Source organism: Paenibacillus sp. OK060 (assembly GCF_900101205.1).
Taxonomy (GTDB): Bacteria; Bacillota; Bacilli; order Paenibacillales; family Paenibacillaceae; genus Paenibacillus; species Paenibacillus marchantiae.
This window is the reverse complement of the sequence record NZ_FNFR01000007.1, coordinates 1-55,797: the sequence shown is the minus strand read 5'-3', so window position 1 is coordinate 55,797 and position 55,797 is coordinate 1. Positions and strand designations below refer to the sequence as shown.

At 42.9% G+C, this 55,797-nt stretch carries 74 protein-coding genes (1 of these 74 only partly in view); 12 read left to right on the top strand and 62 right to left on the bottom strand.

What is annotated here, in order from left to right:
* The 26 genes from BLS14_RS23805 to BLS14_RS23680 form a co-directional block, all read right to left on the bottom strand.
* Positions 1-883, bottom strand: partial view of a PhzF family phenazine biosynthesis protein gene (locus tag BLS14_RS23805; protein WP_090954309.1) — the 5' portion only. Its footprint begins 11 nt before the window's first position; 883 of the gene's 894 nt are visible here — the first part of the coding sequence; it begins with the start codon at positions 881-883; its stop codon lies beyond the left edge, outside the window.
* 18 nt (positions 884-901) lie between these two features.
* Positions 902-1,540 (bottom strand): Type 1 glutamine amidotransferase-like domain-containing protein, encoded by a 639-nt coding sequence (locus BLS14_RS23800; protein ID WP_090954307.1) that lies wholly within the window; start codon positions 1,538-1,540, stop codon positions 902-904.
* Positions 1,541-1,573: 33 nt separating this feature from the next.
* Positions 1,574-1,951, bottom strand: coding sequence for a MerR family transcriptional regulator (locus tag BLS14_RS23795; RefSeq protein WP_090808484.1), 378 nt, complete (start codon positions 1,949-1,951; stop codon positions 1,574-1,576).
* Positions 1,948-2,460, bottom strand: a complete 513-nt coding sequence (locus BLS14_RS23790; protein WP_079696447.1) for a nucleoside deaminase — start codon at positions 2,458-2,460, stop codon at positions 1,948-1,950. Before BLS14_RS23790 ends, BLS14_RS23795 begins: the two co-directional genes overlap by 4 nt.
* 103 nt (positions 2,461-2,563) lie before the next feature.
* Positions 2,564-3,130 (bottom strand): histidine phosphatase family protein, encoded by a 567-nt coding sequence (locus BLS14_RS23785; RefSeq protein ID WP_090954305.1) that lies wholly within the window; start codon positions 3,128-3,130, stop codon positions 2,564-2,566.
* A gap of 102 nt (positions 3,131-3,232) precedes the next feature.
* Entirely contained in the window at positions 3,233-4,081 is an 849-nt protein-coding gene (locus BLS14_RS23780) for an adenylyl-sulfate kinase (RefSeq protein WP_090954303.1), read from the bottom strand.
* A gap of 38 nt (positions 4,082-4,119) precedes the next feature.
* Positions 4,120-4,647 carry a hypothetical protein gene (locus tag BLS14_RS23775; RefSeq protein WP_072734136.1) on the bottom strand — a complete coding sequence of 176 codons (528 nt, stop codon included), beginning with the start codon at positions 4,645-4,647 and terminating at the stop codon, positions 4,120-4,122.
* Positions 4,644-5,321, bottom strand: a complete 678-nt coding sequence (locus BLS14_RS23770; RefSeq protein WP_076290034.1) for an HAD family hydrolase — start codon at positions 5,319-5,321, stop codon at positions 4,644-4,646. Before BLS14_RS23770 ends, BLS14_RS23775 begins: the two co-directional genes overlap by 4 nt.
* 52 nt (positions 5,322-5,373) lie before the next feature.
* Positions 5,374-5,550 (bottom strand): hypothetical protein, encoded by a 177-nt coding sequence (locus tag BLS14_RS32745; RefSeq protein ID WP_176854730.1) that lies wholly within the window; start codon positions 5,548-5,550, stop codon positions 5,374-5,376.
* 17 nt (positions 5,551-5,567) lie between these two features.
* A complete protein-coding gene (locus BLS14_RS23760; RefSeq protein ID WP_090808476.1) occupies positions 5,568-5,903 on the bottom strand; it encodes a hypothetical protein in 336 nt (111 codons plus the stop codon).
* Positions 5,893-6,303, bottom strand: a complete 411-nt coding sequence (locus BLS14_RS23755) for a hypothetical protein (protein WP_072734139.1) — start codon at positions 6,301-6,303, stop codon at positions 5,893-5,895. Before BLS14_RS23755 ends, BLS14_RS23760 begins: the two co-directional genes overlap by 11 nt.
* A gap of 47 nt (positions 6,304-6,350) precedes the next feature.
* Positions 6,351-6,707 (bottom strand): immunity protein Imm33 domain-containing protein, encoded by a 357-nt coding sequence (locus BLS14_RS23750; protein WP_256336651.1) that lies wholly within the window; start codon positions 6,705-6,707, stop codon positions 6,351-6,353.
* Between the two features lie 32 nt (positions 6,708-6,739).
* Positions 6,740-7,141: a hypothetical protein gene (locus tag BLS14_RS23745; RefSeq protein ID WP_090954299.1), complete on the bottom strand. Its 402-nt coding sequence runs from the start codon at positions 7,139-7,141 to the stop codon at positions 6,740-6,742.
* Between the two features lie 227 nt (positions 7,142-7,368).
* Positions 7,369-7,710 carry a hypothetical protein gene (locus BLS14_RS23740; RefSeq protein ID WP_090954297.1) on the bottom strand — a complete coding sequence of 114 codons (342 nt, stop codon included), beginning with the start codon at positions 7,708-7,710 and terminating at the stop codon, positions 7,369-7,371.
* A 32-nt stretch (positions 7,711-7,742) separates the two neighbouring features.
* Positions 7,743-8,255, bottom strand: coding sequence for a hypothetical protein (locus BLS14_RS23735; RefSeq protein ID WP_090954295.1), 513 nt, complete (start codon positions 8,253-8,255; stop codon positions 7,743-7,745).
* Positions 8,256-8,311: 56 nt separating this feature from the next.
* Complete coding sequence (locus BLS14_RS23730; RefSeq protein WP_090954293.1) at positions 8,312-8,815, bottom strand: DUF4188 domain-containing protein; 504 nt, start codon at positions 8,813-8,815, stop codon at positions 8,312-8,314.
* A gap of 40 nt (positions 8,816-8,855) precedes the next feature.
* Positions 8,856-9,338, bottom strand: a complete 483-nt coding sequence (locus BLS14_RS23725; RefSeq protein ID WP_090954291.1) for a GNAT family N-acetyltransferase — start codon at positions 9,336-9,338, stop codon at positions 8,856-8,858.
* Positions 9,339-10,001 (bottom strand): hypothetical protein, encoded by a 663-nt coding sequence (locus BLS14_RS23720; protein ID WP_143021581.1) that lies wholly within the window; start codon positions 9,999-10,001, stop codon positions 9,339-9,341.
* Positions 10,002-10,053: 52 nt separating this feature from the next.
* Positions 10,054-10,515, bottom strand: coding sequence for an NUDIX domain-containing protein (locus BLS14_RS23715; protein WP_090954287.1), 462 nt, complete (start codon positions 10,513-10,515; stop codon positions 10,054-10,056).
* Between the two features lie 78 nt (positions 10,516-10,593).
* Positions 10,594-10,920 (bottom strand): hypothetical protein, encoded by a 327-nt coding sequence (locus BLS14_RS23710; RefSeq protein WP_143021580.1) that lies wholly within the window; start codon positions 10,918-10,920, stop codon positions 10,594-10,596.
* 115 nt (positions 10,921-11,035) lie between these two features.
* Entirely contained in the window at positions 11,036-11,551 is a 516-nt protein-coding gene (locus BLS14_RS23705; RefSeq protein ID WP_090954283.1) for a GNAT family N-acetyltransferase, read from the bottom strand.
* A 205-nt stretch (positions 11,552-11,756) separates the two neighbouring features.
* A complete protein-coding gene (locus BLS14_RS23700) occupies positions 11,757-12,245 on the bottom strand; it encodes a cysteine hydrolase family protein (protein ID WP_090954281.1) in 489 nt (162 codons plus the stop codon).
* Entirely contained in the window at positions 12,242-12,664 is a 423-nt protein-coding gene (locus tag BLS14_RS23695; protein ID WP_083584723.1) for a DinB family protein, read from the bottom strand. The genes BLS14_RS23700 and BLS14_RS23695 overlap by 4 nt, the downstream gene beginning before the upstream one ends.
* 80 nt (positions 12,665-12,744) lie before the next feature.
* Positions 12,745-13,455 carry an AAA family ATPase gene (locus tag BLS14_RS23690; protein ID WP_090954279.1) on the bottom strand — a complete coding sequence of 237 codons (711 nt, stop codon included), beginning with the start codon at positions 13,453-13,455 and terminating at the stop codon, positions 12,745-12,747.
* 41 nt (positions 13,456-13,496) lie between these two features.
* Complete coding sequence (locus BLS14_RS23685; RefSeq protein WP_090954277.1) at positions 13,497-13,823, bottom strand: DUF962 domain-containing protein; 327 nt, start codon at positions 13,821-13,823, stop codon at positions 13,497-13,499.
* 20 nt (positions 13,824-13,843) lie between these two features.
* Positions 13,844-14,209: a VOC family protein gene (locus BLS14_RS23680; RefSeq protein WP_072734150.1), complete on the bottom strand. Its 366-nt coding sequence runs from the start codon at positions 14,207-14,209 to the stop codon at positions 13,844-13,846.
* Between the two features lie 234 nt (positions 14,210-14,443).
* Between BLS14_RS23680 and BLS14_RS23675 the strand changes: the two genes are divergently transcribed.
* Genes BLS14_RS23675 through BLS14_RS23665 form a run of 3 tightly spaced genes read left to right on the top strand, consistent with a single transcriptional unit; the run spans position 14,444 to position 17,319 of the window.
* Positions 14,444-15,328: a PRD domain-containing protein gene (locus BLS14_RS23675; RefSeq protein ID WP_256336650.1), complete on the top strand. Its 885-nt coding sequence runs from the start codon at positions 14,444-14,446 to the stop codon at positions 15,326-15,328.
* Positions 15,325-15,831 (top strand): PTS sugar transporter subunit IIA, encoded by a 507-nt coding sequence (locus tag BLS14_RS23670; protein WP_063564075.1) that lies wholly within the window; start codon positions 15,325-15,327, stop codon positions 15,829-15,831. Before BLS14_RS23675 ends, BLS14_RS23670 begins: the two co-directional genes overlap by 4 nt.
* 30 nt (positions 15,832-15,861) lie before the next feature.
* Positions 15,862-17,319 (top strand): PTS transporter subunit EIIC, encoded by a 1,458-nt coding sequence (locus BLS14_RS23665; RefSeq protein ID WP_090954275.1) that lies wholly within the window; start codon positions 15,862-15,864, stop codon positions 17,317-17,319.
* Positions 17,320-17,461: 142 nt separating this feature from the next.
* On the opposite strand, the gene BLS14_RS23660 is transcribed toward BLS14_RS23665, so the two are convergent.
* From BLS14_RS23660 to BLS14_RS23630, 7 genes are all read right to left on the bottom strand, one after another.
* Complete coding sequence (locus tag BLS14_RS23660) at positions 17,462-18,475, bottom strand: bifunctional glycosyltransferase family 2/GtrA family protein (protein WP_090954273.1); 1,014 nt, start codon at positions 18,473-18,475, stop codon at positions 17,462-17,464.
* Between the two features lie 2 nt (positions 18,476-18,477).
* Complete coding sequence (locus tag BLS14_RS23655; protein ID WP_090954271.1) at positions 18,478-19,464, bottom strand: phosphodiester glycosidase family protein; 987 nt, start codon at positions 19,462-19,464, stop codon at positions 18,478-18,480.
* Between the two features lie 203 nt (positions 19,465-19,667).
* Complete coding sequence (locus BLS14_RS23650; RefSeq protein ID WP_090954270.1) at positions 19,668-20,636, bottom strand: radical SAM protein; 969 nt, start codon at positions 20,634-20,636, stop codon at positions 19,668-19,670.
* A gap of 125 nt (positions 20,637-20,761) precedes the next feature.
* The gene (locus BLS14_RS23645; protein WP_090954268.1) at positions 20,762-21,181 is read right to left on the bottom strand and encodes a hypothetical protein; all 420 of its coding nucleotides are present in this window, start codon (positions 21,179-21,181) and stop codon (positions 20,762-20,764) included.
* A 239-nt stretch (positions 21,182-21,420) separates the two neighbouring features.
* Positions 21,421-21,990, bottom strand: a complete 570-nt coding sequence (locus BLS14_RS23640) for a GNAT family N-acetyltransferase (protein ID WP_090954266.1) — start codon at positions 21,988-21,990, stop codon at positions 21,421-21,423.
* Between the two features lie 68 nt (positions 21,991-22,058).
* Positions 22,059-22,367, bottom strand: a complete 309-nt coding sequence (locus BLS14_RS23635; RefSeq protein ID WP_063564069.1) for a hypothetical protein — start codon at positions 22,365-22,367, stop codon at positions 22,059-22,061.
* Positions 22,368-22,388: 21 nt separating this feature from the next.
* The gene (locus tag BLS14_RS23630; RefSeq protein ID WP_090954264.1) at positions 22,389-23,045 is read right to left on the bottom strand and encodes a pyridoxine/pyridoxamine 5'-phosphate oxidase; all 657 of its coding nucleotides are present in this window, start codon (positions 23,043-23,045) and stop codon (positions 22,389-22,391) included.
* Between the two features lie 279 nt (positions 23,046-23,324).
* On the opposite strand from BLS14_RS23630, the gene BLS14_RS23625 reads away from it, so the two are divergent.
* Positions 23,325-23,771, top strand: coding sequence for a GNAT family N-acetyltransferase (locus BLS14_RS23625; protein ID WP_090954262.1), 447 nt, complete (start codon positions 23,325-23,327; stop codon positions 23,769-23,771).
* A 100-nt stretch (positions 23,772-23,871) separates the two neighbouring features.
* Here BLS14_RS23625 and BLS14_RS23620 read toward each other — a convergent pair whose 3' ends face one another.
* The 13 genes from BLS14_RS23620 to BLS14_RS23555 all read right to left on the bottom strand — a co-directional run bounded on the left by BLS14_RS23620 (position 23,872) and on the right by BLS14_RS23555 (position 34,426).
* Positions 23,872-24,486: a histidine phosphatase family protein gene (locus tag BLS14_RS23620; protein WP_090954260.1), complete on the bottom strand. Its 615-nt coding sequence runs from the start codon at positions 24,484-24,486 to the stop codon at positions 23,872-23,874.
* A 79-nt stretch (positions 24,487-24,565) separates the two neighbouring features.
* Entirely contained in the window at positions 24,566-25,072 is a 507-nt protein-coding gene (locus BLS14_RS23615; RefSeq protein WP_176854728.1) for a DUF2569 domain-containing protein, read from the bottom strand.
* Between the two features lie 146 nt (positions 25,073-25,218).
* Entirely contained in the window at positions 25,219-25,512 is a 294-nt protein-coding gene (locus tag BLS14_RS23610; RefSeq protein ID WP_079696416.1) for an RNA polymerase alpha subunit C-terminal domain-containing protein, read from the bottom strand.
* Between the two features lie 42 nt (positions 25,513-25,554).
* A complete protein-coding gene (locus BLS14_RS23605; protein ID WP_090954258.1) occupies positions 25,555-26,454 on the bottom strand; it encodes an aminoglycoside phosphotransferase family protein in 900 nt (299 codons plus the stop codon).
* Positions 26,455-26,564: 110 nt separating this feature from the next.
* Complete coding sequence (locus tag BLS14_RS33280; RefSeq protein ID WP_256336649.1) at positions 26,565-27,542, bottom strand: GNAT family N-acetyltransferase; 978 nt, start codon at positions 27,540-27,542, stop codon at positions 26,565-26,567.
* 55 nt (positions 27,543-27,597) lie between these two features.
* Positions 27,598-28,101: a GNAT family N-acetyltransferase gene (locus BLS14_RS23590; RefSeq protein ID WP_090954546.1), complete on the bottom strand. Its 504-nt coding sequence runs from the start codon at positions 28,099-28,101 to the stop codon at positions 27,598-27,600.
* Positions 28,102-28,118: 17 nt separating this feature from the next.
* Positions 28,119-29,153 (bottom strand): alpha/beta fold hydrolase, encoded by a 1,035-nt coding sequence (locus BLS14_RS23585; RefSeq protein WP_090954256.1) that lies wholly within the window; start codon positions 29,151-29,153, stop codon positions 28,119-28,121.
* 81 nt (positions 29,154-29,234) lie between these two features.
* Positions 29,235-29,738, bottom strand: coding sequence for a DUF4275 family protein (locus BLS14_RS23580; protein ID WP_090954254.1), 504 nt, complete (start codon positions 29,736-29,738; stop codon positions 29,235-29,237).
* 61 nt (positions 29,739-29,799) lie between these two features.
* On the bottom strand, positions 29,800-30,342 hold the full coding sequence (locus tag BLS14_RS23575) for an NUDIX hydrolase (RefSeq protein WP_090954252.1): 543 nt from the start codon (positions 30,340-30,342) through the stop codon (positions 29,800-29,802).
* Between the two features lie 168 nt (positions 30,343-30,510).
* Positions 30,511-31,188 carry an ABC transporter ATP-binding protein gene (locus BLS14_RS23570; RefSeq protein ID WP_090954250.1) on the bottom strand — a complete coding sequence of 226 codons (678 nt, stop codon included), beginning with the start codon at positions 31,186-31,188 and terminating at the stop codon, positions 30,511-30,513.
* Positions 31,185-32,309, bottom strand: coding sequence for an ABC transporter permease (locus BLS14_RS23565; protein ID WP_090954249.1), 1,125 nt, complete (start codon positions 32,307-32,309; stop codon positions 31,185-31,187). The genes BLS14_RS23570 and BLS14_RS23565 overlap by 4 nt, the downstream gene beginning before the upstream one ends.
* Positions 32,310-32,375: 66 nt before the next feature.
* Positions 32,376-33,725, bottom strand: a complete 1,350-nt coding sequence (locus tag BLS14_RS23560; protein ID WP_256336648.1) for a sensor histidine kinase — start codon at positions 33,723-33,725, stop codon at positions 32,376-32,378.
* 23 nt (positions 33,726-33,748) lie between these two features.
* Positions 33,749-34,426 carry a response regulator transcription factor gene (locus BLS14_RS23555; RefSeq protein ID WP_063564057.1) on the bottom strand — a complete coding sequence of 226 codons (678 nt, stop codon included), beginning with the start codon at positions 34,424-34,426 and terminating at the stop codon, positions 33,749-33,751.
* A gap of 304 nt (positions 34,427-34,730) precedes the next feature.
* On the opposite strand from BLS14_RS23555, the gene BLS14_RS23550 reads away from it, so the two are divergent.
* Positions 34,731-35,699, top strand: coding sequence for a cation diffusion facilitator family transporter (locus tag BLS14_RS23550; RefSeq protein ID WP_090954247.1), 969 nt, complete (start codon positions 34,731-34,733; stop codon positions 35,697-35,699).
* Positions 35,700-36,002: 303 nt separating this feature from the next.
* On the opposite strand, the gene BLS14_RS23545 is transcribed toward BLS14_RS23550, so the two are convergent.
* Together BLS14_RS23545 and BLS14_RS23540 are read right to left on the bottom strand one after the other, a co-directional pair.
* Entirely contained in the window at positions 36,003-36,419 is a 417-nt protein-coding gene (locus tag BLS14_RS23545) for a hypothetical protein (RefSeq protein ID WP_256336647.1), read from the bottom strand.
* A gap of 66 nt (positions 36,420-36,485) precedes the next feature.
* A complete protein-coding gene (locus BLS14_RS23540) occupies positions 36,486-36,698 on the bottom strand; it encodes a hypothetical protein (protein WP_063564054.1) in 213 nt (70 codons plus the stop codon).
* A 143-nt stretch (positions 36,699-36,841) separates the two neighbouring features.
* Here BLS14_RS23540 and BLS14_RS23535 point away from each other — a divergent pair, with 143 nt between their 5' ends.
* Entirely contained in the window at positions 36,842-37,270 is a 429-nt protein-coding gene (locus BLS14_RS23535; RefSeq protein ID WP_090954245.1) for a hypothetical protein, read from the top strand.
* Positions 37,271-37,378: 108 nt separating this feature from the next.
* On the opposite strand, the gene BLS14_RS23530 is transcribed toward BLS14_RS23535, so the two are convergent.
* Genes BLS14_RS23530 through BLS14_RS23505 form a run of 6 tightly spaced genes read right to left on the bottom strand, consistent with a single transcriptional unit; the run spans position 37,379 to position 40,378 of the window.
* On the bottom strand, positions 37,379-37,666 hold the full coding sequence (locus BLS14_RS23530) for an SHOCT domain-containing protein (protein WP_090808409.1): 288 nt from the start codon (positions 37,664-37,666) through the stop codon (positions 37,379-37,381).
* Between the two features lie 12 nt (positions 37,667-37,678).
* Entirely contained in the window at positions 37,679-38,056 is a 378-nt protein-coding gene (locus tag BLS14_RS23525) for a hypothetical protein (RefSeq protein ID WP_090808407.1), read from the bottom strand.
* A gap of 41 nt (positions 38,057-38,097) precedes the next feature.
* Complete coding sequence (locus BLS14_RS23520; protein ID WP_090954243.1) at positions 38,098-38,961, bottom strand: imm11 family protein; 864 nt, start codon at positions 38,959-38,961, stop codon at positions 38,098-38,100.
* Positions 38,962-38,996: 35 nt separating this feature from the next.
* Positions 38,997-39,308 (bottom strand): hypothetical protein, encoded by a 312-nt coding sequence (locus BLS14_RS32740; RefSeq protein WP_090954241.1) that lies wholly within the window; start codon positions 39,306-39,308, stop codon positions 38,997-38,999.
* Positions 39,309-39,312: 4 nt separating this feature from the next.
* Positions 39,313-39,828: an NUDIX domain-containing protein gene (locus BLS14_RS23510; protein WP_371121662.1), complete on the bottom strand. Its 516-nt coding sequence runs from the start codon at positions 39,826-39,828 to the stop codon at positions 39,313-39,315.
* 10 nt (positions 39,829-39,838) lie between these two features.
* Positions 39,839-40,378: an HAD-IIIA family hydrolase gene (locus BLS14_RS23505; RefSeq protein WP_090954237.1), complete on the bottom strand. Its 540-nt coding sequence runs from the start codon at positions 40,376-40,378 to the stop codon at positions 39,839-39,841.
* Between the two features lie 182 nt (positions 40,379-40,560).
* Between BLS14_RS23505 and BLS14_RS23500 the strand changes: the two genes are divergently transcribed.
* On the top strand, positions 40,561-41,070 hold the full coding sequence (locus tag BLS14_RS23500; RefSeq protein WP_079696400.1) for an RNA polymerase sigma factor: 510 nt from the start codon (positions 40,561-40,563) through the stop codon (positions 41,068-41,070).
* Between the two features lie 2 nt (positions 41,071-41,072).
* The gene (locus tag BLS14_RS23495) at positions 41,073-42,125 is read left to right on the top strand and encodes an anti sigma factor C-terminal domain-containing protein (protein WP_090954236.1); all 1,053 of its coding nucleotides are present in this window, start codon (positions 41,073-41,075) and stop codon (positions 42,123-42,125) included.
* Positions 42,126-42,287: 162 nt separating this feature from the next.
* Here the strand turns inward: BLS14_RS23495 and BLS14_RS23490 are convergent, their stop codons facing one another.
* From BLS14_RS23490 to BLS14_RS23475, 3 genes are all read right to left on the bottom strand, one after another.
* A complete protein-coding gene (locus tag BLS14_RS23490) occupies positions 42,288-43,151 on the bottom strand; it encodes a DUF4085 family protein (RefSeq protein ID WP_090954234.1) in 864 nt (287 codons plus the stop codon).
* A gap of 523 nt (positions 43,152-43,674) precedes the next feature.
* Positions 43,675-44,796, bottom strand: coding sequence for a hypothetical protein (locus tag BLS14_RS23480; protein ID WP_090954231.1), 1,122 nt, complete (start codon positions 44,794-44,796; stop codon positions 43,675-43,677).
* Positions 44,797-44,964: 168 nt separating this feature from the next.
* Positions 44,965-45,282, bottom strand: a complete 318-nt coding sequence (locus tag BLS14_RS23475) for a winged helix-turn-helix transcriptional regulator (protein WP_176854745.1) — start codon at positions 45,280-45,282, stop codon at positions 44,965-44,967.
* A gap of 316 nt (positions 45,283-45,598) precedes the next feature.
* Here BLS14_RS23475 and BLS14_RS23470 point away from each other — a divergent pair, with 316 nt between their 5' ends.
* Positions 45,599-46,186, top strand: coding sequence for an NAD(P)H oxidoreductase (locus BLS14_RS23470; RefSeq protein WP_090954227.1), 588 nt, complete (start codon positions 45,599-45,601; stop codon positions 46,184-46,186).
* Between the two features lie 294 nt (positions 46,187-46,480).
* Here the strand turns inward: BLS14_RS23470 and BLS14_RS23465 are convergent, their stop codons facing one another.
* From BLS14_RS23465 to BLS14_RS23445, 5 genes are all read right to left on the bottom strand, one after another.
* Entirely contained in the window at positions 46,481-47,062 is a 582-nt protein-coding gene (locus BLS14_RS23465; protein ID WP_090954225.1) for a hypothetical protein, read from the bottom strand.
* Between the two features lie 71 nt (positions 47,063-47,133).
* On the bottom strand, positions 47,134-47,370 hold the full coding sequence (locus tag BLS14_RS23460; RefSeq protein WP_090954223.1) for a hypothetical protein: 237 nt from the start codon (positions 47,368-47,370) through the stop codon (positions 47,134-47,136).
* 46 nt (positions 47,371-47,416) lie between these two features.
* Positions 47,417-47,773 (bottom strand): hypothetical protein, encoded by a 357-nt coding sequence (locus tag BLS14_RS23455; protein WP_176854723.1) that lies wholly within the window; start codon positions 47,771-47,773, stop codon positions 47,417-47,419.
* A 202-nt stretch (positions 47,774-47,975) separates the two neighbouring features.
* On the bottom strand, positions 47,976-48,848 hold the full coding sequence (locus tag BLS14_RS23450; RefSeq protein ID WP_064639786.1) for a carbohydrate ABC transporter permease: 873 nt from the start codon (positions 48,846-48,848) through the stop codon (positions 47,976-47,978).
* Between the two features lie 16 nt (positions 48,849-48,864).
* On the bottom strand, positions 48,865-49,815 hold the full coding sequence (locus BLS14_RS23445) for an ABC transporter permease (protein WP_053780273.1): 951 nt from the start codon (positions 49,813-49,815) through the stop codon (positions 48,865-48,867).
* Positions 49,816-49,997: 182 nt separating this feature from the next.
* Between BLS14_RS23445 and BLS14_RS23440 the strand changes: the two genes are divergently transcribed.
* The 3 genes from BLS14_RS23440 to BLS14_RS23430 all read left to right on the top strand — a co-directional run bounded on the left by BLS14_RS23440 (position 49,998) and on the right by BLS14_RS23430 (position 55,630).
* A complete protein-coding gene (locus BLS14_RS23440) occupies positions 49,998-51,806 on the top strand; it encodes a sensor histidine kinase (RefSeq protein WP_090954219.1) in 1,809 nt (602 codons plus the stop codon).
* Positions 51,807-52,231: 425 nt separating this feature from the next.
* A complete protein-coding gene (locus BLS14_RS23435) occupies positions 52,232-53,839 on the top strand; it encodes a response regulator transcription factor (RefSeq protein WP_090954217.1) in 1,608 nt (535 codons plus the stop codon).
* A 108-nt stretch (positions 53,840-53,947) separates the two neighbouring features.
* Positions 53,948-55,630, top strand: coding sequence for a type 2 periplasmic-binding domain-containing protein (locus BLS14_RS23430; RefSeq protein WP_090954215.1), 1,683 nt, complete (start codon positions 53,948-53,950; stop codon positions 55,628-55,630).
* Positions 55,631-55,797: the final 167 nt, after the last annotated feature.

The following is a 55,797-nucleotide window of genomic DNA, read 5'->3' as shown; positions in this document are numbered from 1 at the left end:
ACTCCACTTTCATTTCTTCCACAAAAACAGCCGTGCCTCGTATTCTGACATCCATGTCCTGTCCATTTCTGACCACACTGACATGAACTTTCCCATCTCTGCCAATCTCATGCCCTTGCTCCACAACAAAATGAGTCTGATCCATTCCAGAATTCATATACTCCAAATAATAGGCACCCATCACACCGGATGCTGTTCCCGTAACCGGATCCTCCGTAGTTCCCGAAAAGGGCGAGGAAAAATGTCTGGCATGCATTAGCGCATCTGAATCGCGGGTTTCCTGAGTAAAGGGATGCAAAGAAGCTTTCGAATTTTCAACTAATATCTCAGGGAATAGAGAAGAATCCGGTTTCATTTGTTGGAAAGAAGTCAGTTTACGAATCGGTATCAACAAAGTCCAGGCGCCTGTACTTCCATAGACGATGGGTGTGGATAGATCAATATCATCCGTGGTTAGATTTATGGAATTTGCCAGCTTCTCTATGTCACCTTGGAATGGCATGAAACGGGGTTGATCCTGCTTCATCTCAATGTTGATCGTATCGCCATCCTGCTGGAACTGAATCGGCAATATGCCTACATTAGTCTCAATGGTGATCGACTGTTTATCCTCCAGTAGCCCTCTAGTCTTTAACCCATACATGGATGCCATTGTTGCATGGCCACACAGATTAATCTCATGACCCGGTGTGAAATACCGTAATCTAACGTCTGCAACTACTGAACTCATCACGAAGACCGTTTCATTAAAGCCGACTTTATGCGCAATCTGCTGCATCGCTTCTTCACTGAGCGAATCGGCATGAAAGACGACTCCAGCCGGATTTCCTTTACCAGGAACCGTCGAAAAAGCATCATAATGATATACAGTGATTTCACTCATTGTAGACCCACCTTATTTTCAGTTTATACGATATGCATCGCCATATGACTCTACCACTTCACCATTGATAATAATCCCGCTACCATCTTTGCAAGCATAGATTGTTGTAGAGTTGGCACGCGCGTAATCTCGTAATGATTCCAGAGCTTCTTCCGTTCCATCCCAATGTGGTGAAAATTCAAAATCAACGAGCGCCAGAGCCTGCTTGTCCATTAATCCAACATGGTTCTCGTCTGCATCTTTACCATATCCGGCCATTTCAATCGTTGGTGTAGTTAGAATACTGCCTGCGCTAACACCAATCAGAATGCCACCTTTAAGCACATAGGAACGCAACAATCCCATTGCATTTCTCTTCTGCAATAAACTTAGAAAATAAAATGTATTCCCTCCAGATAAATGAATCGCGTCGGTTTCAAAAATCGTATTGAATCTGTTTTCCTCATATTCTAGGTCTAGATCATAATAATCAATTGATTTGATTCCCAGTTGATTATAGTAACGTCTCGTATGCTCGAAATAGTTCCGTCCCGGGTCGGAACACGAAGGCACATAACCGATGGAAGGCTGGTCAGAGTTGAACAAACTCAATATCCTCTGATTTAGTTCGTGGTTAGATTCGAAATATAAGTCACTTAACAAAACCAGCTTGGTCATTTGAATTTCTCCCTTTCTTAATCTCCAGATTACTTAATACATCTGCCCATTAATATACCTTCTATGACTTGAAGATGCGTCCTGAGCCCACAATTCCAACTCGATTCTACTAACCAAAAATTGATCTTGAACCTTGATGAAAGGAAACATTTTCCCTTCAAAGAAACCCGATGCCGAGAAACTTCCTTGTTCAGCCTTAATAATGTCCATCACCTGTTCTTTAGTCATACTCAGATACTCCGCCGTTTCTTGGATCGTCATTAATGTTTTATTATTGTTCGGCACATCCTGTTCCACTACCTGAGCCGATTCACTAGCTCTCCACTGATTTGATAGCAACAGGCAGCCAACTATGAACGATATTCCCAGAATAACACTGGCTAGTAAAATAGAGTTCGGAATGGATTTCATTGTTTGGGAGTCTCCCACTCTGTATTAAGCAATCCTCTACCAATATTCCATTGGGCAAGCAATGCCCGCTGTCTATTTTCCAAATCAAGATATGGCGCTGCAACACAGGATAGTGTGTCGAACAGATGGATAAAATGAGGGCCCTCCTTAAAACGTCTAAGCCCGCCATACCCTTCATCATCCGCTGCCCATACAATCTTCTTAATTCCCGACATTAATATAGTGCCTGAACACATGGGACAAGGTTCACAGGTGGAGTAGAGGGTCAGGTCATTCTTCGTGTATCGCTTCTTACTTACATCCAGCAAATGTTGCCCTGCCTGACGGATAGCATCGACTTCAGCGTGTGCGGTGGGATCACATTCAGAGAAGACTCGGTTTCTTCCTTTACTCACTACATCCCCATCCATATCCACAATTATCGCTCCAATCGGATAGGTTCCTTCTATTAGCGCCTGATCTGCCTCTTCCAGAGCCAAAACTAAATATTCATAATCCGATAATCTCACGGAAAATCCCCCTTAGTGTAGTATTGACCGCTTACAAAATAAAGTCTTGGTTCTTCAAACTATTCCGAGAAAAGGGTTCATGTCCAATGTCCCCTCTTCTCTATTACAGATCTCTAATCGTGTAATGACCCGACTCACCGAGAAAATCACTTCGGGTTAACCCCTGCTCTCCAAGAAAAGCTCTATAATTTGTTATCGTACCATCATGTGAAATGATAAAAGTTCTTCCGCTCTGCTCTCTGCACCATTGAATTAGCTGTCCAGCATAAGCCTCAAATAGATGTTCTTCCGTTCGATTAATCCCATCCAACCAGCAATCAAGTTCAAAATCAAGAATTCGCAGCCCCGTATACTGAGCATTTAATTCGTCTTTCGAATAGATTTGATCACAGCGCAGAACGGGGAACTCCGGATTTTGAGGAAACATTCTAGGGCCAACGAGAGGACAGACTGTCAGTTTAGCTCTTGATGTTAAGAGGGATGCCGTTTCTATTGTTCGTTTCGTAGGACTCACCAACACTATGTCTTCTGGTAAGATTTTAATCTGATTTCGTAATTCAGTGGCCTGCCTCTTTCCTTGTTCAGTAAGTCCCGGATGCAACTGGTTTAGCTGATGAGGATAATGAAGCAAATGTTCAGCGTGACCATGACGAATAAATGTGAGATCCATAAGCTCCTCCTATTTCGTTGCCTCAAGAAATAACATAAAAATAAACCTCCGTTATGTATTGTATTGCCGTGCTAAGAAATCTTGTACTTGTACTTTAGTATCTCAAAGTGAAACTTTCAGGATCTTCTCCAGTTCCTCCTGACAAGCAGCGCGGTTATATTCCGAATTGTCCAGCCAGTGTTTGTCCATCTTCAGTAACTGATAAATCTCGGTCTCCAACTCTTTTCTTGCCTGAAGAACCTTCACCGTGCCCTCAACACCGTGATATCCTTTCGCGAGTCCCCATCCTTGATTTGTGTAGTATTGTATGAATCCATCTGACCATTCCTTGGGTCTTTCCTGGATTGCCTTGTCAAAGGTGTGCGCAAGATCCTGTTGATGTACATAAATTAATAGCGGATTTAATAGTTGAACGATGCGCTCCAATTCCAAAACATATTGCACGTTTTCTTCTCTGGATTGATTGTATTTCACCATACCTATGGTCAGTGGATTTTGAATGAAACAACATTCGAATATGGTGATGGAATCATCATCCGCACTTATCACGCTTTCGGTAAAACTCCGCCATTTTTCGGTGATCAGCTTCACATTTTGATCAAAAGGCAGTTCGTAAATATCTTTGCTAAATATCTCCTGCACCACATGATCGGGGAAATCCACTCCGAATTCCTCTTTCATTTTGCGATAAGGAATCAGAAAACCCCCTTGATAGGCTGTTGCTCTGCTCTCCAATATATGTTTACACGTCTCCTGAGCATCCACCAAAGATCTGAACTCTTCAACAGAATAAAAGGCCACACCATCATAATCAGCAGGGTGATCCAGATTCCCTTGCTGGATGAGTTGCACCTTTTTGCCTTGCTCAGTCAGAATCTCGGAAACCATCTTGGCAATCGTCGACTTTCCTGAACCCGGTAATCCCTCAATAAGTATCAATTGTTTTGTCATGATTTCATCACCCTTAACTTCTTTTCATTCAGTCGTTGTTAATCGATGTCTGCAAAGATCCACTTCGCAGCATCGCCATCCGCTTTCTTTTTCCTAAACACCATGCTAGAGCTGGCCTCCTCCTCGTTCTCTCTTAATTCAGTAACCATCACAAGTGCTTCATAAAGCTTCTTTTGCTCTCGAATGTTGATATCACTCATAGAGATGATCTTGCGAACTTTAAAACCTGAAAATCCTGAGACTGGCATGCCCGAGACTGGCGATTGTGGATCAAAAAGGCTCATATAGCCCTTCTCATCCTCTTCCCACATATAACGCATGCGATCGTTCATCAGTTTGACGATTTCCAGTTCATCACCTGTGTACTTCGTTTCATCAAGGTAAACAGGAGGGATGCCTTTGTCTTTTTTGGGTGCTTCTGCTTCATCGTCCTTCTGCTCGATTGCTTCATCAGTAACGCTTTCCGTCACAGGAATCGTTGGTTTCTGTACAGCTTCATGGGTTGTTTTATCCTGACAGGCGATTAAGAACAGAAATAATAACGACAACACGGTTAACTTTTTCATATCCAAGCCTCCAACATATGCACAACTTCGCCAAGATCTTTGCACTCATAATCCGGTGTAATCTGTTGCGGTTTGAGTTTTCCTTTTCGATTCAACCAGATAGCCTTAATTCCCGCATTTTGCGCTCCTTGTACATCACTTACCAGAGAATCGCCTATATGGATCACCTCATCTCGCTGCAAACCATACCTGTTGATCGCTTCATCAAACATCTCTGACCTTGGTTTATAAGAACGAACATCCTCACTGGTAATCACTCCGGCCACTTCAATGTTATGTGCCTTCATTGCAGCTTTCACGTCATCAGTATCGATATTGGACAGGATATATACTGGAATTTTAAGAGAATGAAGGAAGGGAATTGAATCAGCAAATATGCCAGGGTTACGCCAATGTGCCAACTGTTCCTGATTAAGCGACTCAGCTTGTAGCTCCGATTTGAAATGGAGAAGCGTTTCTGCCAGAGATTGCACATTCAGCATTCTTTGCGTGGTGAACTGGCTGCCATGGCTTGCATAAAACAACGTTGAAAAAGCCTTCCACCAGTAAGCACCGATCTCATCCGTTGTACATTCCACCTGCGCTGTCGCTTGAACTTGTTTATAAATCACAGGAAGAATGTCATCATCTTCATGAACAACTGTCCCATAGAAATCAAGGAAAATGGCTTTCATTCTATTCCTCCCACTGGAATAATCTCAATTCCCAAAAAACTTCCTATGTATGTTAAATTTTCTCTGTAGGTACATCATAACCCATAATGTGGAATTTGCGAATGAACCAAATAACGTAATCCTCCCCCTCCTTACGGATTTTGCTCAACACAAAAACCACGATGCTCTGCATGTTTTCATCATACAAAGAAGCGTGGTATATCGATAAAGCCTTTACAACTTCCAACATCATAGAACAGAAACCAACTATCTTTTAAAGAACATGTTCATTACACCAATGGCTTTAATGTTGATCTCATTACCCTCAGCATCCATAAAAGTCTCATTATACGTAGTAAAGATTCCCACATGCTGTATATGTCCGCTTCTGAAATTAAGACTTCTTTCCTGGCCGTTCGTGATCTGTGTATACGTCGTTTCATTGATGTCGTAGGAGACATGTATACCATACTCGCTTTCCAGCCATGTATAGAAATCTGTTCTGGATGGATTGGTAATAATCATAATGACAACTAAAATGACAAGACTCATAACTAGTATTTTACGGATCAAGTTCGGTTCATAACCAAATCTATTCTTCATCTTTTTCATTCCGTATCTTTGTTATCATTTCAAGCTTTTTAGCCAATACCCAGCCACTTAATCCATATGATGATGTAATGACAAAGTACAAATATTCCCCCTCGATCAACTTGGTTTCCAGTTCTTCATCAGTTTCATACATGATAGGCCAGCCCTGACCTTTCCCTTTCTCCAACAAATCGCGATTGTAACTAATAAAACAATCCAAACCAACGTCGTCAATATCGAAGATAATGCTGCCTTGCAACGGTGTATCAAACGAATGTGCCAATACATCCGAGAAAAGGATATCCGTATCATCATGCAATTCAGGATGATGCGAACGGGTACGCATCCTAATCTTCTCATTCTCCAAATCGACTTCGTAACTTAATATGATGTTATCATGCACACTTGGCATTTTATGACCCCTTTCAAAGTTCCATTTTAACTCATTGGTTGCTCTGCTTATAATCTGTTAAGCAACTGCCCATCAAACCATACATCCTCATAATCTTCTGCAATCACAAACCGCCATCCCGGCGCAAGTCCGAGGTACTTCTTAATTTTTGGGTCCCAGTCATCGATGTGTGTTACATGTAAAGGTACAAAAAAATCATCTGCATCCGAGTAATTTTCTGCCCAAATATACCATCCGGTTGTATCTCCATCGGGCTTAATACGCATTCCATGGATCGGTTCCAACTTCTCTTTGACGTTCCAGGCGATTCCGATCTTATGGTGCAGTTCACTGGGTACATAGTCTGCGCTATATTTCTGGCACATCTGAATCTGTTCCTGGATGGATGCAGCATTTGTCATCATTGATCATCTCATTTCTCACATGTTGGATATAGCTAAGGTATTTCATAATATTTTTTATAGGTAGAGACCCACTCCTCTTTGGAAAAATCAACAAAATCATATGGCTCACACTGTCTAAGATAATTCAACTGCTCTCCCGCTGAGTCCTCGAGATTCTGCTCCAGATAAGTCACTGTCTTCTCATAACCGGCACCACACAGAAGCTGCACATTAATATAACTGCCCGTATCCTGATTCTTGCGTTTTGCCTGCCAGATCAGCCCAGTGTCCTCTACATTTCCTATGCAGAATAACATAATACATAAGGTTTTGAGATACTCATGATCCACTGCTTCTTGATTCTCAATCTCTTGCTGCAACAACTCTCTGATTTGCTTCCTATGTCTGGTATCTGGATCTAAACCGTACAACTCCAAGATCTCTTCTTCGTTCATTTTAGTACCCCTTGCCTACTTCAGAATATTGTTTAATTCTTCCGCTTTTTTCCTGCTATCCATTCTAGCATAGAAATAGAATTGAATTGTGTGAAGTACTTGTTATGTTAGAAGAATTTCGAATTAACACAGACTAGTTTCGCCTTCAAAAAGTATGAAAAAAGAACTACTCCATGAAGAGTAGCTCTCCTATTGACCTTTACCCATACCTGCTGCTAAAGATCAAATCATCGATCCGTTATCAGCCATGTCTTTGCCTCTTCAGGATCAGCATAAAATGATACAGATTGGCCCATCCCTGATAGTCCTACAAATGAGAGCTTATCCACATGATCTTTGAGATTATTTATGTTGCAGATTAACTGATCCAAGACTTCTTTGGCAATCTTCGTCTCATACATATCCACCCAAACCTTGAGCTTTTTATTGATCCCTAAGATGAAAGCCTCTTCTTGTCTCATCACATCGAAAAGCTTATTTTGGTCCTTATGCTTGCTGCCATATTTCAGACAATGGATTTCTCCACCTTTATAATAATAAGGAAAAATAGATCCACCTGGAGATTTCATGAAATGATCACTCCTTATATTTTGAGATTACTTTAGGCGTTGATCTCCGTAATCTCCAGATACATCTCCTGATTCTGCCGAATTATTTCATTCATGTGTAAAATTGCTTCCTGAGCCGCGGCTCGATATTTAACGTATAGTTCTTCCGTTCTTTGCAGCAGGTTCGGGTCTTTCTCCAAATCCGTGGGCAGAACCTCACGCCACGTGTCTCCATCTTTATTTTTATCTGTAATCAAACGCTCAATGTCGTCCAACAGAGTTACCATTTCATTTTGATTAAAATAGCGCATCCCGTTTTTAATTCCATTCCAGCTCTTCATGTCGATAATGTTGTACGCCGAAAACCAATAAAACTCCGCCAAGCTCTTGGTATGGTTATGATAGGAATAGAACAAAAATATCGCTTGTTGTCCTTCATGTAATTGCCGATATACCTCTACCTTTGCTGCAACATCCTTACCACGAACGGAGATCAACATCGGTTGGACACATAGCCAGCTAAGCTGCTCAGAACCCAAATCTTCTGGTTTGACATTAACTTTCAATAACATGCTCCTCTCTACTTGCGATGATTGTACATTCGAACTACACTAGTCATTTGTTAAGGATTCTTTGGTGTTTCTACTGCGGGATCACTCTCTCCACCCATTCTACGTCTGGACGTTTCTTTCCTGCCTGTCGCTGGAACATGGTTAGACACTTTAGCCAATCCGAATTTGGGCATATTCGCATATATGGTCTCATATGAACCGGATTGAGCTTTGTACGTTTCATGATAAATCCCCACGCTTCCATCCGATCCAATGGATTGGTTAAATCGTTTCCAGGCCTCCAAGTGCAGGCCACCGCGTGCGTATTTCTCCAATTCATCATAAGATCTCCAATATTGCAGCAGAGTCACTCCACGCCAGCTCATAAAAAATTCCGTCCCCAGAAACCCGGTATCTGGGTTCATGTACAGTTCTTTAATCATCGGGCCCATGGATTTAAAAACAGGCAACCACTTATGTATGGCCCACAGGCGATTAACTCTCATTCCAATAATAAAAACAACAAACTCGCCTTCGATCTCAGCTGAATATCTTCCCTTGTGTATGTTTGCCACATTACTCCTCCTTTTCATCTTGTTTGCCGTACTTCATCCCCTACACCATTCTATATTGCAAAATTAGTTGAAGACCACTGATGCCCATTTTCCGCTCGCCCATATCCAGAAAACCTGCTTTTAGATACAGCTTTTGTGCTGCAATATTCCCCTCATTCACAGCTAAAATAATTTCATCGACCTTCGGATCAAGCTGCTTAACCAGTGTAGGCAGTTCCCTCATGGCAGTGAGTGCATACCCGTTCCCCTGATGTTCTAACGTAATGGATAACGCACGTACCAGTATCTTACGGGAAGCATCTCTTTCCTCTACGTATTCAGAATTTTTATGTAGTATGAAGAAACCAACTGGAGTCTCATCATTTAAAATCACTACCGGATATTTGTTCGGATTTTGGAATGCCTCCTCCATCACTTCCGCAGGCATAGCAGTAAATTGAACCTGTTCATCACTTAATGAAAAATTAGCCAAGTCTTGACTGTACTTTTCATTATATGGAGCGAGGCTAATCCGTTTTTTCATTTAGAATACCTCCCACTTTGCAAACAATTGTCTAAGTCTCTGGGCCGTTGTTTGTATAAACTCTTCTATAGCTTCCATAGATAAAATGTTCAAATCATCTAAGGGCTCATTTTCAAGGTTATTCAAAAAGTCTACTTTTTCTTTTCTATACTGGTACATTTCTTGCTCCAGCAATCCACCTAAATCAAAAGCTTTACCTGCTTGCAGCTTATTCAATAGATCATGGCCATCAGACCCTTTTCTCAAAATCATAAATTCCAGCTTCGTAACATCCTCCGTATAAATACTTCTTCCATCAGGGTGTTCTTCATATGCAGGATAAATCTCGAAAGTCCATACCCGATCCGTATATACATGAGCAATGTAGCCGCACAAATATTGCATAAACTTAGGATCACTATGCGAGCGTTCTTTGTTGGAATTAAAAAATGCCCCGAGCTCTTCGTCTGTTGCAAATCGTGCTGTCTCTGGCATGAGATGAGTTTTTGCCTTTTCGGCTCTTTCATTCGTTCTCACATGAATGGAGTCAGGAGCAAGACTGCCCACTATAAATTCAGGGGTTGGATCAAATAATAATTCAGATGCGATTGCAAAATGAACCATGGGCCAAGGCATAATAAATGCTCCTATCTCTATTAAAATCGGGGATTTTAGTTTACTCACAAACTATATTTTCCCTATTCCCTCTCAAAATCTTCTTTATATCCTCTAGGGCTTAACGCAGAATTGTGAGTTCCCCTTGTATCAAATCTACCAATACAGGCTTCTGTACCTTGTTGATTGTGGAAATATCAATTTCATCTAAACTTTTAAAAACAAGCTCTAACGATTCATTCTGTTCATCTTTAAATAAAAGGGTTGTTTGATCATCATCAAGTTTCTCACCCAACTCCGCGGTGACGTTGAACAGGAACATTACAAATACAACCTCGTTGCCATCCGGATATGTATATTTCATTTTCTCACCTGTGTAGATGGATGCCAGTTCATATGAACTTACGTCAAGCCCCGTTTCTTCTTTTACTTCTCTAATCATAGTTTCTTCAATACTCTCACCGGGCTCCATACCACCACCAGGTAATCCCCAACCGCCATAATCTGATCTTTTTTGCAGCAGTATTCTACCCATATGATCACGAATAATAGCTCCACCAGTAACGACAATTCGGCTTGTCATTAGTCATGCTCCTCTCTAATGGCTTACGCCCCGACTAGTAACCCTTTGGATTCATCATAACCCATGTATTGGTAAATGCTAAAAGATCTTTTTTTTGACCAGAATCTCAGTTCCTTCTTCTTTGTACTTCGCAATAAATTCATTGGTCACATGATCATGATGAAGTATGCCCATATAGTCTGTGCCCGGCTTCTTCGGTCTGTAATCGGAATCAACTGTATAGATATTGAAGTGCACCTCATCTTCGTCTTCTGACACGTCCGTATGATTGAAAAGTACAATCACTTCATCTTTATTTAGAAACTGAAAATCCCCTTGTCTCTCCATAATATAAAAAGGATATTTCATGTCCTCTGTCTGAATTAAATTTTGGTATTCTTTCAACTCTTCGGGGATTTGTTCCATGTAATGTATCGCTACCTCTTCTGCTTGAAATATTCCTGATATCCACTTGAACCTGCCTTTTGAAGCTACTATAACAAACAAATTAATCATCCTTCCTAGCTAAAATTACATAAATCTAGTTCGTTCTTGCACGTACAAAGGTTTGAGACAGAATCCGATGGCTGCCAGCGATGTTTTCAATTTCAATGCTATACTCAGACTCTACATATTCAATGTGATGTTGTTCATAGTATTTTTTCCAGAATGAAACAGCTGATCGGTTATTAGCCAATTGCTCCACTTTGAATCTGCCCTGAAATTGTGCAAACACCAAATCAACCGCTTGAGCCGCCAATCCTTGTCCACGATACTTTTTGACCAGAAACAGTTCTTGAACTGTAAAGTCGATATCCTCATCTACATAAGGAGGAGAGCAAACCAGCACAAATCCGATTACCTTTCCTTCATCTAGAATAAAAAACGGATGTAATTCCGCCCGTTCCAGATAGAGATAGGTATTCGTTGGATCGAATTTACCCTCTTTTAGCAAATCCTCACCCGAGAATTCAGAAAGATCATACAGATAAAGGTTGTACAAGTTTAAAAATAATTCTTTCTGACTTTTATCGATTCTGGTGATCTGTACATTCATGTCATTACACCTCACTTTATTAATAAACCACAATTCCCCATCTTTAGTTGCATATCACGCCCCTGCTTACCACTTAAACGTATCGCTTCAACTCCAGTAAATATAGGTAAAGTTTAATTTAAACGATGAAGAATCCTTTCCATCATAAAAGGTTATGTGTAACCAAAAACGGACACGACATCGTCGCGTCCATGAGTAATCTCACTTATTTGATTAGATAATTAACTACAGGATAAGAAATCACGTTCCGGTCTCTATAGGTTGAGATCACTGCTTCGGAATGCGTACTTAGAATCCCATTTTGCAACATGACAGGTCTAAATCCTCGCTCCATCGCGCCATTATAAGTAAACAGAACACATTCCTCGGCGGCAAATCCCGATATGATCAACAGCTCTACACCGTTACTCTTCAGAATCTGCTCCAAGTCTGTCTGCCAGAATGCATTGGAGCTCTCCTTCGTAACCTTAAGATCCTTCTCATTCACATCAACCTCAGAAATAATACGATACGCCTCAGAATTTGAATCCTCCATCCCTTCCACGTCTTGGACATGAACTACCACATGGTCGCTCGAACGAAGCACGTCTGCAACATGATTGATATATTCACAAGCGCGGTCTATTGCTTTTTGATCTAATTTATCCCGTACAATACTTTCTTGCATATCCACGATCAGAAAACCTATTTTCATATCATCTCTCCTCTTACTTTCTTTCTCAGCATCATGATCTGCCCAATATGATACGCATTATGAATACACAGATTGGATATGACATTCCACCATGGGGCATTGAAGTACGATGGAATGGTCATCCCTAATTTTGCATCATCAATTTCCTCTACAGCCTGTATCCAGCGACTAAATGTTGCACCAATCTGTGCAATGCTTTTCTGCCAATCTTTTTCACTTACATGTGATGGGTTAACAATGAATGTCTCATCATTATTTATGCTATTGTCCGAACCCACATCACCCTTGATAAACCGCTCCAACCAAGTTTCATTCCAGAAAGTCAGATGATTCACCAACCTCCAGATCGATTGTCCCTCATCATTCAGCCATAAGGCCTGCGCAGCGGTTAGATCATGTAACATCTCATCCAGCGGCATAATGACAGGCAGCGAGTTGGTCCAACAGCACCAATTTGATACTCATGTTCGGCTCCTGTCTCCTTTAAAAATAAAAACTATTAGTCCTTGAACAACTCATTCAGCATCCGGTCGCGATTTTCCAGGAAACTGCGGGTGATCTGATAATGTTCTGTATCCTCATATTCCACTTCCTGAATCCCATCGTCGAAGCTCAGAATGCATGCTCCCGGATATCCCAGTAGAATCGGCGAATGCGTCGCGATAATAAATTGGGAAGTGCCTGATAGATCATGCAGAATGCGCAACAAGGAGAGTTGACGGGCTGGCGATAAGGCGGCTTCGGGCTCATCGAGCAGATAAATGCCTTTGGAATTGAATCGGTTCACGAACAGATTGAGAAAAGACTCCCCGTGGGATTGTTCATGCAACGAACGCCCACCATAATACTTGAGCGACTCCGGCCCCAATTCATCTACATGCGATGCAAATTGATAAAAGGACTCCGAGCGCATGAAGAAACCATTCGTGATTTTGGGCAACCAGGATAGACGCAAATAGTCACCCAATGATGATTCAGCAGCATCAATCTCAAATGCATTATTTTTCCCGCCCCCTGCTGTGTTAAATCCACATTGATGAGCGATACCTTCGAGCAGTGTGGACTTGCCCGATCCATTTTCGCCAACAAAGAAAGTAATGTTATTTTTGAATTCCAAACGCTCCAATGACTGTATGGATGGTATATGAAACGGATATTGATCCGGATTTTCGACTTTAGCAGACAGTAACTCCACACTTCGAAGATACATAGACACACTCCTATTTTTATAACGTTGGACTCCTGTTGGTTTCAGTCCTGTTTATTGATCCACGGATGGATGATTTCTTTGCGGGTGATGATCTCAATGGTCCTGATAAAAAACCAGGTGAACCCGGCATAAAAACCGATATGCGGATATCGGAATGCCGCCGGTTTGTTGCCTTCGAAATAGAAGTGCCCAATCCAGGAAAGGGCGTAATGGATAAGTGCCAGAACCAGCATGACTTTAAAATTAATAAACAAGAAAATCCAAGCCACAAACGCCGATAAAAATGCGAAATAATGCAAGATGAGGTTGTTCCGATCCTGATGTTCCTGAAGATAATAACGCAAATCTTTGCGAACACGATTCAACATCCGGTCACACTCATTTCACCCTAAAATGTGATCATGGCTCCTTTTTCATCAAATACGGCAGTTGGATTCCAAGTGACTTCCCAGCAGTTATTCTCCGGGTCCAGAAAATAGGCGATTCTTCCGTCCCAGGCAGCGTCGTAGGGCTCTTTGATTACATTACCTCCGGCTGCGCGAATTTTAGCAATGGTATCATCAACATCTTCCGCTTTATCCACATTGATTGCCAGCGACGTTCCCTTCAACCCGTCAGATGCACTGAATGTCATACCTGTATCTTTCTCAAGCTCCTGAATGGGATATAACGATAACAATACACCAGTCGTTTCAAAGACACTGTACTGATCTGAACTGATTGCTGTCTCACTCCAGCCAAGCTTCTTACACATTCCCTATATTAAACGACGAACAGAAGGATGACAAAATTATGGTTGACGGCGGCAGATCAGCTTCTATATTATGTAGGAAGAACGTTCTGCATAAAAACATAAAATGAATTGGCGTGTTACCACCCCAGAGGGCATGAGCCAAGAAGCGAACATGAGACTATACTCGCTTCTTGGCTCTTTTTGCGTTCCGGAGACCTGGAAGCGTTAACTTTAGAAACGAGGAGGCGGTGAACCGTGAGTAAAGGAATGATGCTGCAGGTGGAGCGGGTCGTCGGCAGCAATATTGTTCTGGCCCGGTCGCACCAGAATACCAAGGAGTACGTACTGATCGGCAAAGGGTTGGGATTTGCGTTCAAGGTGGAAAGCACCATTCAGTCCGATGATCCGCGGATTGAGAAAAGGTTCCGGCTGGAGGACCGGGAGGAGTGGGGGCAGGCGCAGGAGTTGATGAAGGACTTGGACCCCAATGTCATCGACATCTCTGATCAGATTATCCGTCTCATCGCTGATCAGTTTCCTGGCAAGCTGAATGACAAGATCTACCTTGCTCTTCCAAGTCATATTCAGTTCACCTTATATCGTATCCGCAACGGGATGGAGATTCTGAATCCTTTCCTCACGGAGACAAAGCTCAGTTTTCCGAAAGAATTCGAAATCGCCTCGGAAGCGGCGGCCATGATCGGAGAGGCATTTGGCGTAGAGGTACCGGAGGATGAGGCCGGGTTCCTGACATACCATGTGTACTCCTCCGTGAATCACGTCCCTGTCGGACAGTTGGTTAAGGTATCCAATGTGATCAGCAAGCTTCAGTCCATTATTGAAGAGCAGGGTGGCGTTCGCTTTGAGCAGGGCAGCCTTAGCCAGGCAAGACTCCTGATACACCTGCGCTTCTCCATGGAACGCCTGTATCAGGAGCCGATGACGGCCCCCACCTTCGCACAATATGTGAAAAATGAATATCCGTCCGAATACCAGCTGGCCAGAAAGCTAAGTGCTGTAATGGCCGAGGATTTGGGTACAGAGGTACCCGAGGAAGAAACGGCTTTTCTCGCCATGCATTTATACCGGCTTTTTCAAACCCAAGCCAAAACCAACAACAGAGAGGATAACACACAATGATCTGGAAATGGAAAAACAATAAATCTGCCAAAACATCTGAGACAATATCCGTCGTCTCCCCACTCACCGGAACCTGCGTCAGTTTGGAAGAAGTGCCTGACGAAGCGTTCGCGCAAGGACTAATGGGTCCAGGAGTTGCAGTGATTCCCCAGGAGGGCAGGCTGGTCGCACCTATCGACGGCACTGTGGTGCACCTGATTAAATCGCATCATGCCGTAATGATTGAGCATGCTTCTGGGCTACAGCTGCTGCTGCATATCGGTATGAATACTGTCAGTCTGAAAGGACAGGGCTTCACACCCCAAGTGCAGACCGGGGATCAGGTCGCTGTCGGTCAGACCCTGATCGAATTTGACCTGAATGCTATCGTTTCGGCTGGTTATCCGGTCATCACCCCTGTCATCGTTGCGAATGCGGCAGAACAGCCGTGGGAGTCACACCCGACGTATGGCAACGTAGAAGCGGGCTTGGGAACTATCATGAAAGTCAGCTTGCCCAAATAACATGAATCTAAAAAAGAAAGGAAGAACAATATGCTGAAAGCATTGCAAAAGCTAGGGAAATCCCTGATGCTTCCTGTAGCAACCCTGCCTGCAGCAGGTATTCTTCAAGGCTTGGGTCTTCTTAATTATGAAAAGGACATTCCGCTTGGACCCGTGATAGGGGGATTTCTCAATCAGTATGTCGTTCCATTCATGAATGAGGGAGCGGGGGCGATCTTCGGCAACCTTGCGCTCATCTTCGCCATCGGGGTGGCAATCGGACTGGCGGGGGATGCGGTCGCCGCTCTTTCCGCCCTGATCGCTTATATGGTGCTGATACGGATTCTGGGAGCCGTTCCAGGTGTATTCGGTTATATTCCTGACGATGTCAAGCTGGATACGGGCGTTTTGGGCGGGATATTTGCCGGACTGCTTGCAGCCTATATGTATAATAAATACCACAATATCAAGCTTCCTGACTGGCTCGGCTTCTTCTCCGGCAAACGCTTTGTGCCGATGGTCACCGCCGGCTCCATGCTGGTGTTGGCCATCCTGATCGGCATGATCTGGAGCCCGATTCAGGATGCCATCGGCGCTTTCGGCGCCTGGATTGTAGGCTTTGGCGGCTTTGGCTCCATGGTGTTCATGATCGCCAACCGCCTGCTCATCCCGCTCGGTCTGCATCATGTTCTGAACTCCATCGCCTGGTTCCAGATCGGGGATTATACCAATGCAGCCGGGGAAGTCGTGCACGGGGACCTGACCCGCTTCTTCAACGGAGACCCTACGGCAGGCATGTTCATGTCTGGATTCTTCCCGATTATGATGTTCGCTCTTCCGGCGGCGGCGCTTGCCTTGATTCATACAGCCAGGCCTGAAAAGCGCAAAATGGTCGCTTCGATCTTTATCGGCGCAGCGGTGGCTTCGTTCTTAACGGGTATTACCGAACCGCTCGAGTTCTCCTTCATGTTCGCGGCGCCTCTGCTGTATGTGGTGCACGCTATTCTTACCGGTGTAGCGGCACTGATCATGTACCTGCTGGATGTTAAGCTGGGCTTCGCCTTCTCCGCAGGTCTGATTGATTACCTCGTGAACATGAAGCTATCGACCAATCCGCTGCTCATGATTCCAGTCGGACTCGCATTTGCGGTCGTCTATTATTTCCTGTTCCGGTTCATGATTCTCAAGTTCAACCTGAAAACGCCGGGACGCGAGGATGACGCTTATGATGCCGATGGCCCCACTCATGCTTCCGCCGTGGCAGCGGCGTCTGGCGACACCAAGGCTGGCAAAGTGCTCGCCGAGATCGGTGGAACAGATAATATCGAGAGCATCGATGCTTGCATCACTCGCCTCCGTCTTGTTGTTAAAGACGACAAAGCCATCAACGACCAGGCCCTCAAACAGCTTGGCGCTTCCGGCATCATGAGGCTTGGTGGCGGAGCTGTACAGGTCATCTTCGGCACCCAGTCCGAAATTCTGAAGGATGAGATTAAGAAACTGATGTAACGCTCGTCCTCCTTTGAGTTCAAAAGGTCGAGAACAGGGGTATGCTTTACCCTGTTCTCGACCTTTTTTATTACCAAGAAGCGCATGATATTCTTTTGAGTGGCCGTGTCTTCTTTTGGTCTATGAGTTTTAATATACAAAGTTAATATACAAATCTGCGCTGCGCCCAATAGCTGAACACAAAGATCGATACCTCTGTTAACAGCTTGGCTGCAATCAGCGGGATAATCAATTTTTCATTGTAGAAGTACAACAATCCGTAATTTAATAACAGCACCAGAATGACCAGTGAGAAGTACTTCGGTAAAGACTGACGGACTCTGGACGTTTTCCCAGCTGAAAATACATATTTCCGATTGATCGTATAGTTGAAGATGGAGCTGCACAGTCTCGCTGCAACGACCGATAGGAACAGATTATGCGTGAAATACTGGATCACGAACAGTAAGCCAAAATCGATCAAGGCCGATAACACCGAAGACGTACTGAATATCAGAATCGGCATATAAATGCGGAATGAATCTATCAATGGGCGAAAATGAGAAGATTTGTTATGATCCAGATAGACCGTATCAATAAACTCCTCTGTAATCTCATACCCTTCTTTATGTGCTGTTAGCAGCATGTTCATTTCATATTCAAATCTTTCCCCCGGTATCTGGCACAGCCAGTCCAGCATCGAGTACGGAAAACCTCGCAGGCCTGTCTGTGTATCGTATACTTTCGTACCTGTCGTGAGAGAAAAGACACCTCGTGTGACCGTGTTGCCAAAACGACTACGCACTGGAATGGTTCCACTGAACCGACGGCTACCCAGTACAATCCCCGGATTCGTTTGCTCCAATAGTACATCAAAGATGCGTTTGATATCATGCGGCAGATGTTGGCCGTCACTGTCTGCGCACACAATACCGCCCTGTGGGCCATGTTCCTTAATATATTGAAATCCTGTCTTGAGTGCACGTCCCTTGCCCAGATTAACTGTATGTGTCAGGACTGTACACCCATAGGCTTCTGCCGTCTCGAAAATCCCCCTGTAACCTGGTCCGCTACCATCATCTACAATGACAATGGGTCCTAACTGAAACGTCTGCAACTGCAACACGAGATTCAATAAACGAACATCCGGTTCGTATGATGGAATTAATATAGTCATGATCATTGTCCCTCTTTCAGATAAAGGATGTCACTTACGCCGCGTTCCTGGTTTCTCCCCAGCGGATTATTAACAACCCGACCCATGAAATACATTGTGGATGAACCGCCGCCGTCCAGATTGTAGGCTTCCGTTGCTCCAAGACCTTTCATGACATCGGCAAGCTCTGCCAACGTCATGCCACGGCTGTCATCCTGCCGGCCGTCAACTACAACAAATACATAATGATTCGGGGCGATCATGCCGATTGCAGTTCTCGGATTGGCATCCTGGATCGACCGGTTGCCAAAGTTGTTATCGATTTTCACACTGCTGAAGTCACTTACAATCTCACCGTCCTGAATCAGAATCGGTCCAAAAGATAGCGTATTGGTCGCACCTTCCGCCAGCAATTCCGATGAGGATTCTTCTGTCTCGTTATATGTCTTCATCGTGCCATCACTGAACAATGCCATCGCATCACGCACCGGATCATCCCGATATACCGTACCATTGCGGATAATTACGCCATCATCACGGAAGCCGTAATAGTCACCATTGATGGCAAAGATGGCATTGTTGGCCAATGCTATCTCTGAGGTGTTTTCGGTAATATTCGTGCCAAAGCTGTTATCTGCCAGAGCCGAGCGCAGGCTGCTCGCATCTGTCAGCTGTACATCTGCGACGTAATACGTGATCTGATCTGAGCCGGACCCCGTCTGCACCTTGTCGATTTTGACCTGCATATCATTGCTGGAATAGTTCCAGTCATCTGACGTTGCATTCACTTCAGTCGCCGGGGTTGAAGTATCGCTGGAGGTGCTGGTTGCTGATGTATTGTCATCCGCTACAACAACCTGTACATGCCGGATTAAGTAGCGATCTGCCAGGCTGTATATCACGGTACCAAGGCCTAGAACAATAACAAGGGTGATCATCAGCCATTTGCGCCTTGGTTTTGCATTTTTATATGGGTCGTTCTCGTTGGTTTTTGGATAGATCTTCATCATGTGAAGTTCACCTCTTCATCTAAGTTCTTAAGGCTCATCATAGGCGGGCTAGCTTAAATGAATCTGAAACAGGCTGAACGCAAAAAAAGAAGGTCATCCTTTCCCCCGAGAGGAAATCAGACAACCTTCCATATAAGTGATAATGATGGATCTCAATCTATATATGTACCCAAATAGGGACAAGTACGATGCTAAACAACTTTCTATAAACGTGACTGTTCACCAGCAAAAAGAGCATCGTATGCAGGGCAGGGCTGCTTTTCTAGATAATCCATTAACGCTTGTGGTTGCTTGGTATAAATATCCTTCAAAGACGTACCCTCGTAGATATTGCCGATCACGACTGGGTGGCATAACTCACAGATGAGAATATCCCCATTACCGTGTAAATGCAGCTGCTTCGTCCCATCCACACAATTGGAGAAATACACACCCGGTTGTTCTCGTAACCCCAATTGCTCCGCGAAACGATCCATACAGGTAAAATATAATGTCGTATCTTCTTTCTTGTGATTGATCAGATCATTTACGGACTGGATGAGGGACTCCTTGGAGGCAATCTTGCTCCATTTACTGTGTGGCATCACGATGCTGTTCTGAATCTCATGGATGCGCACACCCAGTTCATAGACTTTATCGCTAATAGCTTGCATGTTCGCTTGGGTTCCTTCGAATAACAGCGTTTCTAGCACGGTTTCCAGCCCCGCTTCAGCACAAAGACGGATGTTTTGCTCCAAGCGCTCATACATGCGGGGATGTACACGGTAATATGCTGCATAAGCTTCCCGGTCTGTATAGTTAAAAGATATATGAATATTGGACAAGCCTGCATCCCGCAAAGCATGAATTCGTTCTTCCGTTAGCAGGCTGGCATTGGTATTTAATTGCGTGTCGATGCCATGTTTCCCACAATAGGTCACAATCTCCAGGCAATCCTGATATTTCAGAGTCACCTCTCCCCCGGACAAACGCACCCGCTTGAGCCGCGGAAGCTCACGAATAATTCGAATCACTTCTTGACCGCTGATGCATTGCCCATCGTCCCGATTGTAGGCGCAGCAATAGTCGCATTTGTAATTGCAATTGGAGGTCACGCCGACCTCCAGTCCTTCCAGTTCATATACGCCGGGTGTTTCAAGTTCAAGTGATTTATATTTGTTTTTCGCTGTCAATTCGATGTACCTCCCAGTTCCTTATCCATGTTTTTTCAACTTGGAGATTATAGCGGATCTCGGTCGATGCCCGATATGACATTATGTACGTTGGGATGTAAAAAACCGAGTAAACCCCAGCCATTTTATTGAGTTTCAGTCCATCTATGCTCAGGATGATATGCAAATTCATAGTCTGCAATCATCAAGAATGACACACGACTTTGCTGATCGATCACCATGGATAAAATCATCAAATTTTCATAGCCACCTTCAAGTACGAATTTATCAAATGACGTTATTACACTGTAGTTTCCTTGTTTATCTCTCTCCATGAGATACGTAATTGAGCGTACTTTTCTTTGATTAGAATCAATAAAGGCTTTCTTTCCGTATTGCTGGATTACTTCTTGAATTGTACTTCCATAACCTATGCCACTTGGCGTTTTATATTTTTTTGATTTTGCTGCCGCATCATCGATCACGATTCCATCCACAATTCCTTCTTTGTAATGAATCCACATCCCTTTATACTGGTAAACATTCGTATGATAATAATAATCCACGTGTTTCCCCAACTGCTGCTCAACCTCTGCTCGAGTATCTCAGATTTTAACGGTGATATTCTTTGCTTTATTCTGAACTTTAAATTCTTCTTCTGTAAATATCGTAGGCGCATGAGACAGATTAGAGACTTCGAACAGACTATCGGATACTTCAGAGGTACTTAAAAGAGTCATAAAAAGGACAACAAATAGTATTCCTTTGGTCAACATTAACATTCCTCTCAAACATGTTCAGCAGGTTATAACGATTGAAAATCTTCTCTGGTCATCGCATACAAATTCAAATCCTGCATTTCGTTTTTAATTTTCATATAACTCCGTAAAAGCCCTTCGAATTTCATGCCTGTCTTTTCCATGACCTTTGCGGAACCGATGTTACCCACCAGACATTTAGCCTGAATTCGTTCCAACCCGATGTCTTCAAATCCAAATTGAATGATTCGGCTAACCGCTTCCGTCATAATTCCTCGATCCCAGTACTCATTGGATAACACATAACCTAATTCCACCCTCATACTGTTGCTGTCGCACCCCAGATAATTGCAGCTGCCAATCAACTTTTTCGTTTGTTTATACTCAATCCCCCATGGCCCCAGCTTATCCACCTCATATCGACTCATGACAAAATCAATAAAGGCTTTGGTATCCTCCTTGCTCTGATGTGCGTCCCAAGTTGTGTACTCCGATACAGCAGGAACCGCACAATAACGGTACATCTCATCCAGATCAGCATAGGTAATGGGCCTAAGGAGCAAGCGTTCAGTTTCCACTATCGGAAATGGGTCAAAATAACTTTCAATGGACTTCATATGTATGCCTCCCCGGCTTATACAAATTAATTTAGCAACTGTTGCTGATAAGGAATCACACTATCCAGTTAATCTGTTTTGTTCTGGCTTCCCGCTTCTTGATCTACAGATTCATAACTCACAAAACGCTTGAGACTTTCTTTGGTTTTGGAGCTGGTTGCTTCATATTCCGCCCATACTAAATAGAACAAACCCAGGATTAAAGCAGCTATACTCCAATTTCGCGGAGCTGTTCCAACATAATTCAGCATCTCCTGAAACAATTCCGAATTCCACGAAGCCACACCAGAACCAAAAATGGCAGCACTCAAATATCGAACACTGTACAGAAATGCCGCTATGACCAGCAGCAGTGTCCCTGTAGTTCTACGACTCACACAATTCCCCCCTTTATAAAATCACGGCCATAACTTCTGATGCTTCCATTGCCCTTGATGCAGAATATATTGAATTCGCACATGCTTTCGTTCCGAGTCTCCCTGCCAGAACTCAACTTCCTTTGCGTTTACGGCGTACAGTCTCCAATTCGGTGTACTGACATCAGAATCCCGGCTGATCCGCTCTTTCTGAGCGGCAATGGCGCGTTCCAATTCTTCCTCACTCTCCAGCTCCTGACTCTGTCGTCCTGTCATCGCAACTGCGCGCGCACCTGCCGATCTTTTCCGAAAATCCGCTGCACCTGCTTCCTCGCCCATATCCACGGCTTCTCCCCTTATGCGGATCTGTCTGCCCAATGCAGGCCAGTAAAAGGTCAGTGCCACATACGGATTGTTCTCCAGCTGCTGTCCTTTTCGACTCTCCGAGCCAGATGCAAAATAAAAAGCTTCGTCAACTACGTCTTTCATTATCAATACTCGTGCATCTGGAAAACCATTCGAATCCACTGTCGAAATCGTCATCGCATGAGGTTCTTTCACCCCGTAATCTATAGCCAGTCTCAGCCATTCCAGAAAAAGATCCCCTGGTCGATCCGGTAAAAGCTCGGTATTCCAAGCTGGAAAAGGTCCAGACAAGGACTTCAACCCACGCAACAAATCACTTGGTTTATCACTCATATCGGCAACCTCCTTAGACTTCCATTTCATTCCATTGTAGCGTAGTAGGCCATTTTCTCAACTATTTGTTTTGAAATGATTGATATGTTCAATCTATTTTCACTGATAAAAGAAGGATATATTAAACAAAATAGCAAATAACCTACATTAGAGTTTTTTCATTTCGAAAGGAGTGATGTGGTATGAAGAATAACCATGTTGCAATGATTTTTAGGAAGGATACGAAGTAAGTGCAGAGGATAAATTCCTCTGCAAAGTAAAATTTGGGAGGAACTCCGAATGGTAGTTGTATTAAAGCCAGTGTCTAATGAAAATTGGTATGAATGTACCCAGCTTAAAGTTAAGCCAGAACAGCTTAATATCTTTCCTGCACCTGTCGTTTATTGGATTGCTGAATCTAAATATGTTAATGATTTTGAATTACGTGCTATTTACTCGGAAGAGGTTTTAGTCGGTTTTCTCGTATTCTGTGCGAACCCAGACAAGGATGATAACTACTGGATTCCTGCCATAATGATTGACGAGAAGCATCAAGGAAAAGGTTATGGCAAGGCAGCAATGAAAACTTTGATTCAACTTATGCGTATTTCAAATTACACAAGAATCATGATTGGACACCGACCAGACAATCTAATTGCGGAAAAGTTGTATGAATCTTTAGGGTTTATAAAAACTAGTGAAGAAGTAATAGATGGTGAAATAGTACGTCTGCTTCAGATAAACTAAATAATATATATAAAGACTGACGGCACCTGTCGGCAGTCTTTATTATGACTGAAAAAGAATTAATTGTTGTGAAAATTGCTGCTTTTATATACTCCCTTTTCTAACCTAGATGACTCATCATATTCATGCTGCTAAACTCCCAACCATTTACTCCTTTTTCAACCGTATGAACACTGGTATTCCCTATAGAATGAAACTCCGATGTATTGGTCCAATTCTGGTCTCCTAAGAGATAATAAAGGATGTTGATTACTCCGCCGTGCGTGACCAGTAGAACATTCGATTTGATCTGTTGCTCCTCTATACTTCGGCATAAATCCCGAAAGGATGTACAGATTCTGTTATAAAAATTCCGAGGACTTTCTCCTCCTGGAAACGGGTTATCCATTCCAAGAGTGTTAAAATAAACTCCTGCATATTTCACTTCTGCTTCCTCATTTGGCATTCCAGCCAAATCTCCGTTGTTCATTTCTCTCCAGTCTTTCAGATAAAGCCCCTTTATGTTCAGTCTTTTTTCAAGCTCTTTGGCAGTCTGTACTGCACGCGGAAGATCACTGCTAATCACCGTGTTTATCTTATATTGCTCTGAATGATGGTACAGGTAATCTCCGAGCCTCGATGATTGAGTAACACCTTCTTCAATGAGCCCTCGCTGACTCCAACCACCTCTGTAACCCTCCTCATCCATGCCGTGCCTTACTAAGAAAATCTTCAAGATATCTCCTCCTCTATTTGAATCCTCTTATAATAAACCCCGGCCCTAGATCTTCCATCTTAGGTCGGGGCTTATGTTTTTATTTCACAAACGTATTGTGAACTCGAACTGATTTTATAAAATAAGGAATCCATACGGCACAGGTGAGTACCGTCCTACCTATCCCTTTTAACGAACTTCCATCCTCAAGTTCTACCGCCATAGGAATCTGAAGTAACAATAGATAATCAATGATGCCCACGGCTAGACTCACACTGTAAAACATAATCATAAGACGAGGGAATATCGATTTCTTTCTATAAAACGTAATCAGCGTATATACGCCAAATACTAAAAATAGCACATTATATACCGTTTCAAAAATGAGAACCGGGCCCCACCATGCGTGATAATAGTCAGATTGTTTGGAAGTTAAGAGCTCCCAAGTCTCTCTCGTCATTGAAGGTACAAGGTATTGAAATAATTGCACAACAAGCATAATGATGGTGAGATAAAGTCCAATATGGACAAGAATCAACCATCCCCCAAGTCCTGATATACCCAAAGGTCGATAATCAACCTTCTTTTCTTCAATTTGTGGTTCCACTAAATAACACCTCCTATTCTGTTTTGTTATTCTGAGATGACTCCTCTTTCTCGTGTAAACTTTTACACAACTGTATTATTATACAATGCGAGGAAGAGATACGATACCAATTTCTCCAATTAAAGCCATTGACCAAAAAAAGAGGGTTACTCTTTAAAAGATAATCCCTCTTCTTCAAGTGCTTGTCGAAGTTTTGGCATCGCAGAAGGCCCGATCCCGTGCAGCTTCAAAATCTCTTTTTCTGTGTATTGCGAGAGTAGCTGTAATGTCGTAATTCCCTGATTCTCCAGCGCACGTCTAGCGGGTGCAGACAGCAATGAAAGAAATCCTTCTTTCGGTTTCCGTTCCTTCTCACATACCGGACAGGTTGGACAATCGCTACTTTTGTAATAGGAATGCCCTTGTTCGCATGTTCTTAGTGTTCCTTTAGTGTTTGCCATGTTAGTCACCCCTTCCTGTATCGGATAACAATTATCTCGGATTTAGCTACTCAACCAGTTCTCAACATCTGAGATCATATCCTCATATTGTTTTAAAGCCTCTATAGTCCATGTAACTTGTGATGTTCCCATTTGTTGTTCTTCATCGTCTGTGCATTCAATCCACAAAGAGCGTTTTAGACTGTATTCGAGCCAATCCAATTTTCCGGAAAAACCATTATCGAGAACCCTTCTCCAATTGGCGTTTAAATTCCCCACTCGAGACCGATATCCATTTATAAAAGCCAAGAACCTTTCTTTGCCCACGTTTCCGGTCTGATCCACAGACCAATACATCGCTGTTTCCACCAGATCATGCATCGGATTGATATAACCCGCTGATTCCCAATCAATAATGATGGGGTTTTCCTGCTGCCACATCACGTTCTTAGGCTCAAGATCTCTATGGCTAATAACTGTATTTGAGGCCAGTATTACTGATGCTTTTTTTGCCTGAGCACTCCACTCATAGAGCTTTTGAATGTTATCAGCTAATAAGATCGTCCAATCCGAATTTTCTTTCTGCCCTTTGGTTAAATAATCATTCCAATCGATTTCTTTGGAATGATTTAACTGAAGGTCAGGAATATGAAGCTGTGAAAAATCAGTTTTATGAATATCCGCAAGAATCATGCCCATATGCTCACAATGGGTTTCGGTTACTTCATGAAGCTCCAGACTTTTACCATCGATCCAGTCAAATATAAGATAACATTGATGATCTAAGATCTGCATCGAAGAACTATTTATTACTTTGGCAGGTTGAGCATCGATAAAATTTGCTGCCACGTTTGCTATTTTTTCGGATTGAATATAATTTTGCATAGCTGTAGGTCTACTCATAATTTGAGGATTCAGTGCTTTCACAGCATATTTGGCATGTGTAGTTTCAATGGCATACATGCGATGTAAAAGCCCACCCGAGATTGCCTTGGGTGTACTGATCAACTCACCAAGTTCTAATTCAGCGACGAGTTTTTCGAATTTAGATTATATTGAATATTATTCATACGTTACAACACCTTTTGGAAACTACCAATATCCAATCTGCGATCAAATTTATATCCCACGCCTTTAAACATCGCACATTGCTCATACCCATGCTTTTCGAACAGGGACTTGCTGCGTGTGTTTTCCATGCATACCGTAGCAATCAAGGTGTAGAACCCTTGCTCGCGCGCAACATTCTCTATAAATCGCAGTGCCGTTCCACCAATACCCTTCCCTACGATATCCGGTTTCAAATAAATGGTTACTTCTCCCGAGAAGTCGTAGGCTTGTTTGCTCTTGTATTGAGTAATTAGCACATAACCTTGAATTTCGTTCTCTTCTTTAATGACAAATGATTTAAAGCGCGGATTTATGTTCATGACAGAAGCCTTGATTTCTTCCAGAGTCAATTCTTCAGTATGAAATGAGATAGTCGTGTTGGAGACATAGTAGTTATATATTTCTCTGACTTCAGTCAAATCCTGCTCCGTTATTTCTTCAAAAGAGTATATGGGCATTTCCATTTTCATACTGATAAATAACATGTCCTCGTCATGCACTTTGCTATAAAACTCCTTATCTCTTTTGAAGCCTGTCCGCTCATATACTTTAATTGCTCGTTCGTTGAATGTGGCAACAACCAGCCGAAACTGAGAACTTTTGAAATGGTTTTGCAAGAATACTAAACTTTGTTTAAGGAACACAGACCCTATCTTTTGTCCTGTTAGATCTGGATCTAATCCAAGACCTATATCCAGATATCCTTCTTCTTGATACAGTCCGATTGAGGTTCCTCCCGGTACACGTGCTGATTCCCCACAACAAATAAATCCTACTACCCTCTCCAGTTCATCCAGGACTGAAAAGTACTCCCCATTCATCAATTCTTGAATATCTTCATTGGATTCAGAGAAACTGTACATCGCGTATTCCTCTTCATATTTCCAGGTAACGATTTTTTCTGCATCAGCTATTTTCATTGGATGATAGGATAAAAGCATGAATAGTCCCCCTTTTTATACACTTACGAGCTTAATGAAGTCGATAGAGATACCATCATTGTTTTTCATACAGACTGGCACTCCAGTTCCCCTGTTTCATTCTGCGGATGTATTGGAATCCATAATCCTTATAGTATTGATTAAGTCTCAGGTTATCTGCCATGCAATCCAGCCGGATCAAGGTCTTACCTTTTTGCCTAATGTTCTCTTCAGCTGATTTTAGAAGGAGTAGGCCTATATTTTGCCCTTTAAAATCTCTATTCACTGCGAATCGGTGTATGTACCCGGAATTGGTGTTGTCGAGTTCTTCCCAGATCAGGGGGTCTGACCACGTTAAGGTATACGTCCCTACGATTTCGTGATTTATTTCAGCAAGATATACGTCAGATCCATCCGTCATGAATTCATTTACTTGTTCCAAATTGAAATACTCAGGACGCCATTGATATATCTCTTTGGAGTTCAGCCATCGGGCAGACTCCTGCCATAGGTTCAACACAATGGAAGCTTCCTCCGGTAATGCAAGTCTAGTTATGAGTTTAGTATTAATTTGCTCCATCAAGATCCCTCGCTTATTCAAAAGTTTAATACCCCCATTAACCACGCTGCAAATCGTTCTTTCTCCTCGAACTGTGGGTAATGAGCCGATTCTTCAAATACAACAAAATCTTTTTCGGGTGCTCCAAGCTCATCGAAATAATCCCTTGCCGCATCCACAGACGTCATATAATCATACTTTCCCATAACAAAAAAAGTCGGTATCTCCAGCTGATCTACAATGTCTGGCAAATGGTTGCTGGACCCCTCCTTCAGGAGGATTTCCTGTGTAGCCTGCACTCCCATGGAATACTGAATCACATCCAGTGCATTATATTCAGTTCCCAGAAGGAAGCCGAGCGTATAATCTCTGTTGTCATCAATAAGTCTGGCTGCACCGCCGTATTTGCGAACCAACTTTCTTGGTGTATACTGCTCGCCTCGCTCAATCGGACCACGAAGACGTTCCAGACTTTCCGCATCCGCTGTGTTGTCGGCTTGTTTCGCTTGTGCGATCGTATATTCCAAACTATCCAACTCGCTCCGCACAGTATCAGCCATTTGCCCAATACCTATATAAGCAATGAATTTTTCTGGTGCTTTGGCCGCCGCTTTTGTCCCTATGTATGTACCAAATGAATGACCGACCAGCGTAACCTTTCTTTGCCCCAGTTCGGCAGTAACGTAATCCGTTAAAGCTAGTAAATCATCTACAAGCACATCTGAAGTCACATCCGAATAATCCTCCAACAAATGATATGACTTTCCACTTCCACGTTGATCATAATGCACAATGGTAAAATGCTGTTCAAGCTCCTGCTGATACTTTCTTACATAAGGAATCTCGGAGCAACCAGGGCCACTGTGTACGAAAAGAAGGATAGGATTGTTCCGATTCGTCCCGCGAATCATAACCTCATGACCTGCACCATTGATCTCGACCTGTCCTAACGTGCTGATACTATTCTCTCCCTTGATCCCAGGGGTCCATGTGGGAAAGATCAGAGCGATTATTACGAGTAAAAGAATACTAAGGATGGCGCGTCTGAATATTTTAATCGACCTCTTACGCATCAGATGGCTCCTCCGGCAGATATTCGTGTGTTTAAAAAGCTGAACCAAAACTCCTCACTCGTGACTCCTTACTGCTCCTTGTTACTTCACTTTATAAAAATACGGTCCGCACCTGGATTCATGGGTATGTACATACGTCCACGTGAATTCTTGGTCAAAAATATAAATGTCCTGTTCCGAATCAAAATCTTCTGCGATGACCTTATTCGCATTCTGAAATACCTGTATGAATGGTGTATGTTGATACATGACATACAACTCGTTATTATTTTCGGCATTAAAAGCATCTCGTGCTGCATTGTCTGTTAGGCAATCCTGTTTCTCATAACTGAACATATGCCACTTGTACTGGCTATAATAGATGGCCTCTTTTACCTCTTCACTGATGTTCTTGGCAAATGTGTTATCCCATTTCTGTATAATTTCTTCGGATTCCTCGCACAATTCAGTCACAAGGACCCCCTTGTCCTCCAAATTTTTGTTATACATATATTTGCGGTGCACAAGCTCGATTCGCGAGTACACCAAATTCAGTTCATGGTCCGGTAGAGCATCCAGCAACTCATTAATTTCATCTCTAATCATCATAACCTCCGAAGTTTGTAGGATTTAAGATTTAAGATTTAAGAATAAACTAGCATTCCAGTTACTCACCGTTTGCTTCTTCTCGCAGCAAATAGGCCAATCGGTACATTTCCGCGATGTCATATCTATTCTGTTCTTCAAATCTCCTGATCGCTTCACCGATCTCCACAACCTCTACAGCAATTACCTGTTCCCCATCCACCGGATTCAGCGGTTGGCCCACGAGTTCAACCTCTCCGTAGCCAATAATTCTTACAAAATGAGGATGAGGAATATGCGGTCTATACGGCTCAGGTGCACTCGACATGCAATGAAATTGTCCAAACGCCCGATACGTGACCAACTTGGCTCCGAGCTCCTCCATCACTTCACGTTGCAGACCATCCATATACTTCTCTCCTACCTCCAACGTTCCTCCGGGCAGCTCCCATTTTCCGTTATCGATCTGAAAAACAACCACTCGTTCCCCCACAAACGGGATAATGCTCACATTGCTTACCAGCGTTTCATCCACGATGTCATTCAATCTAAACTCCGCTTTAACAATTCCCCAATGAATCGATGTGCTGAGCGCCGGGAACTGTTCCCGATCCAAAGTCTTCATTTTTCTATCCGATCCTCTCTATGTAAAATAAATCTTCCATTATAAGTTCTATCTCTCATTATAGATCAAAAAAGAAAAAAGAAGGCCACTTTTCCCATCGGGAATTCATGGACCTTCTAATGTTATTTCAGTTGAACTAAAGAAAGTTTACACTTTCCACTCTGACCACTAATGGTGTACCAGTTTCCCGTTTTCCAAAAAGAGAACCCGATCACATAGCGGCAAAATCCGCTCATCATGCGTAACCATGACTGCACTCTTGCCCTGCTCCTTCACGAGCCGTGCAATCATGCTCACAATATCCAGTCCACGTTCCGCATCCAGACTGGCTGTCGGTTCATCCGCCAGCAGGACGGCCGGATCATTCATCAAGGCTCTGGCAATGGCAACCCGCTGGCGTTCTCCGCCAGAAAGCTTCTCGGAATATGCCTTACGTCGATGCGATAAGCCTACCGTATCCAGCAACTCATCGACCCGCTTCTCTGCCTTGTTTTTGTCCGTTCCAGCGAGCTTGGCGACCACCATCAGTTGTTCTTCCACTTTCAGATACGGAATGAGGTTGGCACTTTGAAAAATAAACCCGAGCTGCTGGAGCCGTACATCGGATATGTCCTGTTTGTTTTTGCCCATAATCGATGCGCCATCCAGCATAACCTGTCCCTCCGTCGGTTCAAGTAGTGCACCTGCGATGGACAGAAATGTACTTTTGCCTGAGCCAGAAGGCCCCATGACCGCGACGAGCTCTCCTTCGGCCACCTTAAGATCCAACTTATCCAATATCGTCCGTTTGACTCCACCATCTTCAAAAGTCTGTGTAATTCCCTGCAATACCAGTCGGTTTCTCATGCTGCTGTCCTCCCAATCGCATCAAGCGCATCAATTTTGGTAACCTTCCACACCGAGAATAGCGAACCCGCCATAGACATCACCACGAATAACACACACGTTAGTGCCAGGGTGGACAAGCCTAATTGAAACGGCATCGAAGCTGGCAAGATCGATTCAAACAGCTGAACCAACAGCACACTGATCACCAGACTGCCGATGGACAGAAGCAATACTTGCAACGAAACACTGCCCGCCAGATATGAATTTCGCGTCCCAATGGCTTTCAAAATACCAAATTGACTCGTTTTCTGAATCGTGATGACGTAGAAGAATACCGCAAGCACAAACGCCGAGATGACAAATAAAAAGGCAATCATCATGAGCAGTGAGCCCTGCTCTTCCTTGTACCCAGGAATAGCGGATACCGCATCTGACTTCGTTATTACTTCTGTATTCGGCAAAGCAGTACTGAGGCTGTCTACCTTCTCACCTGCATCTTTAACGGCAATCGCATTGTATACCGGAGCATTAGAGTTTGCTGTTCCTTGCGAAGTACGAGAACCTTCTTGAATAGCGAGCCATTCCTGCTCGTTCAGAAACACAACCGGTGAGTGACTGAAGGACTCTTTTTCCACAAATCCACCCACGGTCCACTTCGTTCCCGAGGCTTGATCGACCAGTTCCGTTCCAATCCTCACGCCAGATTCAGACAGCTTTTGATCCACTACAACCTGCCCGTCTTTCAGATCCGTGATTGGAGAGCCTTCCGTTACGGTTGGAGCCAGCCAGCCTTCCGGGTTCACCATGAATAGCGTTACATCAATCTTCTTTGTGTCGCCAGCTGGACTGACTGTTGTCATTTTCACACCCAGCGGTTCAGCATTCTCTTGCCCCACAACGGAGCGTGTCTGCTCCAGCTGGTCCTGATTCACCTGGGAGCGGGTAAACCGATGATTCGAATCCTGTTCCAGAACAAAATGGGTTGCTGCCATATTTTTGATGGATGCCGCGTTATCATACGCAAGCCCCTGTGCCAGACCTGTGACAAACAAAACCAGAAATGATACAAGCACCATAATTGTAGCAATTAATGCATATCGCCCTTTGGCAAACCTCATCTCTCTAATAGCCAAGTACATATTCTCTGACCTCCTCTTGATAACCCAAGTATAGGAGGCGAAAATGAACGGCAAATGAATAACAGATTACATCTGCGGGAGCGTCACGGTAAAGACCGTTCCTTCTGACGAACTGGAGACCTCAATCGTGCCGTCATGGATGCGGATAATTTTCTGCACAATGGCAAGCCCAAGCCCGGTTCGGCCGGAAGAACGTTCTCTCGCACGGTCTACTCGGTAGAAACGATCAAACAGGAAAGGCAAATGCTCTGCCGCAATCCCATCTCCTGTATCCCGAATATAGATTACGCACTGGGCATTGGTCTCTTCTGCACGAATCTCGATGCTTCTCCCCTGTGGAAGATGATTCACGGCATTACCCAGCAGATTCATCCATACTTGCATGAGCAGCACTTCATTGCCATATAACTGGATGGATTCGGGTACCGAGATCCTTAGCAACAGTTCTTTTTCTTCCAACTGCCATTGCAGCACCTGAACCGATTGGCGGAATTGATCTCGTAGAGAAAATCTCACTTTGGTCAAATCCTCATGACCTTGTTCCAGAGAGGACAACAGCAGCAATTGTTTACTGAGCAATGAGAGATGGCGGCTCTCCTCTTCAATAATGGAAGCATAGTGCTCCCGTTCTTGTTCAGGCAGATCTCGATCCGCTACCAGTTGGGCAAAACCCTGAATCGAGGTCAGCGGTGATTGAATCTCATGAGATACGTTCGATACAAACTGCTGACGGGCCTGATCCACCCGCTCCAATTCACGACTCATGGTCATGAAATGCTGGGCCAGCTGTCCAATTTCATCACGCCTAGTCGTGGACAATTTCAGATTATAGTTTCCTTGGGCAATGCGCTTGGTCGCCTCGGACAGACGTTCAATCGGATTCACCAGATAGCGGGTACTGATTATAAAGAGCAGAATACTAATGCCCACCGTAAACGCTCCAATCAACGCAAAAAAGATACGCAGCTCACCGAACTGCAAAATAACATCAGGGCGCATAAACAACGCATAACTTGCATTGCCCATCTGTAGATGAACACCAACGGTATTGCTCAATTGATTATCGAAGAAACCCGTAATGAAAGGTTTGCTGGGAAACTCGGCAACGCCGTGGTATATCTCACCACCTAATACCCGATCTACAGCCTGCTTGTCCAGATCTTTCTGGCGGAATTCGCGGCCATAGAATTGGTCATTCCCTTTTCCATCCGTCACATAAATTTCGTAACCGAGCGCTGCGGCATTGTCCAGGTAATGCTCTACCGTAGCGGGTTCCTGCTCCACAAACTGCTTCATTTGCGTCGCGATGCCAACTAACTTCTCGTCATTGAAAGACTTCAGCTTCGCATGATAATAAATATTCGATAAAAGAAAACCCAGCATGGCACTCACCAGAATCACAGCGATTGTAATCATAAACACGCGAAAGTACAGTGATCTCAATGCGCTTTCACCTCAATCTTATAACCAATCCCCCGTACCGTCTGAATGACAAAATCATCCCCATAATCGGCAAAACGATCACGCAGCCGCTTGATATGTACATCCACGGTGCGGTCATCGCCTTCATAATCCGCTCCCCAGACCAACCGAATTAGTTCATCACGCGAGAATAATCGCCCCGGAAACTGAGCAAGTTGAGAGAGTAGCTCGAACTCCTTCATTGGCAAAAAGAGAATCGATTGCCCATCGGAGACCTCGACATTATTCCGGTCAATCACGATGCGATTCATACGAATGATATCACTGGACGTACGATGGTACCGACGAAATAATGCTTTAACCCGGTAGACCAGTTCCTCGGGTTCAAATGGCTTCGTCACATATTCATCTGTGCCTCTCAAGTACCCATCCCGCTTGTCGGATAGTTGATCCCGTGCTGTCAGCAGCATAATCGGAATGTCATAATGTTGCCGAATAAAATCACATAACTCCAGCCCGTCCATACCTGGCATCATCACATCCAAAATCGCCAGATCGATTGGCGTTGCTTGCATAACCTTAACCGCTTCCACTCCATCCTGTGCTTCATGTACCCGATACCCTTCCTTGGTCATGACATGCCGGAGGAGTGCTCTAATATTGGCGTCGTCGTCCGCCAGAAGCAGATTCTTCATATTGTTGTCCGCCCCTTTTCTGTAAGTTGAAATAATATAGGTTCCGCGACATTGATCCTGCACAGATGGTAGCACAAAAGCAACGTAAATCGCCAGCGAACAAGTAAGAGAGCCCTGCGGGCATGTTTATATTTTCTCAAATCTGGTTGACACTATTATTAGGCGCACCTATAATAAAACCATAACATATGAATGGTTGCTCATATATTTATTTATATGCACTTTATCATTTCCGAAGATCACTTGTAGTCACAAAAGAAATCAATTACATAACGGAGCACGGCTCCAAAGGAGAGGATCTCATATGTCCGGACATCATCACAACCACGACCATGGACAAAATCATGGTAGTACCAATAACAAGAAAGTACTGTTATTTTCCTTCATTATTATTACCGTTTATATGATTGTTGAAGCCGTTGGCGGATTCATCACCAACAGCTTGGCCCTCATCTCCGATGCAGGTCATATGTTGTCTGATTCCATAGCTTTGGGGATTGCCTTGCTGGCGTTCACCTTTGGCGAAAAAGCGGTGAATACAGGCAAAACGTACGGGTACAGACGCTTTGAGATTTTGGCAGCCACGTTAAATGGGGTCACCTTAATCGCCATCTCACTTTACATCTTTTACGAAGCAATTGGTCGCTTCATCAACCCACCAGAAGTCGCAACAGTCGGCATGCTGATCATCAGTATCATCGGCTTGCTCATTAATATCCTGGTGGCATGGATCATGATGCGCGGTAGCGATACGGAGAAAAACTTGAATATGCGCGGAGCATACCTGCATGTCATTAGTGATATGCTCGGATCGGTTGGCGCCATTGCTGCTGCTTTGCTTATGATGTTCTTCGGTTGGGGCTGGGCCGATCCACTCGCAAGTGTCATTGTAGCTGTACTGGTTCTACGCAGTGGATTCTTTGTCACCAAATCATCCTTGCATATCTTGATGGAGGGAACGCCAGCGAATGTGGATGTAAATGACCTTGTTCAGACCATCAAACAAGTCGATGGCGTCAAAGGCGTGCACGACGTGCATGTCTGGTCCATTACCAGCAACCTGAATGCACTGACCGCTCATATCGTGGTGGATGGAACGATGGATGTCTATGCATCCGAGATCCTGGTTCAGAAGATTGAACATATGCTGGAGCATAAAGAAATCAAGCATGTGACCTTGCAAGTCGAATCTGAAAAACATCTTCACGACACCTCGGTTTTATGCACTGTCAAAGGTGACGCACCGGATGCTCATGGGCATCATCATCATTGAGATTAATAGTTTTAAATAGAAACAGGACTTATTCCCGTTAGAGGAATAGTCCTGTTTTTCATTTTGCACGTAACTTTAATTCCATTCAGGCGTTCTGTAATACAAATGGCATTATCAAATTAATTTGTTGTACACCGTAATTTACTTAATATAATGAGGAGGTTATATCTACCATGGGGAAATTCCAAAAGTTCATGTCAGTGATTCTTGTACTGATAACGCTGCTCCTATTTCTTAACTACCTGGAGCTAAGAGAAAACAATAGACTACAAAACATCATCATAGATGGTATATATAATTAGCTTATCCATTTAAGTGGATAGCCTGGATATGTTCTCGATCAAAATCAATAATCATAATGTGACCTTGTAACACATTGTCTCCGCAGGCTATCGTTGCTCCGTAGTCCTCTTTACTATTAAATGTGATATCTACTTGATAAACTTCAATTTCATTAAACCAATCCTTATGTACTTGTTCACGAAGTTCATTCTCATAATAATTTCGAAATACGGCCTCACACTCCGTAAACCAATGCAGATATGACTCTACTACATCAGCAATTGCATCTAACTGAATAGTCGTCGATATATAGAGTCGGACATCATTTAAATCCTCATCCTTTATGGATTGCTTAAATATTTGGACTGTATTTTTCAAAACATAACATTTGTACCTCTCATCACTCTCTTCCACGAGCTCAATAAAATCACTTCGCACCTTAACCCTCCTTCCATAAAACGACCTGCATGATGCAAGGTATTGCTTCTTGAATAGGCACCTATACTATACTTTCTCGTCAATAATATATTTATTATCGCCTTGTTTATTGTTATTTTGTTTTTTAATTTCAGTTCTCAAATAGTGTACTTCTTTTATTAGATCCTCAAGTCTTTTCGATGTTTTTGAAGAATCTATCGCATAACGTATAACTGCAGCAACGATAAGAAACACAATAAAACATAGGATCAACGCTATAAAAGCTCCAAAGAGTTCCATCCTGATTCACAACTCCTTACTTATATTAAACTGTAATTGATTAACTGTTATGTTTACATGCATATAACGTATTGTCAAACCAAGTGCGAGGGAATTACTCTGGAGGATTTGTGAATACCACTATATAGAAAGAGGTAATCATCATGACAAATATAGCATTTTTCCCGATTCTTCTGCTCTTCCTTCTTCTCACAGCCTGCGCTTCAGAAGTTCCTACTGAAAATCATGACACTGAGGTTATCCCAAGAAATGAGGCTATGCCCATGATTGCAAATGTTGAGACTAACTTTCCCGAAAAAGAAGGTTGGATTATAATTCCTACAGATAGCACAGAGTTAAATGTCACAGTAGAGGCGACCAACGCGGAAACACTTCTTTTCTGGGCCGTTCCAACAGGAACTGAGACTTGGGGAGAACGAGAACTTATTGGGTATGATACTAACGAGGACGATGGGTGGAAGATAACGTGGGATATTGCGGGTAAGTCTGTGCATCACCACATGACTATTCAAGCATTGGGAAGTGATGGTAACACCATTACCGATGAAACGATAAAGATTACGAATGAGTAAGGTTGATTTAAATCCTTTAATTAAGGGAGATATTATTAATAATGGAGGCCTCCCCCGATAACTATTATCTTAGGTGGGCCTCCATTATGGTATGTAGTTGTCTCTGAACTACTTAATTTTAGAGAACAGCTTCTCTTTCTTTTGTTCAAACTCAAACTCAGTAATGATATTTTTTTCTCTCAACTCACCTAGCTGCAAAAGTTGTTCATGGACATTTACAGGTTGTTTTTTCCTCCGAGAAGATACAACCAAAGCAATAATTGAGAAGGGTATGGCGTACAGCATGCTTAAAAGTCCCAAGATTGCTGCGCTATCGGGATCTTCTGGCACTAGCCCGAATATCATTAAAAACGTTAATGTAAATAACACAATACCAATGATCGACAATGCTTTCAATTATAGTTCCTCCTAAACATCGACCTCGTCCCAATTCATAATGACATATGCAAGTTGAATTAAAAGCATAACCAGATAACTTATATTTACAACATAACAGAATTTAAGATTTTTGGCTTTATTCATGTACTCTTCTTTACTAATATTTCCAGTATCCAATCCGGATTTAAGTTTCTTATTCGATATCAATAATAAATACAACTCAATAAGCCCAAACAATCCCCATACTAAAGTGAAAAACAATGACACGGCATTGGCAACCGACAAAAGCATAAGGGAACCTTCATCCAATCCCCTTCCATAATGAAAAATAAGATTTATGGCCAAAGTCATAATAATTAATCCTAAACCAATGAAACTTAAATACGGTGTAAACCTGGAGCTTCTCACGCCCACTCCTCCTTCCAGGTAATTCTTAGCTGAATATTTTGTTATTTAAAGCCAACACTCTCTTTCAAACGGCTAAACATCGTTTTACTTCTTTCTGGAATTCCCCACTGAAGTTCCAACAAAATGGGAGGATAATAGATGGGATTGATCCATGAGTAGCTCCCATCCAATTGAAGGTTCCCTAACCAAATTTGCTTTTCCTTATCTGCCTTGATCGCCCACTCACCGGAGTACACCATATGGCCTTTATTTTTACGAGCGAACTTCTTGGCTTTATCAAAATCAAACACTTCTAGCAAGGAGCTATCAATTTCCTGACCCATCCGCTCATGCTTTTCTTCTTTGGCTTTCCAGGAAAACTCCGAATCCCAGATCTCCACCAATTGATAACCCACGATGGATTGACTTAATATTTCTTGCAAAAAATCTGAAACATATATGTAAGATAACTCTCTATCCTCGCTTGGTAGTTTAATTCTGAATATGTGTTGTCCTTGTAAAGCTTTTTGAACTAAAACAAGTGAATACTCATCAAACTGAGGAACGTCGTCATAATAAGTCCTTACTTTAGAGTTTTCCGGGTCTATACAATCGATAACACACAGCACGTGTAAAATATAGTATTCCTCTTCAGTGGCCGTTGAAAGTGGCAAGAACTCGATATGTTCAATGTGATTCTGTTCCAATAGTTCTTTCACTTTCCTACTAATGACAAGCGCCCCCGTGTATCTGTTTAAAATATCGGCTGGTTTGCCCACATCATTAAATTCTACGTTAGGTGCAGACCATTCCTGAATAATCGGCTTATCACTGCCTAAAGCCTCATAAACTTGATCTAATTCCTCCAAATCGCTAAATTCAATCGTATTATTCGGTGGATAGTAATCTAACAACCATGCTTTCATTCATTTCACTCCTGCTTATAAGATGCGTACTATTGCTAAACAAACCAAAAATGATAAAACTCTTCCGAAAACCAAAACCATATGATTCCTAATATCATCATGATGCAGCCTAATGCTTTTAATATCACTTCTATCAATTTTGGAATATCTCTGTTTGGAGGGTTGTCCTCAAATTCCCAATTTGGTTTGATTCCCCTATATCTCATCAGAACAAAGCATTTATATAAAATATTAGGAAAGAAATAAAATACAATCCCCAAGACAAACACCGGAATGGATAAATAACCAAATGTGCTGGTCGTCCACTCAATATCAATACCATTTGGTTTCTTCCCATATAGATTCATAGAATTATTTAAAATGCGCCCTTTCCTCTTGGTTAGAACTAAAAATATAATCTGGATACTTGTTTGCAATAGGTGGAAGCTCATTCTCGGGGAAAAATTGCAGATCCATTATCTCTTCATTATCGGATGCCAGTTGTCCAGACTTGATACTGCATTCAAATACGATCGTTAAATATTCAACTTGGTGACAATTACTGTATGTAAACCGCTGCTCTTCACCACCATAAATCCCTATCACTTTCTCCGGTTCTATGATAAGTCCTGTCTCTTCCCATGCTTCTCTTATCATCGCTTGAGCAGGTGTCTCACCGAGCTCGATTGCCCCAGCAATTAAGCCCCAGTTGGTTTCATTATGTTTACGACCGAACAAGATCTCTCCTTGTTCATTTCGGATAACCCCAGCCACACCTGGCATAAAAATCAACTCGTTTCCGATCTTTTCCCTAAGGTTTTTATAATAATCAGACATGCCCATAATTGAATACCTTCCTATCACCTTATTATTAAAGTTCGATGCCATTCGGCTTACCTCACTCCGGTCCTCTAATGATCCATTGCACTGCATCTAAAATCTGTTCTGCGACATAATCAGGTTCTGTCTCTGACCATCTGTCTCTAAATTTTGTTAATGAGGATTCTCCCCAACCTGTCTTCACCATGATCTTTGTCGCTCCTACTGCATGGGCAGCAAGCATGTCGGTATCCCCCACGTCACCAATAACTACGCATTTTGATAAATCCAGATCGTGTTGCTCTGAAGCATGTAACAACATAGCAGGTTTCGGCTTTCTGCAGTTGCATTCTTGTTCATGTGGACATATATAGGACTGATCAAATCCATATTCACGAAATTGTTCTTCAAAATCTTGAACAGTTACTTCTCCACGAGAAATTCTGTATTGATTTGTAAAAGCAAAGACCTTAATTCCGCTTGTTTTTAAAAGCATGATTGCTTCCTTCGCATTCGGATATAATTCAAAATCTCTAGGATGAATAAAGTGACCTGTCCCACCGATTGTTCCATCTCTATCCATAAAAACAGCTTGTACATCCAAATTTGATTTGGTCATGGTCTGTCCCTTTCCAAGAGAATTTTACATTGTTAAGCTACACTATGTTTTTTGTTCTCTTACTTATGGTTACTCCTTTTTCTTATTTTAGTTCCTAAAGAAACCTCCTAAATTTTTTCAATTTTACTGTAACATTATTTGACTTGACCCGTTGTCTAAAGAGAAGGAGGAGGAAACTTGAAATGAGGAGTGATTTATATGCCGAACTATTCAAGCAGTACCAATCCTCCCTGCATCTCTATCTATACCGTATGTGTGGATCTCAGGAGACAGCTGAGGAGTTAGTTCAAGAAACCTTTTACAGAGCCATGGTATCCATGAAAGCAGAGCATGCAAGTTACGCCAGAGCCTGGCTATACAAAGTAGCTCGGCATTTATTTATTGATTGGTATCGTAAATATCGTGGAGAAATTCAAATGAATCGAGAGATGGAGCAACAAGCGACAGAAAATACATATCGTTCCCCTGAGGAAGTGCTCACAGCTCGTGAACGTACCCTTCGTATTCAACAAGTGATGAAGAAACTTCCCGAACAGTATAGGACCATTTTGGTGCTACGAGAAATGAACGAGTTATCTTATAAAGAACTTTGCGAGATTCTGGATATGAACATGAACAAGGTTAAGGTCACTCTTTTTCGCGCCAGAGAACGATTCAAAGCAGAGATGCTTCAAATGAAAGGAGACGTTTGAGAATGTCTAAAACACCACATGATGAGGAACGTGTATTTCAGGAAGAGGATTTTGAGTATCAGCGTCCTGAATGGGGTCATAAGCAGTTTAAACGAATGGTTTGGAAAACGAGATGGAAGTTTTTCCTAAATGCAGGAGGAGCTCTTTTTCTAGTATTTATGGTATATCACATCTATGTATCGTCACTCCATATCTATTTTGATCAATCAGCGGTACGTAACAATTTCATGCGGTCCATTATATCTGTTGTTGAAATGCATGGTGACGGACTTCGTGTAGAAAAAAAAATAAATGTTCAACCTTTTGAAGTAACCCCGTTTTTAACTCAAAAAGCTAATTTGAAAATATATCGACACGTAGGTTCATGGGAGGTAATCACAGGTGAAATTCAAGCTGAACTCAGTATAACCGGTAAATTCACCTATACGATTACTAATACAGGAGCGTATATGAATGGCAATAACCCAGGCCCTTTCTATCTCCCTTATTCACTAGTGGGTGGTAAATCTGATCATAATGATTCTGAGGAAAGTAGTAGCCTTAAGCGGCTAGGTAAAATTGATGATGGACATGTCGCAGAGATGTCATTATCCTTGAAAAATCTAGCGTCTCCCGACCAACTGATGCAGCTTCTCTCAGATTACGATGTTGCAGTGACCGCCATGCCGATCTATTCAGGCGAATTCACCGAGCCTGGTGTTTCCTATTCACGCGCAGGAATGTTTGACTATAATATTCCTCATCTTAGCCTTAAGCCTCTTTATGAATTCAATGACAATGGTGCAAGATGGTTTAATTACTTTGTATCTGACGATGCAGGACAGATGAAAGAACAGGTTCAAGCCATGATGTCTGATCTAGAATGGATGTCAAACCATATTGAGTACAGTGGTGCTGAACTGGATAAACAACGTCTTGCCTATTTAAAAAAGAATGGCGTTCAAGTATATGGCGCGGTTGTTACTGGTCCCGTACGAGAGTTAGAGAAACTTACAAAGGTCCCGGAATTCCAACATTTCCATTTGAATCGAGTAGAGATATGGAATTGGGATTAAAATAACTTATCCAGTATCGACATTACGTTTCATATAAAAAAAGAGATGATACCTGTTTAATCAGTGGTATTATCTCTTTTTTCTGATTTCTTTTACCATAAAATCACCTTGTGTAACGTTATTGTTGCGAGAAGCTTTAGTTTCTCTACCGCCGCCTCTGTCTCACTCTTCCTCTACAATAATGTCAGCACAGCGAACAATCAGTTCAGGCATATTTTCTCCATAAAATAAAACATGAAGTTCATATCCGTTATCATTCCGGTACAATTCCTGATACAGCCAGTAACTGCCTACAATCTCTCCTTCTTGCTTGATAATTTCGGGTGCAATCAGCGTAAGTTTATTCATATTAGTGAAGCCTCCACTGGTATCAAAACGAATGACAACTTCCTCTCCCGTTAGCAGTTCCGTCACTGTACAATCATGAAATTGAACCCGGCTACGAAGTTCATCTGAAATATCCTGCGCTAAAATGGCCTCCCTGTATTCTTTCGATACGCGGTCCATCTCTCTCGTATTTTCCGCACTCTGTTTCTTTAACTGAAGCAATATTTCTCTTGTGCAATACCCAAGCGTAAACAAACGGATATCTGCAATTTGCTCAACGATGTTTTGGGGTAAACGCTCTTTCTGGCTTTGGACACTCCATTCCATCATTTCTTTATACTCTTCTTTGCATTTTTTCTCGTCAAAAGGTGGGCGGACATCATACTCCGCAATAAGCTTCTCAATATGCGCTCTTTGTTCTGGCGGCATATGATAAATCATCTTATCCTCTTCAGCTACCGCTTCCTCACTAAAAAACTGGTCAGCACGTACAAGAACCGTACCATCATGCTTCAGCATAGAACGAGGATCGATGTTATATATCTCACGTTCCACATTTACATGCGCTTTTTCTTTTCTTTTGTACAGCCTCAGAAAAAGAGCTTCGTCCAGTTCGTTAGCTCCCCTATGTATCCTCATCCCAAAATGAAGTCCAGTACGCTGACACGTCTCATACCATTCTTTTGTTCGGAATTTCATGAGTGTCTCCTATCTCGACGAATCCTTCTAGATGCTCTAACCAACGTAGAAGACTACATTAATGTTTGAAAGAACTTCTGTTTCACTTGTTTTTTATTATGTTCTGCCCATTCATTTAAGTGCTTTAAACCCTCTATCTCTTGGCTACTATCAAAGTAAAAACATAAATCCATAGGAACTAATCGCCGACCATGAAGTTTGAAACCAATCCGCTTGTAATTCATATAGATGCAGTCAATTTGAGATGCTTCATATTTCTGGTTTTTCGTAGATATCACATAATCGCTTCCCAGAGTAATGCTTGGTTTGGTGAAAAATAAACGTTTGATAAGGATGATGATATAGATGAAAGTATAGATCATCAAAAATATTATTATGAACCTGGAAATACCGCCTTGACTAACGGAATAATTCCTGAAAAAAAAACATTCAAGAATCAGCATAACGATTAAATTCCACTTGGCCCGTGGATATGTAGTCTTATATTTGATAAGCTATCCCTCCCAAATCACTTATTGATATCTTAAATTCGTGGCGCTATGCCTTCTGATTGTAAAACTTCTAACTTGGCTGAAGGGATGCTTTCTTGCAAATCTCCATTCATCACATCCATTGCCTCCCATTCGACGAACACAACAAAGTTTTCCGTAAGTCCTGAGTAAGCAGACCAATTCGTCGTTTCATTGAGGTCATACGCGACTTCCTTCCACAAGCTCATGCCTTCCTCCCACCAATCACCGATGCTACGCCAATACATAATAAGAGTTCTAAGCTTCTGAATTAAATCATGATCCATAAGTTCTTGTTGATCGTTCACAGGATGCTCACCTGAACTCCAGATCCTGTAATAATAATCTTCGTCCTCATCTTTTTCTTCTATTTGCTCTTCCCTTACCTCTTGCCAGCCTGGGTGAAAAATAGGTGAATAAACCGTATGAACTTCATCATGTAAGTAAATTGAGAGAAAACAATATGTTTTGTTAGATTGTTTCTTACAAAGATCACCAACAATTTCTTTCAAGGCCAGAATGAGTCCTTTTTTCACAGTTTCCCGGAGCACGAAGACTTCTTCGGATGACATCATCACGTAGATCACACCTTGGGTCCCATCTAACACGCGCAGGAGAGCACCTTGCTCATCATATTCGAAATACGTTCGAAGAAGGTGAACAAAATAATCATTATTTTCGTATTGAGGTTGGTATACTTCCACAAGTCTGTTGCCTTCATAGATATAGTCTTCATACTCTAATTTATTGAATCGAGTAAAATACTCCACTGACCGACAGACTAACCCGTCTTGTATCAGATATTCTTTGACTGAGTCTAATTCGCAATCGACATACGTTCTTGTCGTTATTACACCATCTGCATATGTAACGTAGGTGTAGCCATCAATTAAATCGTCGCAGGCCAAAATTCGTATTCTGCCTTCTTCATCAAACTCATAATATGTATCCGTCTCTTCATCTGAGATATCTCCAGGAATTTCACCTTGGCGCGCATACCAATACGGCGAAATGTCATAACGTTTACTGGTCGTATATTCTCTTCTATCTACCAGTGCTTCTGCTTGTTGTTTGTAGAACTGATAATGTTTTTGTGCATCTTGATTAAGCTTTACATAATATTCTTTGTTAATCATACTACTCACACCTCTCCATTAAAGAATCTACGAATTTCTAATTTTTTATATTACTTTTAATACATTCAACTTCTCACCCCCTTTTTTCTCCGGCTCATTTCAATCACAAATCACCAACATTTGCGATTACGCGATGATCCTTTACTTAACTGGACCAGGTTCGCCTCTTCAACACTCTGGAGAGTCAAACTCCTCCAACACCTTGAACTTATCCCCGTGAACCTTTTCAAGGTGCTCCTCTCCCCAATAGCACAAAAAGTCCAAAGCAGGTTTGAGTCCCCAACCGTAACTCGTTAACTCATATTCCACTTTGGGAGGTACCTCCGAATACACCTTTCGCTGCACGATCTCGTCCTTTTCCAAACCTCTGAGCTGCGTTGTCAGTACTTTCTGCGTGATGTCCGGTATCAACCGACGCAGCTCCGATGTACGTTTTCGCCCTGTCATCAAATGATAAATAATCAAAGGCTTCCACTTCCCGCCCATCACTTCCAAGGCCGCCTCCACGCCGACTTTATATTTCTTTGGAGTGTTCGTTTTTCCATGTTCCGTCAACTTTTATCCCTCCTTCATCAAGCTGTTGCCGAGGTAAAATCATAACCTTCTTATTTCTCTTCGTTTCGTTATTTGAACTCCATTTCGAGGTAGTGATTCAGGGTACTTTGATGTTCCTATGGCACTTCATTCTTCCTATAGAACATCAAAGTGCGTACTTCCAGATGTTTTCATACCTGTTTATAATAGCATCAGCCAGCGATTCATGGCTACAAGACAGCAATGCAGAAAGGTAGTGAAAGATAAGATGAATGTATTAGTCGTTGTGTCGCATTCGAGAAAAGATTCCCTGACCTTCCAGGTTACCGAGCATTTCGTGCAGGGCCTTGCCGAGGCTGGTCACGATTTTGAGATATTGGATTTGCATGGCATTGGCTTCAACCCTGTTCTCCAAGGCATAGATGAACCTGACTTTACCAAGGAACATCAGGTTTTCTCCCCTGAGATAGAAGCGGAGATAGAGCGATTGAAGAAGCACGACGCTGTCGCTTTTGTGTTTCCTCTCTGGTGGTGGCATCTGCCAGCCATGCTGAAAGGGTATGTGGATCGTGTCATGAACAACGGGTTTGCCTACGGCTCGAACAAGCTTCATCATCAGCAGATGTTATGGATTGCTCTTGCGGGCGTGACGGAAGAACAGATGCAGAAGCGAAACTATGATGAATCAATCACGAATCTGCTCAATGTGGGTATTGCCAATTACTGCGGCGTGCCCCAGTCGAGCGTTGAATTTTTATATGAAACGTTTGATGCGCAGCCTGAGCATTATGAGGCACTTCTGAAACAGGCGTATCAGTTGGGACTAAATTATGATAACGCGATCCCGACTCCATAACGGTATTACTCCCCTATATGAGGTCTGAAGTTTTGTTGTAAGTTCGGTGGCTTGAAGCCTTTTTTGTGAAAATAAATCACGTTAACCATCACGCTAATCTCTCGAGTTTAAGAACAACTACCCTTTAAAACACAAATGTAGGGTCGCTCCGAAGAGCGACCCTACATTTGTGTCAATCATTATTTTACTGTCGAAAGAAGAAACTTCACCAGCATGCTAAGATCGATGATGCCATGGTTACTCAGATAGGTTGTATGTGCGTAATCCATCAACTCCAGAGTTATGTTTACGTTCTTAATATCGTTCTTTAAATCTACTGATCCACCAATCCCTCTTCATTAAATATTCAATTTTGATTGGCATAATAATGTATTCTTCCGTTACTTCAATCGGCTCATTGGGACCGTTATAGATTAAATCCATATTCAAGTGAAACGGTTTAATTTTTCTACCTACTTCATCTTCAAATTCTTGAACATAACGTATAAGGTCAGGTATCCCTTCCCAGTAATTCATTGCAGCTTGCCCTCCCGCAGGCATGTACCACCACTGCCTAAAGGATGGCCATAAATGAACCAATACCTCCCTTAATTCATGTTTTTCAACTAACTCAAAGTCGGGCAGTCCTAGCACAAATGATACATGATTATTATTTTTATGTGCCTTTTGGTTAATGCTGCGATCCCAGAACCATTTCCATTGTATTTCAAGTTTTTGATGAAGTTCATCTGATTCTACCATTTGCCGGGATGGCCATAGAATATTCTCATTGATGTCCTCTTTAAGAAGGCCATACGTACTCGCTACATAGATCAAAAAGTTCAATTCAAAATCACTGGATATACAAACAGACCATGAGTTATGGTTTTGAATCATTGACATTTCTCCTTTCACCCAAAATGCATAAATTTAACGTTGATCAAGCGATTTGAGAGATATTCTTTTTCCTATTTTGTTGCACTAATATAGCTCAATTTAAAAATACGATCATACATATATGTGTAAGAATCGTAATACTCAAGCGCCTTTTTTCTCTCTTCGTGGAAAGACTTTAATCTTTCCTTGTCCCCGGTATGAACATAGGCTATTAGCTCAATACTTGCTTTTTTATATGCCTCCAAACTATAAAACGCATCAGATAAATCAGAGTCTTGTACTGGAGTAAATACCTCTGGACGGATCACGACATTAGATTCGGCTTCCTTTATTAACTGTTGTAATCTGGAGATGTCAACTTGCTCTTTCTAATATCACTTTACTAAGAACATCAATTACTTCTTGCTCGATCTTGTTGAATTGGCTTGTAAATTCATGATTGGAAAGGTGCATTTCTATTAAATTTTTGTTGTAAGGAGAATAGTTATTCACTAAATTAAGCTTGGAGTTTTTATACTCTACCGCAAATCTTGCATCACGAAGAACACTGGCCGGGATATAAGCATGATTGTCAATTATTTTGACTTCTGTCCCTGTTCTGGTCTTTAGTTCTTTTCCATTCAAAACTATACTTATCTTCTGTGGTGCACTTGTAGCTGCAAAAGCAAGAGAAGCGCTTATTAACGACAAAACCAAGGTAACGATTATCATCTTCTTCTTCACTTCGTACACACCCTTCGATATGAATAATAAGGATAACTTTTGATCAGCCCCATCGTACCATTTTATTCAAATAAAGGTAATACACTACATACGTGCAATGTCTTTCTCCACGCAAAAAAGAAGCCACCTCCCTGGCCTTCCCCAGTTCAGTGACTCCATTTTACAACCCTATCCTAACCCCTACATTTAACTACTCCTTCACAGCCCCAACTACAATCCCGGTTACAAAGTACCGTTGCAAGAACGGATACACGAGCAGGATTGGCAGCGCGCTGATAAAGATCTGCGAAGCCCGAATCGTCCGTTGGGACAGGTTCTTCACCGCTTCCGGATCAAGCTTCGACATGTCGGCCTGCACGATGATCGTCTGCATGAATGTCGCGAGTGGCAGCTTTTCTGCATCACGGATGTAGATGATCCCGTCAAAGTACGAGTTCCAATGTCCGACCATCATGAAGAGAGAAACGGTTGCAATGACAGGTACGGAGACGGGCAGATAGATTTTGATAAACGTCTGCAAATGCCCTGCCCCATCAATAAATGCAGCTTCCTCCAGATCCTTGGGAACGGTACGGAAGAAATTCAGCAGCAGAATAATGTTGAACACCGCAACCAATCCCGGCAGGATCAAGGCCAGCAATGTATTCATCAGTCCCAGCTTCAGAATCAGGATATACCCCGGAATGAGGCCACCGCTGAACAGCATCGTGATGACAAAATACCACAGATAGATGTTACGTGCACGGAACACCCGCGTCTCCTTGGAGAGCGCGTAGGCTGCAATCGTATTGACGATTAACGCGAGCCCTGTTCCCAGTACCGTCCGCTCCACAGACACCCACAGGGAGGAGAGGAAATTGCTATTGGCGAACGTCTTAGCATACGCCTCCAGTGTAAAACCAATCGGCCAGAACGTCACCAGTCCAGCATTGGCAGGAGCAGATGCGCTCAGTGATACCATGAGTAAGTGATACAAAGGCAGCAAGCAGAGCAGCGAAAGGATGGTCAGTAACACATTGTTGATTATGCTGAATATGCGGTAAGGCATCGTTTTATGATACATGAGTTCGTCATCCTTTCTAGAAAATTCGGTATCCGGCGAATCGGTAAGCCAGTCGGTAGGAGATCACAATCAGGATCAAACTAATGACCGATTTGAATAGATTCACGGCGGTAGCGAAACTGAACTGCCCACTGAGCAGACCTTCTCTATACACAAACGTATCGATAATATCCCCTTGCTGATAAATCAATGGACTATATAAGTTAAAGATCTGGTCAAAGTTGGCGTTGAGTACATTACCCAGTGCCAGGGTGGCGATTACGATCCCAATTGGAATAAGTGCAGGGATAGTAATATACATCGTTTGCTTCCAGCGTCCTGCCCCATCCACTTCAGCCGCTTCATAGAGTGCAGGGTTAATGCCAGACAGTGCCGCAAGGAAGATGATCGTGTTGAATCCAAACTCTTTCCAGACATCACTCGCAATAATCGTGAATCGGAACCAGCTGCCATCCCCCAGGAAGAATATTGGCTTAATGCCGAATACGGAGACAAGGAACTGATTGACAATACCCGTCTGCGCCAGAATATCGATCAGAATGCCTGACAATGTAACCCAAGACAAAAAGTGCGGCAAATATACGAGTGTTTGAATCGTTCTTTTCAGCGCCATCTTCCGTACCTCATTGAGCAATAAGGCGAAGACAAACGGAATAATTAAGTTCATAATGATCTTGGAACAGGCAAAAAACAGCGTATTCCACGTGATTTGCAGGAAATAATCATTTTCCCACATGTATCTGAAATGCTTCAGTCCGACCCATTCCGAATCGAAAAAACCCAGTGCAGGTTTATAGTCTTGAAATGCCATCAAAATCCCGGACATCGGAATGTATGAAAAAATAAAGACCATAATGGCCGCCGGCAACACCATCAAGTGCAGAATCCATGGTTGTTTGTAGCGTTTTTTTGTTTTTCTGTTCGGCTTGCTCCCAATGTCCGCCTGAGGTACCCGGTTAGCTTCCATATTAGCCTCCATAGCGCGCTCCTGTTCCCAAAAAAAGTTTTTGTGTGTAATGGGGATCTCTGCTATAAATAGTATCAGGCATTTCTCAGGTCTGACTATATAACATTGTTAGGCTTGATAGTGTTTTGTTAGGAACATCATCTGAAGAGGTTGTTTACACACGAATTTGAAGGAGACTTTTTATGAATACATGGAAGCGCTTTATATCATTTGGAAGAATGTCCAGATCCCGGTTTAGTCTGTTTGCCAAAATAAACTGTTTAATTGTGGTCCTCTTCATCCCCATTATTATCATGTATACCTACTCGAACAACGTCACTTATGATGTTGTAAGCAAAGAGCTACAGGTCTCCAATACGAAGCAGCTCACGTTTTTATCCAGTCAGATCGATTCACGAATCAATCAGATGATGGATTTCAGTCTTATTCTCTCCAGAGATCCCAATGTCAGAGCATTTAATGGCTTGAACATATGGAATGATCGATATGACAAGATGCAAACCCGATATGTTATTCAGGAAAAACTGATGCTTCAATCGGGTGTTACCGATATATGGCCTACCCGATACGCTGTGCATTCACAGCAGAATCAAGATGTCATTGCCAACTATAATAGAACAACCGGTTATGATGAGGATTATTTGAAAAGAAATATGAGCGGACAATGGACATACGGTGATGGTGCTGAGAACCAAGAGGATATGAAATCCTTCTACTGGTTCTTTACAGATTCCTTGGCCCAGCCGGGCATGTTGACGGGAAGCAATCTGGTGATTGAAGCCAGCTTCAGTTATGAGAACATTCAGAACATGCTGGATACGTATAAGGCAGGTGGGCAAGGTGATCCCTTCTTTTATCACAAAGGAAATTCGCCCATTCTGAACCGCAGTGCCGACAAGCAGCTATCCGAGGAACTCATTCGTTATCTGGATGAACACTCGCCAGAGGATACCACACAGGATGTCGTCAAGCTGAACGGGAAAAAGTATCTGGTTAGCTCGGTGAAATCCTCCTATCTGGATTGGCATTTGGTCGACGTCGTACCACTTTATCAGATTCTACAGCCGATCTCGCTCAGTCGGAACTTGTTCTATCTGTTTATGATTCTGCTGTTTGTGGTGGGCATTTCCGCTTCGATCCTGTTATATCGAAACATTCAATATCCGATCAAAAAGCTGATCCAGGGCTTACGTCGCGTGCAGCGCGGAGATTATTCCGTACGCCTGCATAGCAAGGATCAGAATGAATTCTCGTTTTTGTTCCATCGATTCAATGATATGTCCCATCAGATTCAAGACCTGATCGAGAACGTGTTCCAGGAAAAGATCAGAGCCAAGGAAGCTACGCTGAAACAGCTACAGGCGCAGATCAATCCGCATTTTCTATATAATTGTCTTGGCTATATCATCAACATGGCCCAGATGAAGGACGAGCAAGCCGTCGTCTCCATGGCGCATAACCTCAGTGCCTACTATCGCTATACGACACGAGTGGAGCGGGAGACATCTTCTCTAAAAGAAGAAATCAATCTGCTCGTCAACTATTTGGATATCCAGAAGCTGCGTAATGGACGAATTGAATATCATATCGATATTCCTGAAGATATGCTCGCCCAGTCCGTTCCACGATTAATGCTGCAACCGATTGTGGAGAATTCAGTCATTCATGGCGTGGCGAAGTCGTATTCATCCGGCGAAATTCGAATTACTGGCGAGAGCTCGAACGGGTTCTGCAAAATTTACATCGATGACGACGGACCAGGCTTGAGCCCGGATCAGTTGGAAGCGTTGAATCTGAAAATGCAGCAGCCGCTACAGGAGGAAATGGGCTGTGGCCTATGGAACACGAATCAGCGAATCATGCATCTATTCGGCAATCAATCCTACCTTCTATTCGGCCCATCCCCTCTCGGCGGATTCAGAACCGAAATGATCTGGGAGATCCCGAAAGAGGATACTGATTCCGATAAAGGAAATACCGATAATAATTGATATCGATACTAACGATAATTTGACTATATAATTTTGAACGAACCATTTACACGTGAAACGCAGAGGACAGAAAAAACCTGAAGAAACGAAGTGTTCGGAAGTGCCCGCATTAAAGCCTTTTTTGAAAGAAGGATGAATAGGGGCATAGGCTCCGCCATTATTATAATTCCACCTTTATATAAGGCCTTGTTTAAAATAAATGGTTAGAGTACATGTGAACCAAGCGAAGGATTGAAGGGATTCTGTAGAAACGAAGTGTTCGCCTTTCAAGCACCATTTTAACCTTATAATCATCTAATTCAGAAAATGGGGCTTGAACAGCGATCGAAAGAACCCTTCAAATCCGTAGCGACTTTGTTCAATTCACGTATCCTTTGATTTTAATTATTGGCCTTATATACCAACCACCAAGGGAGACAAACATCATGCAAATGATCATTGTAGACGATGAAGCACACTGGGTAGATAACCTGTCCATGACCAAACCGTGGCATACGCTGGGGATCGAACAGGTGCACAAAGCATACTCGGCGCACGAAGCACTTCAGCTGATTGATACGCACCCTATAGATATTGTAATCTCGGATATTCAGATGCCCGAAATGACAGGGATTGAACTGATCGAACGGATCAGAGTCCGTGACAAAAAAATAAAGTGTATTCTTTTATCCGGACATTCTGAATTCGATTACGCCAAAAAAGCCATCCAGTTCGAAGCCGTCGATTACTTGCTGAAGCCGCCGACGGATGATGAATTAATGGGTGCCGTTCAGAAAGCTATCGATCAATTAAATACCGAATGGGAACTCGTAAGTTCACTGAAACGAACCCAGTTCACCCTTCGAGAGAACCTACCGCATTTGCGGGGTCGACTGCTGCTTGAGGCTTTGCAAGGACATCGAATTGCCTCCAGCGAATGGGCACGAAAACTTGCCAATTACGATCTGCCCTTCCACGCCGGGGATTGCGCGTTAATGCTTGTACGTATGGAAGAAGAATTCGGGCAATATGACAACAACGACCAAACCTTGCTTGAATATGCGGTCATCAATATGGCGGAAGAGATTATGGGTGAGTTTATGGAAGTGTGGGGCGTGAAGGAGGAGCATGGATATCTGGTGTTTCTGCTTCAACTGAAAGTGAACAACACCGACATTGGCAAAGAAACCATACTGGAGAAACTTTCGGTACAGCTTCAGTCTAAAGTTAAGCAGTTTCTGAAAGGGTCCCTCTCCATCGTCATTACCGAATGGTTCGCGTTTCCCGATCAGCTATATGATCGTTTTCGGCAGGCCTCCGCTTATTTCCGGCAAATCGTCGGAGACGAACGTGAATTCGTGATGCGGGTCAGCGACGTGGAGACTCCGTCGGCACAAGGCCCGCTGGATGTCCTGTATACCCCACCCACTTTCATTCATCTGTTAGAGAGTGGTCAATGGGATGCGGCAGAAGAAAAAATACTAGCCGTCTGTGCGGAGCTGGATGAGAAATGGTCGGAATCGTGGGAGCATTGTATGGAGGCTGGTTTTCTAATTACGGCTTCGTTCACGAATCTCGCACACCGTAACAAGCTGACTTTGGCTAATTTAATGGGTGACGATATCGAGTGGTTGCAGAGCGGAGAAGCTTTTACTACCATCAGTAAACTGCGCAAATGGTCGCTTAGTGTACTCAGCAAACTCAAGGAAGGCACGTCCAACGAGATCAAGGACATCCGTTCCGAGTATGTGAAGAAGATTCAGGATTTTACAGATAAAAACCTGCATTTGGATGTATCTTTGCGAGTTCTGGCCGACCATGTTAATCTGCATCCGACCCATTTGTCCAAGATCTATAAGATCGAAACGGGTGAAGGCATCAGTGATTATATCTCGCGCCTGCGCATGGATCGGGCTTGTCACAAGCTCGTTACGACCACCAAAAAAGTATATGAAATCAGCATGGAGATTGGATATATGGACCCGGCTTATTTTATCAAAGTGTTCAAGCGTCAATTCGGCGTCACGCCGCAAGAGTACCGAGACCAACATTAATTTGCATAAGAGAGTCCTATCAAAACTAACAAACTCATATAGATGCCCTCCCACCCAAATTGGTACAGTTACACTTGTAAAGATCATACATCGTAGGGGGATTGAACAATGATCAAATTTAAAACATGGTGGTCACTGCTCATGGTTATCGCGCTCATCACGATCACTGCGTGCGGCAGTGGCGATACAGCCAGTGACAATGGTACCAAAGATGATACACCGGCGACCGTCGGTTCAGCTGAAGCAGAAGCTGCTTTTGCCAAAGGTAAATACGACCCACCCATCGAATTCAGTTCGGTATTGATGCCGAAGAAATACGTGCAAGGGGATACCAAAGAAAATAACGTTCACGATCGCTGGATGCTGGAAACGCTGGGTATGAAGCATAAAGATACCTGGTATCCGGCCAATGACGATCAATACAGACAAAAGCTTCAACTGGCTATCGCCTCTGGCGAGAAGTTGCCTGATTTCGTATCCGTACCGACCAATGCGGTATTGACCAATCAGTTGATCGACTCCGGTCAATTCATCGCGATTGATGAACTGTTCGACAAGTACGCGAGTCAGACCCTGAAAGATCACGCAGCAGCACATCCTGAACTGTGGTATCCGTTCACTAAGGACGGCAAGAAATACAACATGCCGATCATGGAATATACGGATAACGACGATACACTGCTCTGGCTCCGCGAGGACTGGATGGAGAAGCTGAACCTGGAAGCTCCGAAAACCATTGCAGACCTTGAGAACATCATGGACAAATTCAAAAACGAGAACCCGGACGGTCTGTCTCCAGACAAAGTATTCCCGCTGGCGATCTCGCTGAAAAATAACACCAACACCTGGATGGGTCAACTCGACTGGTTGTTCGGTGCATATGGCACAATCGAGGAGCAATGGAACAAAGACGCAAACGGCAATCTGGAGTACGGCTCCGTTAACCCGGGTGCGAAACAAGCACTTGCCAAGCTGGCTGAATGGATGAACAAAGGTTATATCCATACCGACTCCGCCCTGTGGGATGAAGGTAAATCCGCTGAGAGCTGGACCGCTGGCAAAGCGGGCATTCTGCCTGGCGCAAACTGGGTACCCGACTGGCCGGCACCTGACCTGCTGAAGAACGTACCTGGATCAAAATATAAAGCTTACCCTGTTCCGGCTGGCCCAGACGGCAAGATCGGTACGAAGTGGCAGAATTCTGGTGTCAACGCAAGTATCATGATTAACAAGGATGCGAAGCATCCAGAAGCCATCTTCCTGTACTACAACTACCTGCTCGATAACCTGGCTAACCCGGCTGCGGGAAGTGAGTATGAATACGGTTTCGCCAAAGGTTACGACTGGGATATCATTGACGGAAAACCGACCAGTGACAAAGAGAAGATCAAAGACTTCTCCAACGAATTCCCGTTCCTGACCGGCCCGGCTCGTATTCCGGATCTGTACATGAAAACACTCGTGAAGCTGGCCAACGGCGAGAAGCCTGAAACACCGTACGAGAAACAAATGGCCGAATTCCGTAAACCGGAAAACTGGTATGCAGGTAAAGTCGTTATGTCCCAGATCGACATTCGTAAACAAAACTACTTTACCGGTGCTGCAACACCAACCATGGTATCCAAATGGAACCTGCTCCGCCAGTCCGAGATGGAAACCTTCAACAAAATCATCTACGGCCAACTGCCGGTTGATGCCTTTGACCAATTCGTCGCCAACTGGAAATCCAACGGCGGAGATCAGATCACGCAAGAAGTGAATGATTGGTTCAAGTCAGTAAGTGCGAAGTAAGATTTGGATTTTGGAAAAGTAAATCGTTAAAAAACCAGCCGAAGCTGAATGAACTGCACCCCATTTGTTAGACACGACTAACAATGGAGGTGCAGTTTTTTTGCCTAAATTCAGTTTAGATGAGAAATTGAAAGCCATTCATAGATATCAGAATGGTACTGAAGGAG

Bases quoted from the DNA above. Each gene is read 5' to 3' on its own strand.
- BLS14_RS23725 (WP_090954291.1), bottom strand. From the start codon at position 9,338: ATGAAAAAACGGATTAGCCTCGCTCCATATAATGAAAAGTACAGTCAA.
- BLS14_RS23745 (WP_090954299.1), bottom strand. From the start codon at position 7,141: ATGAACGAAGAAGAGATCTTGGAGTTGTACGGTTTAGATCCAGATACC.
- BLS14_RS23755 (WP_072734139.1), bottom strand. From the start codon at position 6,303: ATGCCAAGTGTGCATGATAACATCATATTAAGTTACGAAGTCGATTTG.
- BLS14_RS23475 (WP_176854745.1), bottom strand. From the start codon at position 45,282: ATGGGCGGGAAGTGGAAGCCTTTGATTATTTATCATTTGATGACAGGG.
- BLS14_RS23500 (WP_079696400.1), top strand. From the start codon at position 40,561: ATGAGGAGTGATTTATATGCCGAACTATTCAAGCAGTACCAATCCTCC.
- BLS14_RS23625 (WP_090954262.1), top strand. From the start codon at position 23,325: ATGGTAGTTGTATTAAAGCCAGTGTCTAATGAAAATTGGTATGAATGT.
- BLS14_RS23505 (WP_090954237.1), bottom strand. From the start codon at position 40,378: ATGACCAAATCAAATTTGGATGTACAAGCTGTTTTTATGGATAGAGAT.
- BLS14_RS23495 (WP_090954236.1), top strand. From the start codon at position 41,073: ATGTCTAAAACACCACATGATGAGGAACGTGTATTTCAGGAAGAGGAT.
- BLS14_RS23490 (WP_090954234.1), bottom strand. From the start codon at position 43,151: ATGAAATTCCGAACAAAAGAATGGTATGAGACGTGTCAGCGTACTGGA.
- BLS14_RS23445 (WP_053780273.1), bottom strand. From the start codon at position 49,815: ATGGAAGCTAACCGGGTACCTCAGGCGGACATTGGGAGCAAGCCGAAC.
- BLS14_RS32745 (WP_176854730.1), bottom strand. From the start codon at position 5,550: ATGTTGGAAGTTGTAAAGGCTTTATCGATATACCACGCTTCTTTGTAT.
- BLS14_RS23605 (WP_090954258.1), bottom strand. From the start codon at position 26,454: ATGTATGCCATTGAAACTACACATGCCAAATATGCTGTGAAAGCACTG.
- BLS14_RS23510 (WP_371121662.1), bottom strand. From the start codon at position 39,828: ATGGCATCGAACTTTAATAATAAGGTGATAGGAAGGTATTCAATTATG.
- BLS14_RS23710 (WP_143021580.1), bottom strand. From the start codon at position 10,920: ATGGAACAAATCCCCGAAGAGTTGAAAGAATACCAAAATTTAATTCAG.
- BLS14_RS23640 (WP_090954266.1), bottom strand. From the start codon at position 21,990: ATGAAGTCCATTGAAAGTTATTTTGACCCATTTCCGATAGTGGAAACT.
- BLS14_RS33280 (WP_256336649.1), bottom strand. From the start codon at position 27,542: ATGCTTTTATCCTATCATCCAATGAAAATAGCTGATGCAGAAAAAATC.
- BLS14_RS23750 (WP_256336651.1), bottom strand. From the start codon at position 6,707: ATGATGACAAATGCTGCATCCATCCAGGAACAGATTCAGATGTGCCAG.
- BLS14_RS23655 (WP_090954271.1), bottom strand. From the start codon at position 19,464: ATGATGAAGATCTATCCAAAAACCAACGAGAACGACCCATATAAAAAT.
- BLS14_RS23535 (WP_090954245.1), top strand. From the start codon at position 36,842: ATGACAAATATAGCATTTTTCCCGATTCTTCTGCTCTTCCTTCTTCTC.
- BLS14_RS23565 (WP_090954249.1), bottom strand. From the start codon at position 32,309: ATGTACTTGGCTATTAGAGAGATGAGGTTTGCCAAAGGGCGATATGCA.
- BLS14_RS23775 (WP_072734136.1), bottom strand. From the start codon at position 4,647: ATGAAAAAGTTAACCGTGTTGTCGTTATTATTTCTGTTCTTAATCGCC.
- BLS14_RS23440 (WP_090954219.1), top strand. From the start codon at position 49,998: ATGAATACATGGAAGCGCTTTATATCATTTGGAAGAATGTCCAGATCC.
- BLS14_RS23575 (WP_090954252.1), bottom strand. From the start codon at position 30,342: ATGAAGACTTTGGATCGGGAACAGTTCCCGGCGCTCAGCACATCGATT.
- BLS14_RS23740 (WP_090954297.1), bottom strand. From the start codon at position 7,710: ATGAAATCTCCAGGTGGATCTATTTTTCCTTATTATTATAAAGGTGGA.
- BLS14_RS23480 (WP_090954231.1), bottom strand. From the start codon at position 44,796: ATGATTAACAAAGAATATTATGTAAAGCTTAATCAAGATGCACAAAAA.
- BLS14_RS23715 (WP_090954287.1), bottom strand. From the start codon at position 10,515: ATGACAAGCCGAATTGTCGTTACTGGTGGAGCTATTATTCGTGATCAT.
- BLS14_RS23700 (WP_090954281.1), bottom strand. From the start codon at position 12,245: ATGAAAATAGGTTTTCTGATCGTGGATATGCAAGAAAGTATTGTACGG.
- BLS14_RS23685 (WP_090954277.1), bottom strand. From the start codon at position 13,823: ATGTTGAATCGTGTTCGCAAAGATTTGCGTTATTATCTTCAGGAACAT.
- BLS14_RS23470 (WP_090954227.1), top strand. From the start codon at position 45,599: ATGAATGTATTAGTCGTTGTGTCGCATTCGAGAAAAGATTCCCTGACC.
- BLS14_RS23695 (WP_083584723.1), bottom strand. From the start codon at position 12,664: ATGCCGCTGGATGAGATGTTACATGATCTAACCGCTGCGCAGGCCTTA.
- BLS14_RS23435 (WP_090954217.1), top strand. From the start codon at position 52,232: ATGCAAATGATCATTGTAGACGATGAAGCACACTGGGTAGATAACCTG.
- BLS14_RS23580 (WP_090954254.1), bottom strand. From the start codon at position 29,738: ATGATTAGAGATGAAATTAATGAGTTGCTGGATGCTCTACCGGACCAT.
- BLS14_RS23560 (WP_256336648.1), bottom strand. From the start codon at position 33,725: ATGATTACAATCGCTGTGATTCTGGTGAGTGCCATGCTGGGTTTTCTT.
- BLS14_RS23630 (WP_090954264.1), bottom strand. From the start codon at position 23,045: ATGAGTGATAAACCAAGTGATTTGTTGCGTGGGTTGAAGTCCTTGTCT.
- BLS14_RS23540 (WP_063564054.1), bottom strand. From the start codon at position 36,698: ATGGAACTCTTTGGAGCTTTTATAGCGTTGATCCTATGTTTTATTGTG.
- BLS14_RS23780 (WP_090954303.1), bottom strand. From the start codon at position 4,081: ATGACAAAACAATTGATACTTATTGAGGGATTACCGGGTTCAGGAAAG.
- BLS14_RS23550 (WP_090954247.1), top strand. From the start codon at position 34,731: ATGTCCGGACATCATCACAACCACGACCATGGACAAAATCATGGTAGT.
- BLS14_RS23450 (WP_064639786.1), bottom strand. From the start codon at position 48,848: ATGTATCATAAAACGATGCCTTACCGCATATTCAGCATAATCAACAAT.
- BLS14_RS23670 (WP_063564075.1), top strand. From the start codon at position 15,325: ATGATCTGGAAATGGAAAAACAATAAATCTGCCAAAACATCTGAGACA.
- BLS14_RS23785 (WP_090954305.1), bottom strand. From the start codon at position 3,130: ATGGATCTCACATTTATTCGTCATGGTCACGCTGAACATTTGCTTCAT.
- BLS14_RS23760 (WP_090808476.1), bottom strand. From the start codon at position 5,903: ATGAAGAATAGATTTGGTTATGAACCGAACTTGATCCGTAAAATACTA.
- BLS14_RS23590 (WP_090954546.1), bottom strand. From the start codon at position 28,101: ATGGAGCAAATTAATACTAAACTCATAACTAGACTTGCATTACCGGAG.
- BLS14_RS23660 (WP_090954273.1), bottom strand. From the start codon at position 18,475: ATGACTATATTAATTCCATCATACGAACCGGATGTTCGTTTATTGAAT.
- BLS14_RS23610 (WP_079696416.1), bottom strand. From the start codon at position 25,512: ATGGCAAACACTAAAGGAACACTAAGAACATGCGAACAAGGGCATTCC.
- BLS14_RS23800 (WP_090954307.1), bottom strand. From the start codon at position 1,540: ATGACCAAGCTGGTTTTGTTAAGTGACTTATATTTCGAATCTAACCAC.
- BLS14_RS23555 (WP_063564057.1), bottom strand. From the start codon at position 34,426: ATGAAGAATCTGCTTCTGGCGGACGACGACGCCAATATTAGAGCACTC.
- BLS14_RS23690 (WP_090954279.1), bottom strand. From the start codon at position 13,455: ATGTATCTTCGAAGTGTGGAGTTACTGTCTGCTAAAGTCGAAAATCCG.
- BLS14_RS23680 (WP_072734150.1), bottom strand. From the start codon at position 14,209: ATGTGTAAGAAGCTTGGCTGGAGTGAGACAGCAATCAGTTCAGATCAG.
- BLS14_RS32740 (WP_090954241.1), bottom strand. From the start codon at position 39,308: ATGAATCTATATGGGAAGAAACCAAATGGTATTGATATTGAGTGGACG.
- BLS14_RS23795 (WP_090808484.1), bottom strand. From the start codon at position 1,951: ATGAAATCCATTCCGAACTCTATTTTACTAGCCAGTGTTATTCTGGGA.
- BLS14_RS23465 (WP_090954225.1), bottom strand. From the start codon at position 47,062: ATGATTCAAAACCATAACTCATGGTCTGTTTGTATATCCAGTGATTTT.
- BLS14_RS23665 (WP_090954275.1), top strand. From the start codon at position 15,862: ATGCTGAAAGCATTGCAAAAGCTAGGGAAATCCCTGATGCTTCCTGTA.
- BLS14_RS23570 (WP_090954250.1), bottom strand. From the start codon at position 31,188: ATGAGAAACCGACTGGTATTGCAGGGAATTACACAGACTTTTGAAGAT.
- BLS14_RS23585 (WP_090954256.1), bottom strand. From the start codon at position 29,153: ATGCGTAAGAGGTCGATTAAAATATTCAGACGCGCCATCCTTAGTATT.
- BLS14_RS23705 (WP_090954283.1), bottom strand. From the start codon at position 11,551: ATGAATGTACAGATCACCAGAATCGATAAAAGTCAGAAAGAATTATTT.
- BLS14_RS23520 (WP_090954243.1), bottom strand. From the start codon at position 38,961: ATGAAAGCATGGTTGTTAGATTACTATCCACCGAATAATACGATTGAA.
- BLS14_RS23430 (WP_090954215.1), top strand. From the start codon at position 53,948: ATGATCAAATTTAAAACATGGTGGTCACTGCTCATGGTTATCGCGCTC.
- BLS14_RS23455 (WP_176854723.1), bottom strand. From the start codon at position 47,773: ATGATAATCGTTACCTTGGTTTTGTCGTTAATAAGCGCTTCTCTTGCT.
- BLS14_RS23770 (WP_076290034.1), bottom strand. From the start codon at position 5,321: ATGAAAGCCATTTTCCTTGATTTCTATGGGACAGTTGTTCATGAAGAT.